The following is a 57,671-nucleotide window of genomic DNA, read 5'->3' on the forward strand; positions in this document are numbered from 1 at the left end:
ACATAGGAGTTGGTCTTGTGAATGGCGGCGTGCCTTGCCGCTTCCTGTTTCAAATCGCTTTGGATTGCTTTAGACCGCTTCGAAGGCGTCGAGCCGTTCGAGCAACTGCGCACGCAGATCCGTAAGCACAGGATCGCGCCGGTCGCGCGGCCGCGGTCTTGTGACGCGATATTCGCGGTCGATGCGCCCAGGCGCCGCCGCCATCAGCAGCACGCGGTCGCTTAGATACAGGGCTTCGTCCAGATCGTGCGTGACCAGCAGGGCGGCTGTGCCGTGCGCTCGCACTACGGACAACAGCAAGGCCTGCAGGCGCATGCGCGTCATCGCGTCGACCGCGCTAAACGGTTCGTCGAGCAACAGCAGATCGGGCTGCGAAAACAATCCGCGAGCGATTGCGACGCGCTGCGCCATGCCACCCGAGAGCGCCTTCGGCAACGTGCCCCCTTGACCTGCCAGTCCCACTTCGACGAGCAACTGTCCCACCCGCGGCTCGCGTCCGCCGCCAGAACCTGCCTCGAAGCCGACGTTATCGGCCACCGTCAGCCACGGCAGTAAACGCGGCTCCTGGAAGATCACGCCAATCTGCGACGAAGGTCCGCTCAATGGCACACCGTTCAAACGCACTTCGCCGTGATACTGACGGTCCAGTCCGGCGACGATACGCAGCAACGTACTTTTGCCGCAGCCGCTGGGACCGACCAGGCTCACAATCTCGCCATGTCCGATGCGCAACGACAGATGATCGAGCACCGTCCGGGCGGTGTAGTGCTTGGCTTCGACATGCACGTCCAGCAGGGGCGATTGACTGGATTTACTCATCGTTTCCCTCGCGCGTGTGCCTGATCGCTGTACGCGTCGAAAGCATCGCGCCAGCCAAGCACGCTGTTTTCCAGCCAGCGCATGGCGCCGTCGCTCAGCTTCCCGAGTATGGCGAGCAGGATGATTGCGCCGAATACCAGATCGGGGCGACCGGTTTCACGGCCATCGCTCAACATGTAGCCGAGGCCGCGGGTGGCCGCGATCAGTTCGGCGGCGACCATGAACATCCATGCGAGGCTCAAGCCTGTGCGCAAGCCCGTAAAAATTTGCGGCAGCGCGGCGGGCAGGAGAATCCGTCTGAACAGTGAGGCGGGTGTGAGCCGGTAGATCGCGCCGAGTTCGACGAGCTTGCGATCGACGCCGCGAATGCCCGCCACCACGCTCAGATGCACGGGGAAAAACGCGCCAATTGCAATCAAGGTGATCTTGGGAGCCTCGTCGATGCCCATCCACAGCAGCAACACGGGCACCCATGCCAGCGATGGAATCGAGCGCAGTGCCTGAAAGCATGGCTCGAGCAGGGCTTCGAGGCGGCGGCTGAGGCCCATCGCGGCACCGAGGACTAAAGCTAGCGTGGCGCCGATAGCGAAGCCCGCCAGCACGCGCAGCGTACTGGCCGCAATATGACGCGTGAGGCGCGTAGCACCCATTTGCCACAACGTCTGCGCAATCGTGCTCGGCGCGGGTAGGAGATGATCCGGCACGACGTTCGTGCGCACCAGTATTTCGATCAGCACGAGCAACGCAACGGGTAGTGCGAGACCTGCGATATGCCAGTGGCGCAGGCTGCCATGGAACGGCGGCACGCGTGACTTTGCGTTGTCGTTGCCGGCGTCCGCGCTATTCCCATCGGCCAACGGTAGCGCAGGCTCCGTGAGCCTCTGCGCCGCAGCGACGTCGAACGGTACCGATTCGTTGGAAGCAGACGCCATCGTCAAACTCACTGGGCCCGTGCCGCTGTCACCACCGGCTGCGCGACCTGCGAATCGACCAGTGCATCGATCACCTGCGGCAAATCGGTACCGGGCTTTACCAGGTCCTCCTGAACGAGAATCGGCGCTGCAGCCTTGAGCGCTTCAATCTGCTGTGCGCCCGGAACAGGGTAGCTGAAATCGTTGCGCTGCAACTGCAGCTTTGCGACCGGCAGCGAGACCTTCGATTCGTCTGCAACGATTTGCGCGGCGTCGTCCGGATGCGCGATGATCCACACGCGTGCCTTTTCGTAGACCTTCAGCACGCGCGCAACCGTCTCGGGATATTGCTGAAGAAACGCTTCGCGCGCGTCCAGAAAGCCGTACGTGTTGAAGTCGACGTTGCGATACAGCAGGCGGTCACCGTCGTCGATCTGTGCGGCGGCCATATGCGGATCGAGACCCGCCCATGCATCCACCTGGCCGTTCGCGAGCGCGGTGCGCCCATCCGGATGCTGCAGGTTCACGAGCTCGACGTCGTCGCGCGTCAGCCCCACCGTATGGAGCGCACGCAGCGTGAACAGGAACGGATCGGTGCCCTTGGTGGCGGCGATCTTTTTACCCTTCAGGTCGGCGAGCGTCTTGATCGGCGAGTCCTTGCGCACCACCAGGGCGGTCCATTCGGGTCGCGAGAAGATATAAACGGCCCGGATCGGATTGCCGTTCGCCTTGCCAAGCACGGCCGCAAGGCCTGCTGTCGAGCCAATGTCGATTGCACCGCTGTTCAGGTATTCAAGCGCGCGGTTGCTGCCGAGACTCAACACCCATTTGATCTGCGCATGGTCGGGTTTGAACTCGTCTTCAAGCCAGCCATATCGTTTGATGACGAGACTTTCCGGCGAGTAGTACGCATAGTCGACGCGGATCTCCGGCGGGGTCGCGGCATAGGCCGTCGCCATCGTCACGAGGCCTGAGGCCAGCACAGCCAGCAGCATGGCCAGCCGGGCCGACGAACGATTGAAGAACCGCTTCATTTAGGTCTCCCAGTTTCCAGAGATCGGTGTGAACAGACCGATCAATGTAATGAAAGACGCTGCTTTTACGAACTAACGAAAGATCACAAGGAAACCAGCGGCAGCGATATCGCATGCGTGGCGGAGTGGGGGCGGCGTTTGCCGGCGTTAAAGCGTCGGAACTGGCGTTGCGTTGGTTGGGTGAGATCCGAGGCGAGCACCTCTGTTCGTCGGGCGCGCGTGCCTTTCCGTCTTTGCCACCACGCACCGCCCGGCCTGCTGCGCGTCATCAATTCGGCTTGACGAACCTCAACGTCATGCGATCCGATTCCCCAATCGCGGCAAAGCGCGCCTTATCGACACTGCCGCCCTCGTAGGTCGGCGGCAGCGACCAGACGCCGTGCGGATAGTCCTTGGTGTCGCGCGGATTGCTGTTGATCTCGCTGCTGCCGGCCAGCTTGAACCCGGCGGCCTGCGCATGTTCAATCACGTAGGCTTCGGTGACATAGCCGCTGTCGATCATCTGTTGCAGCGACGTGCCCGGCGCCGCGCGATGCTCTTCGACGCCGAGGATGCCACCCGGCTTCAGCGCGCGGTAGAACGCTTGCAGGTTGGCGTCGATCTGGCCGTCCTTGATCCAGTTGTGGATATTGCGGAACGTGAGAACGCGGTCGACGTTGCCGTTCGCCTCGAAGCCATTGAACTGTCCCGCCTGCAGCGTGCCGACGACGACCTTGCCGTAGAGGGCCGGTGTCGCCGCCAGCTTGCGGGCAAATGCGGCGTCACCTGCCTTCTCTTCTGCCGCGGCGGCCGGCGACGGGCTTTCGTATTCGGCCTCGTAGAGCGTGCCGTGATCGTGCAGGTAGGGCGCGAGAATGTCCGTGTACCAGCCGCAACCCGGCGCAATTTCGAGGACCGTTTGCGTCGGCGCGATCTCGAAGAACTGCAGCGTGCCTTGCGGATGGCGATAGACGTCGCGCGCCTTCGCGGCGTCGCTGCGCTGCGGGCCGGCGACGGCCGAGGCTAGCGAGCTATCGTTCGATGGGACGCACGCGCAGGCCGCAACGAGTAGCGTGGCGGTCAGTCCGGCGAGGGTGTTGCGCAGCGTGCGAAGCATCGGATGGGAGTGGTGAGTCATGGCGCCTGTGATGGGTTCGGGTGGGCCGCAATGCAAACGGCAACAGGCGTAAAGATAAGCGTTTGTGGCGCGCTTTGCACGCGGGCGCGGTTTCAGCAGGTTCCGTGGATTCGGCGTATCGTAACTCGCCAGTTAGCCGATCAACCGGAGAGTCCTGCATGTCTAGCCAGCCACGCCCGCCACGCCAGTTGCGCCTCGGCGCCTTCATGCGCCCTGTGACGATCCATACCGGCGCATGGCGCTATCCGGGCGCCTACCCCGACGCCAACTTCAACTTCTCGCACATGAAGCGCTTCGCACAGACACTCGAGCGTGGACGTTTCGACGCGTTTTTCATGGCCGATCATCTGGCCGTGCTCAACATGCCGGTGGAGGCGCTCAAACGCAGTCACACGGTCACCTCGTTCGAACCGATGACCTTGTTGCCGGCGCTCGCCGCCGTGACCGAGCGTCTCGGCCTGATCGCCACGGGGTCTACGACGTTCGACGCGCCTTATCACGTCGCGCGCCGCTTTGCCTCGCTCGATCACATCAGCGGCGGCCGCGCGGGCTGGAATCTCGTCACCACCTCGAACCCGGACGCCGCGCTCAACTTTGGTCTCGAAGAACATGTTGAGCATGACGAACGATATCGCCGCGCGCGCGAGTTCTTCGATGTCGTCACCGGACTATGGGACAGCTGGGCCGACGATGCGCTGATTCGCGACGTCGAGTCCGGCATCTTCTTCGATCCGGACAAGCTGCATGTGCTCGATCACAAGGGCGAATACTATTCGGTGCGCGGGCCGCTCAACATTGCACGTCCGGTGCAGGGCTGGCCTGTGATCGTCCAGGCCGGTTCGTCCGAAGCGGGGCGGCAGATCGCCGCCGAAACTGCAGAGGCGGTTTTCACTGCGCAGACCACGCTTGCGGACGGTCAACGCTTTTACGCAGATGTCAAAGGCCGCATGGAGAAACTCGGGCGCTCGCGTGACCATATGAAGATTCTGCCGGCCGCTTTCGTGGTGGTAGGCGACACGCTCGATGAAGCGCTGGAAAAGCGCGCACGTCTGGACACATTCGTGCATTACGACAGTGGGATCGCGTCGCTTTCCATCGCACTCGGACACGATGTGTCGGGCTTCGATCCAGATGGTCCGCTGCCGGAAATTCCCGAGAGCAATGCGAGCCGCACGAGCCGATTGCGCGTCGTTGAATGGGCCGAGCGCGACAAGCTCACCATCCGTCAACTGGCGCAGCGCATCGGCGGTTATTCAGGACTGGAAATGGTCGGCACGCCCGCGATGATCGCCGATCAGATGGAGGCGTGGCTGGTCGGCGAAGGCTCGGATGGTTTCAACGTGATGTTCCCGTACCTGCCTGGCGGCCTCGACGATTTCGTCGACAAGGTGATTCCCGAGTTGCAGCGCAGAGGCATCTTCCGGCGTGAATACGAAGGCGCAACGTTACGCGAAAATCTTGGACTGCCGCGGCCGGAGAACCGGTTTTTCCGCACGTGACGACGGGTTGCCGATGGCACCCCTGAAACGGAGGTGAAACGTAAATTGCATACGGCTTTTCAGGCGAAGTGAAGGGGCGAAACACGAAGGCTGAAACCAGCCGTGTGCGGCCCACGTATAAAGGATGCGTACATGGCAGTCCTGCCATGCAAGAGCATCGCGACTCGTCTATGCTGGTACAAGGTCCGGTCGAATTACTGCAGCTAATTTGGCAGATGAGTTTGCAGATATGTTTGCGCGCAATCTTGCGGGCAATGCGGCGTACGCGACCCACTTCACTTTGTCGGAGGCAACATGGAACTAACATCGAAGAAGTTTTGGCAGGCCGTATTGTGTGCGGCAGCGTTGGGCGTCGCGGCTCAAGCAGGCGCGCAGGGGCTTTCTCCGCAGGACGATGTGAATGCCCCTCAGAACGGCAAGCAGTTGATGCCGAACGCGGCGCTGGGCAGCGAATATCCGTCGCACGGCAATCAGCAGGCCGGTGAAATGAACCTCAACCCGGTGGATCCGCGCGCGCAACTGGCCAATGGACTGCCGAACAATGCGGAGGCGGGCGGGTACGGCGCGCCGCTCGCCGGTGTGCGCACCGCTGTGGCCCCGTCGAACTGAGCGTATGTGCGCATGATCCACAGGTGCGGATCATGCGTCCGGCTTTCAGGCGCGCAGCGCGGCCCGTACGCTACAATGCCGACAGCCTGAAAACCGGAATATCAATGAAGATCCGCACTCTATCTATCGCATGCGTAACGACCGCCGCCGTGGTGCTCGCGGGGTGCACGGCCGTCTATAAGAACACCGACGCGTGTGAACAGGCGATGCGCAGCAAGCTGGCTGACGTGTCGCCTGAGCAGATGCCCGAGGCGTCGATCGACAAGCTGTCCGTCGATCACACGGGTACCGGCATCCACGGTTCGCGGGTGGTGGTCGAGGCGTCGCTGTCGCATATGCAGACGGCTTCGGAAGTCGCGGCGGCGTCGGCGCCCAAGGGGGCCTCGGGGGCTGCGGCGGCTTCGGCTGTTTCAGTGGCCTCCGCTAGTCCGCGGGCGTCGCACGGACAGATGGCTTCGGCGGCGGCCGCTGCTGCGGTGGACTCGTCGGACGCGGCGTCGGACGGGGTGAGCACGACGGCCAAGCCAGCCACGGTCGTCGCAGCTGCGTCGGGCGCCTCTGCGGCGGCGGCAAATGCCAAACCGGTCAAGCCCAAGAAGGTGGTCAAGTCTGCCGCTGTCGAATGCAGGTTCGACGGCCTGAATCTGGCGTCGTTCCGTTGGCTGGCGCCCCCGGAACTCGTGAAGACCAACGACACCGCCGCGAGCGATACCCAGGAATAACCGCGTTGCCGTGAGCTGAGCCGCCAAGCCCCGTCTGACCTTGTGGCGGGGCGTGCAGGCCGGCGGCCCGTGACCCGGGCGCGCGTTCTCCAACCCTCAAGCGTGAGCGACGGTGTTAGCACCGGCAGCACCAGCCACCGCCGCTCGCGCATTACGCCTGCGCTCCTCGCGCACGAGACGCAGCACGCGCTCGCCGAATACCTCCGGACATCCCTCGAAGAACCGCTCCACCGCCTTGGTCTCGATCAACTGGCGGCGCAAGGCCTCGCGTTCGTCGTGCCGGGTCACCATTCGCACCGCCGCTTCGACATAAGCCTCGACTGTCTGCGCCGTGGTCCAGGTTGGCATGCCAGCGCGTGCGAACAGCGCGCCGTCGATACGCTCGAACACCTCCGGACCGGTCTTGCACACCCCCGGCAGGCCAAGCGTGAACGCGTCGACGATCCCGTTGGTGTTGCCGAACGGGAAGGGGCTCAGGAACAGATCCGAATCGTCGACGCGCGCCAGGTAGTCGGCGTATTGGTGAAAGCCATGCGTCACGGCGCCCGGCACGGCCGCGCCGATGACGCGGCGCATGTGCTGGAGCGGCAAGCCGTAGCTATTGCCGGTCATGAAGTGGAATTGCACCGGAAGCCCCGCGCGCTCCTGAATCTGCCTGCAGGCATCGAGAAAGGCCGGATTGAGCTTCATCGGACTCGCGGTGATGACGATCTGGACAGTCTCGCGCCGCTGCGGCACGCGTGGAGCGATCTCGGGCAGCGCGAGCGATGCCCGGTACGGCTGGCCGTCCTTGGGCAGTCTTAGCAGGCGTTCGCTGAAACAGGCCGCATCGCCGACGTAATCTTCTTCGACGCTGATGTAATCGATCTTGTCCGAGTGGGTGGTGGCCGGATGGCCCAGGGCTGCTATCTGCAGCGGCGCGATCCGCAGGTTCGACATGAACACCGTCAGGACGAACATGCCGACGCTCGGCATATAGAGCACGTCCGGTTGCTCGGCCACGGCGAAATCGCGGATCGTTTTCAGGCATTCGCCGATGTAGTCCGGCTGCTCGAGTTCGATAAAGCGGTCGAAGACGGCGCGGCCCGCGTCGTCGATCGCGTAGCCGAAACCGAAGCCGACCACTTCGAAATGTTCGCGCGCGGCTTCGATGGTCCGCGAATGCGTGCGGTAGATTGAATGCGCGCCGCCGAACCACTCGACCACCACCAGCATCAACGGTTTCTTGCCGCGCTGCGCGCCGCCGGTGGGGTGCGGCTGTACAGGCGGAGGCAGATCGGTCAGGCCAAGCTGGTCGAGCTTGCGGCGTACCAGCACGTTGATGTCGCGCTTCACCGCGTGACGCCGCGGCGTGTCGGCGTAGCTGCAGAACATATACGCGTTGTGCAATACGGCCGAGGGCAGGTCGTCGAGATCGTCGATCTGCCGCAGCCTGCCGGGCAGCCATTCCAGCAGCGCCTCGCGCTTGCCGTGTGCATTGGCCGAGCCGTGAAAGAGCGGCGCCATCAGGACCAGTGCGAGGCAGGCGGCCATGGTTTTGTCGTGCACCCACAGGGCGGCAAAGTCGAGCTCAAGGTCCGACTCGCTCGAATAGAGCACGCATAGCTTTTCGATGAAACGGTCGCCGGGCATGAATTGCCGGTCGGCGGGCCCGCGCGGATTCAGGTGGCGTACCACGTGATCCGCGTTGCCGAACGCCGTGGATGAAAACAGCACGCTGATCCACTCGTGCAGCGTCAGCATCAGCTGCAAGCATACCGCGTGAGGGCGATACTCCGGGCTGGCGAACAGCGTGGATGCTGCACTCGTCAGACGCGTACAAAAGCGCTCATGCTGCTCGGCAGTTGATAATCCCTCCATGCCCGAAGCACGAAAGCTCTCATCCAGCTGGCCACGCTTCATTTGCAGGAGCGCCAGCGCCGCGACGAACTTGACCGAAGCCTGGTCGTGCGCCTGGCTATATACGAGTTGCTCGAATTCGTCGAGCAAAAATGAGTCTTCCATTGCTTCAATCTTCTATACAGACAACGGGATCTTCGTCGCGCGAGCAGCCATGAAGATCTGCAAGCGAAAGCGTGAACGCCATGGTTTCGATTCTTTAAAGATAGGCATGACTAACAATGTAGACATGTTGTCCGCCAAGAATCGGATTATCGCAGTTGGCCTGTATCAAATAAGCCCGGCCTGGGACTTTGGGAATTTTCTCTGCACGCAGGCCGGGACCCCATCGTCATGTCTCAGAAGGCGTAGTAAGGACCGCTGCCCGCCGAGGTAAGGCGCGACTCGATGGCCGTGTAGATGCGCCGTCCGTAGAAGAATGGCAGGCCCCAGCCGAAGCTGTTGCTGGTGATGCCGGCAAGGTTGTCGAAGGCGTTGTTGGTGCTGTTGAACAGCGTCCTCGAATTGCCCACCGAATAGGCCACCGTCGAACTGGTGCCGTCCGTGCCCCTGATGCTCGCGCTGGCCGATACCGTCGCAGCCGGGCAATACCACAGGCCGCATTCAGGCAACCCCGCGTTGGCGATAAAGAGCGCGTTCGAGCCGCTGTCCAGGTAGCTTTGCGAGTACGTTTGCGCGCCGCTGACCGTGGTCACGTAGCCGCTCTGTGAATTCGCCCGCAGCACGGTGGCGCCGCCGAGCACGTTATTGGCCTGGGTGCCGATCCCGAAAATAAGCGATCCCGCCACCGACGGCGCGCCGCCCGCCGCCACCGCCGGCAGGTCGATCACGACGCCGTTGTTGTCGAGGGGGAACGCGCTCACGGGGTTGGTGACCTGCTGGGCGAGCGGCTGGGCACTCGCCTGACAGGCGCCGCTCGCGGTGCAGCTGTAGTACCAGCGCGGCGCCGCGGAACTGTTGCAGGTGCCGCCGCAATCCGCCGCAAACAGGCCAACGCCGAGAATGCCGTTGCCGCGCAGCGTGGCGACTGTCTGCATGGCGAGGCCTGTACCGGCGCAGTCCGACGGTACGGTGGGCACGACGGGATCGGCGATCAGCTGGATCGGCAGCGACGCGGCGAGCTGGCCGGCCATCCTGACATCCGCGCTGCGCACCGCTCCCCACGTGTAGCCGCCGCCGAACACCGCGCATTCGCCGGCGCTGCCGCTGCCCGATGGCAGGGCCGCCAGTTGCAGGCTGGCCGGCAGCGCCGAGGCGAGGATGCGCAAGCCCTGCGAGCCGGTGTCGACCTGAATGTTGTCGATGGTGGCGCAGTTGCTGGTGCCGGGCGCGCAGATCGTGACGCTGGTGGTGAGCATATTGCGGGTGAGTCCGGGCGCCGCGGTGACTGCGATCGGCTGCACATTCGGCGTGGTGGACTGCCCGACCGCCGCCGGAGCGCTGGCTGGGGTGGTCGGCGTTTTCGTGGAGCCAGACGCCGCCGCCGGCGCGGCGGCACCGCTGGCGGCGCTCAAGTCGCTCCCGCCTCCGCCGCCGCAGGCGGCGAGTACGCTGCAAAGCACGCTGGAAAGGAAAAGAAAGAAGACGAGGTGGGTCCTCATGGCGGGCTCCTTCATGGCAGATCGTCAGGGGTGACGCCGGCAGGCAGCGCGCCCGGCAGCCACGTGCGGCCCACGTAGCTGCGCATCTGACCGCCCGATTCGACGATCACGTCGGGCTGGACCACGCGCGAGTCGTGCAGGTCATGGCTCGCCGCGAGCGCAGCGGCCGCCCCGGCCCGATAGGAGGCGTAGTAGGGGCCGAGCAGCGCCGGCAGGTCGGGCACGGTCGGGCCCTGCCAGGTGTAGGCGAAGATCTGACCGGTGTTCGATGCGTAGGCGTTGATCGTCGTGCCGCCCGCGTCCACGCTCGTGAGGCGCTCCACGGCGCCGTTGAGGATTGGCACCGGCGGGGTTCCCGCGATGCCGGCCAGAGTGCCGCCGAGCGCCGCGTGAGCGGTTGTCACGGGAAGTAATACGGAGATCGCCGCCGATAGCACGACGCCTCTGTAGAAAGGCATTAGGATGTTCCTCGACACTTGCATGGCGGCCCTCTCATTGTTTTTTAATATGACGAATTCAAGATATCACTGAGGTTTCCTGATCAATGTGGGTGGGGCCTGGCGGACTGGCTACAAATCTCAAAAGGAAGCGGGCGCGGAAGTCGGGAATGGTCCGTTAAAACAAGGAGATATTGCTTCTGACAGGACTCTCTGACGTTGCTGTCGGGAGTGTTGTGAATTGTTAAATCGCACTGACGGAGTGGGAGCTAAATCTGCCTCTCGTGTCAGATTTTGGCGCGCGCTCGGCGCGTTTTTCGAGGTGTTATCAACCGCTTCGGCGAGGGGTGGATGCAAGCCCTCAAAACCGTGTTTTCGGTGTCGTCCAGCAGGGGCCAAACCGGCTTTTTGCACAGGTCGGTCCGGGATCGGTAAAATAACGGGTTGATCCACGGAAACTTGCCGTGGCGTAGCGGAAGGATTCCCTGAACATGACTGATCTTCGTCTTACCAAGCGGTATGCAGTATTGCTGGTGGCAGGCGGGCTGGTTGCCGGCGTCGCCGGTTGCGGTACCTCGTCGCCGACCCAGATTGACTACAAGAGCGACTCCAAATCGAAGCAGGTGTCGCTGGCAGTGCCGCCGAACTTGATCGATGAGACGTCCGATCAGCGCTCGCTTCCGCCGCAGGGCGGTCAAACCTCGCTGTCCGCCCTCAACCAGGTGCAGGCGCAGGCGCCGGTTACCAGCCTGGGCGTGCTGCCGCCGGTCAAAGGCATGCATATCCAGCGTGACGGCACCGAAAGCTGGCTCGTCATCGACAACAAGACGCCCGACCAGGCCTGGGCGCAAATCCGCCGTTTCTGGCAGGAACAGGGCTTCCTGCTGGTGGTCGACCAGCGCGACAAGGGCGTGATGGAAACCGACTGGAACGAGACCCACGCGCAGATCAACGACGGCCTGATCCGCGACACGCTGTCGAAGGCGATGGGCAACTCGTACGTGGCTTCCGAGCGTAACAAGTACCGCACCCGCCTCGAAACGGCGCCGAACGGCGGCACCTACGTGTTCATCAGCCAGAAGGGCATGCAGGAAGCTCTGAGCGGCGCGAACAACGAGTCGACCACGTGGCAGCCCAAGCCGAACGATCCCGGCCTCGAAACCGAATACCTGAAGCGCCTGATGGCGTCGCTGGCGCTGGCCGATGCGCGCGGCGCTTCGGGCGATACGCAAAGCACGGCTCTCTCGCCGGCCGGCACGCAGACGGCGCCGGGCGCAGCAACCGCCGGGTCGAGTTCCGCTATTGCGAAGACGGCTGCGCAAAACGTCGCGCTGGCAGCCCAGCAACCCTTCCCGGACCAGAACCAGACGTCGAACACTTCGGCTCAGTTCACCTCCACCGAACTCACGCTGGGCGAGCCGTACGATCGCGCATGGGCGCGCGTGGGTCTTGCGCTCGACCGCAGCAACTTCACGGTCGATACCCGCGACCGTACCCGCGGGCTGTATTCGATCCGCTATGTCGATCCGAAGGACATGCGCTCGGAAGAGCAGGGCTTCTGGAGCCAGGTCATGCACGGCCATACCGAGAAGGTCGCCAAGACGTATCTGGTGAACGTACGGGCCGTTACGCCGGATCAGACCCGTGTAGCCGTGGTTGACGACAAGGGCAATATCGACTCGTCGCAACCGGCCAAAGAGATCATGGCCCTCGTGGTCGATCAGTTGCACTGAGCCCTCGCTGCTTCGTCAAAAGCCCGCCTGGTATGGCTTCCAGGCGGGCTTTTTTATGCCCGTGGCCGGCGCCTTATGGCTGGCCCAGCAACGGATGTGCGCCTCGCATGGAGTTTGCTTGTCTGCCTGAACCAAGACCAAGGAGACCTGCCATGTTCGACGTGATTCCCTACTGGATGTGGGCAGCCAGCCTGCTCATTCTCGCGCTGGTGTGCGGCGCGGCCCTCTCGGCGCATGAGTCGAGGCATGCGCCGACGCGAGTCCGGGGCGTGGCGGCACGCGCCAAATGGCGCGTGCGCTGAACGGCGCACCGCCCGGGCGGGCTCGTGTGCCGAGCGCGCGTAACGTGACGTTACGGCGTAACGCGCCGCAAAAGCCCGCCTCTTTTGCCGACGACGCGAAAAATAAATATAAAAATCAATGACCTGCGTTTTCGTGTCAAAGGTATTTCAGATTGGCACACAAGCTGCTTTATCTACCTCATGAGGCCTGACTGGCCGCACGCAAGCCGCTCACGCGGTGCTGGCGCGCGACGTCGGTTTGCCTCACTACAGCACGATTCAGCGCCGGGCTAACGACCCGGTGCTTTGCCCGATGACGGCCTGCGCGCGGCGCGCGCGGCCCTGGTGGCCCCGTCGCCTATCCTCGTAGGGCGACGGTTTCGCCCGCGCTTCCATGAAGCGCGGGCTATTTTTTTTGCGCTGGCGTTTTTAGGTGTCCGCGCTGCTGGGACGGCGCGGCTTCACCCACGGAATCCGTTTGACCACACCCGTGGCGAGCGCGGTGCCGATCAGAATCACCACACATCCTTCGAGCATCCCCGGCGAGACGCTTTCGCCGAGAAACAGTGCGCCCCACAGGATGCCGAAGATCGGGATCACAAAGGTGACGGTGATGGTTTTTGCAGGACCGATGGCGGCGAGCAGATGAAAGTACAGCATGTACGCGACACCCGTGCAGGCGACGCCCAGTGCGATAACCGCTCCCCACGCGTTCAGCGAGATCGGCGCGGCGGGCCAGTAGATCATCGCCAGCGGCAGCAAAACCACGGTGGCGCCGGTCATCGTGCCGGTGGCGACGGTGAGCGCGTCGACGCCGCTCAGGTGCCGTTTGGCATAGTTGGCGGCAATGCCGTACAGCAGCGTCGCGCCGAGTGCGGCGGCCGCAGCGAGCGCGGTTGTCAATGGCGTCGCGCTGCCGCCGTGGGGCGAGACAATCTGATCCCACACCAGCATCAACACGCCGAGGAAACCGACTACGAGACCGAGGCTGCGCAACGCGCTCAGGCGGTCCTTTAACCAGAGGAAGGCCACGAGCGCGCCCCATAGCGGCGTGCTGGCGTTGATCACCGAGGTGACGCCCGCCGACAGCGTCAACTCCGCATACGCGAACAGGCAGAAAGGCGCCGCCGAATTGAGAATGCCGACTATCACCAGCGGCACGGCCCGGCTGCGCAGCGTGGCGAGCGACTCGCGCAGTGGACGTCGCACGATTAGCACGATCGCGAGAGACAGTGCGCCGATGCCGACCCGCAGGGCCATCAGCGGGGCGACCCCGAAGTCGGTCACGCCGACCCGGATGAAAAGGAACGACGCTCCCCATAGAGCGGCGAGGATGATGAGCTGGAGCAGATTTCTGGAGTTCATTTGAGGCGCGTCTCGCGCGGTTGAGTCGAGACGCGAAGTGATGGTACCCGCGTGAACGCGCGGATATTTCACGCTGGAATGAAACAGCAAGATCTTCTTGCCGACCGGCTTCTTCGACGGGGATAGGGTAGGCGGCGCGCTCGTTTGCGTAAAACGAGCAATTCTCACGGCTATGTGAGGAAAATTGACGGAAAGCCGAGGCAAAAAAAACGGGCACGCCCTCCAAGCGTGCCCGCCGTCATGCCTCCGGCTGTGCGCTCGCTCAGTGCGGGATCATCCACTGCAGATAGTTCTGCTGCAGCCACACGATGATGCCAAGCACGATCGTGAGAATCAGCGAGTGCTTGAACGTCTTGGCGAACACCACACCTTCCTTGCCTTTGAGTTCGGTGGTGGCAACGCCGGTGGAGATGTTTTGCGGCGAGATCATCTTGCCCATCACACCGCCCGACGAGTTCGTCGCTGCCATCAGGATCGGGTTCAGGTTGAGCTGGTTGGCAGCCACCACCTGGAGATTACCGAACAGCGCATTGCCTGACGTGTCGCTGCCCGAGAGGAAGACGGCAACCCAACCGAGGAACGCCGACACCAGCGGGAAGAATGCCCCCACCGACGCGACACCGAGACCGAGCGTGTAGGTGAGCCCCGAGTAGTTCATCAGATAGGCGAGCCCGACGATGGTCGCTACCGTCAGAATGGCGATGCGCGTCTGCACCCAGGTGTCGACGATGGCGCGGCCGAACTCGGCCAGCGAGAGCTTCACCAGCAACGCCGTGATGATCGCGGCAACCAGGATGGCCGTGCCGGTGGCGAGCGGCTGGAAGTCCCAGATGGCCCCATACGCCGTGTGATACAGCGTGATGTAGACCGCCTTGTCGAGACCGGGCCACGGCACCTTGACGTCGCCGATCGTGAAGACCTTGGCGATCGTCCAGACGATCACGACCACTGACACAATGATCCACGGATACCAGCCCTGCGCGCCGCTGATCTTGCTGTCGCGCACTTCGTTGATGCGATCGACGTTGACGGCGAACTTCGGATCCGGGGCAGGCTTCCAGAACTTCAGGAACGACACCGTCACGATCAGCGAAACCAGCGAGGAGAGCACGTCGGTCAGGCTGTAGTTGACGTAGTTCGAGGAGATGAACTGGGTGACGGCGAAGCTGCCGCCGGCCACCAGCAGCACCGGCCAGATGCGCAGCATGTTACGAAAGCCCGCATACACGGCGATCACATAGAACGGCAGCAGGAACGCGAAGAACGGCAACTGGCGGCCGATCATCTGGGCGAGGCTGTTGGCCGGCAGGTGCGTGACCGCGGCGAGCACGGTGACCGGCACGCCGAGCGCGCCGAAGGCGACCGGCGCGGTATCGAAGATCAGCGTGAAGGTCAGGGCTTCGAGTGTCGGGAAGCCGAGCAGGATCAGCAGTGAGCTGGTGATCGCGACCGGTGTGCCGAAGCCGGAGATGCCTTCGAGCAGCGCGCCGAACGAGAAGCCGATCACGACGAGCACGATACGGCGGTCGTTCGGCAGATTGTCGATCATCCACATGCGGAACGCGGCGAAGCGTCCCGAGCGTTGCGCGATGTTGTAGAGCAGGATCGCCGCGACGACGATCCACATGATCGGCCAGAGCGCGAAGACCGCGCCGGCGACGACCGTGTTGATGGCAAGCCCGACCGGAAATTGCCAGCCGAAGATCGCCACCAGCAGCCCGACGATCAGTCCGGCGAGCGACGCCTGCCATGCCGGGCGCCGGGCCCAGCCAAGCAGCACGAGGACCACGAGGATAGGTAGTGCAGCGACGATGAACGACGGGAATAGCGAATTGCCAATCGGGGTCAACAGTTGGTGAAACATCACGTCTCCTTCGTTGTTGTTCGAGTCGACGCGACCCGCTGCATGTTATGTGACGCGTCGAATGTGGCAGAACGGATGACGGTATGGCTGCGTGTGGGACAGCACCGTGTTCTCTATTTAAACAGATAATGCATGCGGCAGCATCAGGATAGAGCGCGCGCTGGCGCAGTCAAGACGGGGAAACCAGCGGCGTATGGACGGCAGTGGGCATAGATGGCGCGCAGGTGGCTGGCACCTGGCGCGGGCCTGACCTGGCGGTCAGATTGGGTCTGTCACAGGCCGGGAAAAGAGGTGATGCTGGGTGTGTATTCCGACGTGGCTCATTGGTTCATCGGCTCAGTGCCAATGGCCTCCGCCACCGCCATGCCAACCGCCGCCGTGCCAGCCACCGCCGTGCCAGCCGCCACCCCAGCAACAGCCGCCGCCCCAGAAGCCGGCAAAACCGACCGATACCGATGGTCCCCAATACGGGTAACCATAACCGTAGCCATATCCGTAGTACGGATAGGCCGGGGCCGCATACGGATAAGCCGCATAGGGATACGCGGAATAGGCCGGCCCGACATCCGGAGCCGGCGTATAGATCTGCTGGCTAGCCGCGGTCGCCGCCGGTGACGGCACTACATAGCTACCCGAAGCCGTCACCGACGGCGGTGGCGGCGCGGGGATCGGGTTGTGCTGGTTCAGCGCGCCAACGGGCTCGCCGTTCGCATTCACCGCCACGGACGTCTGCGAGGAACCCGTGGTTGGGTAGTAGCCGTTCGCGCCGTAGGGATAGTAGCCGTAGGGGTAGTAACAGCCCGCGAGGGCGAGCGCGGCAGCCGCGGCGCCAAGACGGGTGATAGCCGAAAGTGGACTCATGGCATGCTCCTGATGCAGCTCGATGCCGCGATGGTTAATGTTCGAGAGGTTGCAAACCGGCATCTTCCACTCAGAATACCCCTGAGCGATTCGGGTCAGGTTGCAAACAGGTTACCGCTTATTTCAGTGCCGTGCCGGATGTGTCCTGGGTAAGGGCTTGTCGGGATTGGCGCGCATTCGGGTCGCTTCGAACCGTGCCCGCAAAAGAAAAGGGCCCGCCAGCGGCGAGCCCTTGAGTTGCACGAGAAGCGAGGTGGCGCATCCTGCCGGCGCCACCCACCGGCCTCACTGCCGCTGATAAATCTCGGCGCCCTTTTTCATGAACTCGATCGACTTCACTTCCATGCCTTTCTTCAAGGCTTCGTCGTCGGTCACACCTTGCTGCGCGGCGAACTCGCGCACGTCCTGCGTGATCTTCATCGAGCAGAAGTGCGGGCCACACATCGAGCAGAAGTGCGCGACCTTGGCCGAGTCCTTCGGCAGCGTTTCGTCGTGGAATTCACGCGCCTTGTCCGGATCGAGACCGAGGTTGAACTGGTCTTCCCAACGGAATTCGAAGCGCGCTTTCGACAGCGCGTTGTCACGCACCTGCGCGCCCGGGTGACCCTTCGCCAGATCCGCCGCATGGGCCGCGAGCTTGTACGTGATGATGCCGGTCTTGACGTCGTCCTTGTTCGGCAGACCCAGGTGTTCCTTCGGCGTTACGTAGCAGAGCATCGCCGTGCCGAACCAGCCGATCATCGCAGCACCGATGCCTGACGTGATGTGGTCGTAGCCCGGGGCGATGTCGGTGGTCAACGGTCCCAGCGTGTAGAACGGCGCTTCGTCACACCATTCCAGTTGCAGGTCCATGTTCTCCTTGATCAGTTGCATCGGCACGTGGCCCGGGCCTTCGATCATCGTCTGCACGTCGTGCTTCCACGCGATCTGCGTGAGCTCGCCGAGCGTCTTCAGTTCGCCAAGTTGCGCTTCGTCGTTGGCGTCGTAGATCGAGCCGGGACGCAGGCCGTCGCCGAGCGAGAAGGCCACGTCATAGGCCTTCATGATTTCGCAGATGTCTTCGAAGTGCTCGTACAGGAAGCTTTCCTTGTGATGCGCGAGACACCACTTCGCCATGATCGAGCCGCCGCGCGAGACGATACCCGTCATGCGCTTCGCCGTGAGCGGCACGTATTGAAGACGCACGCCGGCGTGGATCGTGAAGTAATCGACGCCTTGCTCCGCCTGTTCGATCAGCGTGTCGCGGAAGATTTCCCACGTCAGGTCTTCGGCCTTGCCGTTGACCTTTTCCAGCGCCTGGTAGATCGGCACCGTGCCGATCGGCACCGGCGAATTGCGGATGATCCACTCGCGCGTTTCGTGGATGTGCTTGCCGGTGGAGAGATCCATCACCGTGTCGCCGCCCCAGCGGATCGCCCACGTCATCTTGTCGACTTCTTCGCCGATCGACGAGGTCACCGCCGAGTTGCCGATGTTCGCGTTGACCTTCACGAGGAAGTTACGGCCGATGATCATCGGCTCGCTTTCGGGGTGATTGATGTTGTTCGGGATGATCGCGCGGCCGCGGGCCACTTCGTCGCGCACGAATTCCGGCGTGATTTCGGTGAGACCGTTCGGACCGAAGGCACTCGCGCCGAATGCCTGGCCCGGATGCTGACGGCCCATCATCGCCGCGAGCTTTTCGCCGTTCGGACCGCTCGTCTTGAGCGACTCAAGATACGCCGCGCGCTGCTGGTTTTCGCGGATCGCGATGTACTCCATTTCCGGCGTGATGATGCCTTTGCGCGCGTAGTGCATCTGCGAAACGTTGGCGCCGGCTTTGGCGCGGCGCGGCGTGCGATGCAGGCCCTGGAAGCGCAGATCGGCGGTGGCCGTATCGGCGGCGCGTTCGCGGCTGAAGTCGCTCGACAGACCGCTTAGCGCTTCGGTGTCGCCGCGTTCTTCGATCCAGCGTTGACGCAAAGCCGGCAGACCCGCGCGGATATCGATCGTGGCATCCGGATCGGAGTAGGGGCCCGACGTGTCGTAGACGAAGACCGGGGGATTCTTCTCGCCGCCGAAGCTGTCCGGTGTATCCGACTGGCTGATTTCGCGCATCGGCACGCGGATATCGTCGCGTGAGCCAGTGACGTAGATCTTGCGGGAATTCGGCAGCGGGGCGACAGCGGCCGCATCGACGTGAGCGTCGGCGGAAAGGAACTTCGGATTGGCGTTCATGCATTTCTCCATGCAAAGCTCTATGTGGGGCCGCTAAGCAGGAGACGAGATGGAAGTTGTCGGAATTCGCCAGAGGATGAGGCGGTGCTGCGCTACGAATTCCGTACGCTTCCCTGCGCTGGCATTATCCAGATCAGGTTCAAAGGGTATTTCTCACCCACGCAACACGGACCTCCAACCTCCGTGCGACGCAGGACCCCCGCGTTAGCAGCGCACACGATACACCGCCGGCGCAGTGCTTGGCAACCGGTCTCGAAATCGGTGTGGCCCGAATGGTGGCCGGCTTACAGCCTGTCGTGCTTATCTCTATTGGGCTGCGCGGGGTGATGCGCCGCAGCATGAAAGGTGGCGTTGCCCGATCTTTATCGTCAGCCACGCCATGTCCTCCAGTCCCGCAATAAAATTTCAGAGGCGCTGTCATAACGGGCGACGCTCGCCGACTAACGTGCAGATTTCCAGATGGAGCCTGCCATGAATCCCCTTATGCGTTCCCACGCGTATCCGCTTATGCCTGTACGCGTGCGTTCACTCACGCGCCGCTTTGCCGACTCGCCGGTGGTGCGTGCCATCGCGCTGTTTGCCGCGCTAGCCACGAGCGGTGCCGCTCAGGCCGCCGATGCGATGTGCAAGGCGCACAGCCCGGCCCACCGTGTCGCGCTGGTCGAGTTGTACAGCAGCGAGGGTTGCAATAGCTGCCCGCCGGCGGATCACTGGCTGGGTCAGTGGAAGGACAGCGGTGCCGCTCGAGGCGTCGTGCCGCTTGCCTTGCATGTCGACTACTGGAACAGCCTTGGCTGGAACGACCGCTTCTCCCAGCATCGTTTCACTGAACGGCAGCAGACGCTGACCGATCTCGCCGGCGGCCACACGATTTACACGCCTGAAATCTTCGTGTCGGGGCGTGAGTTGCGTAGCTGGTCCCGGCCCGAGAGCTTCGATGAGCGTGTTCACGAGGTGACCGCCGAGCCGGCGCAGGCAGACGTTGCGCTTGAACTCGCGCCGCCTGCTCAGGGCACGAACGGTTTCGGCGTCGACGCGCGCTTCACGTCCAAAGCCACGGTCCACGATCCATTGAACGCGTACGTCGCCGTCTATGAAAACGCGCTGACGTCGCAAGTGCGCGCCGGCGAAAACAGTGGCGCGACGCTGCATCACGAACGCGTCGTGCGGCAATGGATCGGTCCGGTGCCGCTTGCGGGCGGCAGCGCGCAGATTCGCCGTGAGATCGCGCTCGATGCCACCGATGCCGCCGACCGCCAGGCGCAGCCGGACAGGTTCGGCGTCGTGGCCTTCGTCGAAAACGCATCCACCGGCGAGGTGTTGCAGGTGACGGAACTGGCCGCCTGTCAGTGAGGCCGCCGGCGATCGATTGAGGTCGACGCCTTCGCCATGAGTAACCCTCGATCTGAACCTCGCACCTGATTTTCGGAGACTTGAAACCTCGCATGCTCTAGCCGTCGCGGCGTCTGTTCGGCAGGCAGTCGCTCGCACGAACGCCCAGCCGCTTTCCGGATACAGAATTTACGATTCTTTCATGGACGCCCAACCGCGTTCCTGCATAATGCTGCGGTGCGTGCCGCGGTTGTCCGCCGTTGCCGTCCCCAAGTACTTCTGCCCGTTCTACCACCATGTCTTTGAGCCTTGCCTGCCAGGCCGCATCCACGATGCGGCGCCCGCCATCTGGACCCAGCGTCCCCAGCGGGGGCACAACGCCTCGAACGACATGGGTGGATTGAACGCATGTCGCTGCAACCTCCTGGCCGTTTTCCCCTCCGTTTTGCCGTTCGCCTGCCTCAGTCTCATGCTGGCCGGATTGCGCTCGCGCTGAGCGTCGTCTACCTCGTGTGGGGCTCCACGTATCTGGCCGTGCACGTGGCGCTCGGATCATTCCCACCGCTCCTTCTGTCCGGCCTGCGCAACCTGTTTGCGGGTATCGGCCTGTTCGTCTTCGCCGCGCGTCGTGACCCGGTCTGGCCAAACACCGCTGAGATTCGCAACGCCGGGCTGGTCGGTACGATGCTGGTGGGTCTCTCGAGCGGGATGCTGGCTTTCGGCATGCGCACGGTCGGCACCGGCACTGCCGCGGTCATGGTCGCTACCGTGCCGCTGTTCGCTACCGTCATCGCCGCTGTGGCGGGACGCAAGATCGGGCGGGGCGAATGGTTTGCCGTGGGCCTCGGACTCGTGGGGATTGCGATCCTGAGTCAGGGCGGTGGCGCGTCGGGCTCGGCCGGCGGGAGTCTCGCAATTCTGTGTGGCGCGCTCTTCTGGGCAGGCGGCGCGCATCTGGCTGGACGGCTGAAACTGCCGTCGGACCTGTTTATGTCTACCGCGTTGCAGATCGGCCTGGGTGGCGCGATGTCGACGATCGTCGCGTGGGTCTCCGGCGAGCGCATGGCCGAACTGCACATCCTGCCGCTGCTGGCGTTCTTCTACCTGATGCTGGTCGGCACCATGGCCGCGTATGTCGCGTACGGCTATCTGATCCGGCATACCAGTCCGATCATCGCCAGCAGTTGCATGTACGTGAACCCGGTGGTGGCGGTCGCGCTTGGCGCGCTGCTGCTCGGCGAACCGGTGACCGGCGCAACGGTGATTGCGACGGTGGTGATCCTGGCGAGTGTCGGTCTGTCGTTCTGGTTCGATTACCGGCGCCGCGGTCTGGCGTGAGAGGCAGAGGCCCGCAACGCGCCCCCGCGTTGCCTGACTATAAACGCGCCGCCAGCTCCGCCCCTTCGCGGATTGCCCGCTTGGCATCGAGTTCGCTCGCCAGCGCCGCGCCGCCGATCACGTGATACCGCGGGCCGTCCGCAGGCGGCGTGGCCGGCTGCAGATCGCGCAAGGATTCCTGCCCCGCGCAGATCACGATCGTCTCGACCTCGAGCCACTGCTCGGTGCCTTCGCGAGCGATCTTCAACCCGCGTTCGCTGATCTCCAGATACGACACGCCGTCGAGCATCCGCACACCGTTGCGCATTAGCGTGGCCCGGTGCACCCAGCCCGAGGTCTTGCCGAGCCCCGCACCGAGCTTGCCGGCTTTGCGCTGCAACAGCCAGATGTCGCGTACCGGTTGCGCAGGCAGCGGCGCTTTCAGACCGCCGCGCTCGCGCACGGCCAGATCGACGCCCCATTCTTCGAGCCACGCGTCGCGCGGCTGCGGCAGCGGCTCGCCGGGATGATGCAGCAGGAACTCGCTGACGTCGAAGCCAATCCCACCGGCGCCGATTACCGCGACGCTGCGGCCTACCGGCGCGCCGCGCAGCACCTCGACGTAGGTCAAGACGTTTGGCCCGTCGATGCCGGGAATCGCCGGACGGCGCGGAGCGATGCCTGTGGCGAGGATCACGTCGTGGTAGCCGCCCGCGCCGAGCAGCGCGGCATCGACGCGAGTGGCGAGCCGCACGTCGACGCTATACCGCTGCAACTGGCTCTGAAAATAGCGGATCGTCTCGCTGAACTCTTCCTTGCCCGGCACACGCATCGCGAGATTGAACTGTCCGCCGATGGTTGTGCTCGCATCGAACAGCGTCACACGGTGGCCACGCGAGGCGGCCACCGTCGCCGCCGATAGCCCGGCCGGCCCGGCACCCACCACGGCAATCGTCCGCGGCGTCTCCTGACTGGCGAGCGGCCGGTACACCAGTTCAGTTTCGCGTCCCGCGCGCGGATTGACGAGACAGGTGGCGCGCCGGTTCTGGAACGTGTGATCGAGACAGGCCTGGTTGCACGCGATGCAGGTGTTGATCTCGTGCGTGCGCCCCTCGGCGGTCTTTATGACGAAGTCCGGGTCGGCGAGCAGCGGCCGCGCGAGCGACACCAGATCGCCTGCGCCCTGGGCGAGCAGATCTTCGGCGACGTCCGGTGTATTGATACGGTTCGAGACGATCACCGGCACCTTGACTGCTGCCTTCAGGCGCGCGCTGAGCGGCGCAAAGGCCGCTCGCGGCACCGAGGTGACGATGGTCGGCACGCGCGCCTCGTGCCAGCCGATCCCGGTATTGAACATCGTGACGCCGGCCGCTTCCAGAGCCTGCGCGACCTGCACGGTCTCCTCCCACGTATTGCCGCCTTCGACGAGATCGATCAGCGACAACCGGTACACCACGATAAAGCGCTCGCCGCACGCGGTCCTGACGGCTTCGACGATCTCGCGCGCAAGCCGCATGCGGTTCTCGAGACTGCCGCCGTAACGGTCGGTACGCTGGTTGGTGCGCGGGCAGAGGAACTGGTTGAGCAGATATCCCTCGCTGCCCATGATCTCGACGCCGTCGTAACCGGCGCGCTGGGCGAGCCGCGCGCAGCGCGCATAGTCGCGCACGGTCTTCGCCACGCCGGCCAGCGTCAGTGCGCGCGGCTTGAACTTCGAAATCGGCGACTTCAGTGCCGAAGCGGACACCACGAACGGTTGATACCCATAGCGTCCCGCATGCAGGATCTGGAGCGCGATCTTGCCGCCTTCGGCATGCACGGCCTCGGTAACGAGGCGGTGATTGCGCAGGTCGAACACTGAGTTTAGCGTGCCGCCGAACGGCAGCAGCCAGCCTTGCCGGTTCGGCGAGATGCCACCCGTGATGATCAGACCGGCGCCGCCTTTAGCGCGCTCGCGGAAATACGCGGCGAGTTTCGGGTAGTTCCAGAAGCGGTCTTCCATGCCCGTATGCATCGAACCCATGACGACCCGATTGCGCAGAGTCGTGAAGCCGAGGTTGAGTTCGGCGAGCAAGAATCGGTAAGGCATGCAACGGACCTTGTAAAAGTGGGGTGCGCCCGAACAATACACCGCCGATCGGCCGAACCTTCCGAGGAAAAATTCTAATCCTGCGAACTCGTTGGCCACCAGGCCTGTACCGACGGTATCTGATCCAGTCTGGTGCATGCGGCACATCGATTGCTGAATGCGAGCGTCCATATCACGCGCGTCACACTGAACCGATGCGCAACAGGGATAAGAGAGAGCGCCGCTGAGACAGCTCATCGGGGCCGTTCGCCTGAAAAACGAACGCGCCATCCGGCGGGTACGGCGTTCGTACAACTAATGGGTCGAGACCCGACATCGATATAGGTGCACATATGAAGCTAATCCGAACCATGGCGGCCATGATTGGCGTTGCGGCCGTCCTGACAGCTTGCGGTGGCAGCGGCAGCGACGCCGCGAAAACGCTGGGGATCACCGATCCGGAAATCCACTTCGAAAATGCCGTGCCCGGCAGTTCGCCCTATGACTTCCTCGTCAACGGCTCGGCGCCAGGTGGACAAACCAATGTCGCCTACCTGGGTGTGACGAACTTCACCAACATCGGCACGGGCGCGACCACGGTCGCGTATGCCGCCACGGGCACGAAGACGGCGCTTGCCAGCGGCAGTTTCCCGGACGTGGCCAACGGTCATGAATACACCGTGATCGCCTTGCCGGGCCTCACGAGCCCCGGTATCGGCCTGATCGACGACCCGTTCGACAAGGGCCTGCTGTCGAACGACGCACGCGTGCGGGCGTTCAATGCCTCGGCGAACGCGACCAATCTCGACCTCTATATCGTGCCGGCCGGGACCAACATCAACACTGTCAGTCCGACGATGGCGGGTGTCTCGTTCAGCAATGCCGTACCGGCCAGCGGTCAGGACTCGCTGTATCTGTCGGGTGGCACCTATATCGCGATCGCCACGGTAGCAGGCAGCAAGACGGCGATCTTCCAGTCGGCGTCGTTTAGTCTTGCTAACAACGCGGACTGGCTGGTCACCACGGTGCCGATCGCCGGCACGTTGAGCCAGTTGCTGCCAGGCCAGATTCACTTGCTGGTTGCACAGGGCGGTAACACCGGCACGCCGGCGATTGAATTGGCCAACACGCTGACGGGCCAATAAGCGGTCAAGCGGCCCTCAACAGGCGCTCAAAAGCGAGTCCATTAGCGATTAACAGGCAACTATAAGACCGACGTAGTTCGGCATGGCAGGGAGGAGCAGGGCGGCGATCCACCAATGGTGGGTCGCCGCGTTGCTATGTGTCGGCCAACATCGTGTGCGGTGCGATTGGCATGCGATGCGATGGCGTGTCCTTGCCACCCCGCAGCACATAAAAAAGCCCGACGCGCAAACGCATCGGGCTCAACTTGCAGATCACATCGAAAGCGATCTTGCTGACGCCGCCACGGCGCCAGCAAGCCGCGTTACTTGGCTTCTTCCGCGCTGTTCGTGATGGCGTGGCCGCCGCTGGAGATATCCTGGCCGGCGCCAGCCACGGTGTTGCAGCCGGCGAGGGCCGCAGTGCCGGTAATCAGAAGCAAAGCGATGGCGATGAGTCGAGTCATGAGTTTTCCCCTTCTGAAGAATGCATCGATTGACGCGCCTGATGAGCGGCGCGCGCTCCCTGTCGACCAACCGGGCATCGCGCCAGCCGATCTGGTCTGATTGCATCTTAAAAAATGGGGCGTCGCGGCGATGTCGGTCACGCCGCGATTTTGTTGTAGGCGCGATCCGTTGTTTGCGTCGGCGCTGTCCTACAGGCGCCTGTGCATCCGCGCAGTACCACCTGCGCGGCTACATCGAAGCAGACGGAGCGTCGAGCGCCGACGCGGTCGTGCTGACGCAAGGCATCACCACGTGAATATCGGTGCCGTTCGGCACGCCGCGGCGGATATCGAAGCGGCCGCCGTGCGCCGCCACGCGCTGGCGCATGCCGAGCAGGCCATGCGTGTGAGTGCGCTTCAGGTCGGCGGGCGTGATGCCCACACCGTTATCGGCGATGGACAGCGCGACCTGGCCGTCCGCGATCTCGAGCCCAATCGATACTCGCGAGGCGCGCGCGTACTTCGCCGCATTCGTGAGGGACTCCTGCGCGACGCGGAACAGCGCGATTTCGGTCTGCTCGTCGAGCTGGATGTCGTCCTTGGGCAGATTCAGTTCCAGCACCCAGTTGTTGCGCTGCGCCGACTCGTCGGCAAGCGTGCGCAACGCGGTCACCAGGCCGAAATTGGTCAGCACGGTCGGGCGCATGTCTTCGATGATGCGGCGTTTGAGCGCGATGCCCTGATCGAGGTTGGCGAGCGCGCGCGTGAGTTTTTCGGAGATCGCTGGTTCGCTGTCCTTCAGTTTGCGGTTGGCCCAGGCCACGTCCATCTTGCTCGCAGTGAGAATGGCGCCCAGCTCGTCGTGCAGTTCGCGCGCAAGCTGGGTTTTTTTCGTTTTCGCTGACGGCCTGCAAGTGCCACCCCAGCGCTTCGAGCTGGCGGGTGCGCTCGGTGACCAGCTGGTCGAGCTCTTCCTGCTGCGTGATCAGTTGCCGCTGCACGCGCGCCTGGCGATCGATCTGGATGCCGAGATTGCGAAACAGCAGGATGAACAGCACGATATTCAATGCCGATAACCCGGCCGCCACCAGCGTCGACACGCGCTGATCGGCCCGGCTCGCATCGAGCGCATGCTGCGCGCGGCTCGCTTCGTTATCGCGCAGCAGCGACAGGGTGTTGTCGACGAGGCCCGCATCGGCCGGCGCCGCGCCGCTGGCGGTACCGCAGGCCGAGAGCGCGAGCGGTTGCGGCTCGGCTTGCTGCAACGCAGCGGCGCCCGCGCCGATGCGCGCGTCGATTAACGATGCGATCTGTGTGAAGCTCGCCAGCTCCGCGCTGCCCGCCTCGCGGCGATGATAGTAGACGCTCAGTTGCTGCGCGATCTGACGCACCCGGCCCGCGGTCGAGCAATAGGCCTGTACGTTGGCCGTCTGCTTCGTCAGAAGAAAGCTGCTTTGATAGGCGCTGAGTTGCGCCAGCTGGCTTTGGAGCGTGCTCAGTTGCACGGTGACGTCGCGTGCTTCGAGGGCGCTCTCGTACTCGGCCGCGATGCGTTCGCGGGCCGTCTCGAGAATCACGAGGCCGCCCACCGTGATGACGATCGCCACCGTCATCGCAATCGCCCAGCTCCGGTTGCGCATCCACGCGTTGAGCCGCGTCGCCGCGAGCGGCGTTTGCGCCGGATTTCGCATTGGGGTTTGCACCGAGCTATCCAGCGGGTTTTGCACGTTCTTCACGCCTCGGTTCCTTGATGACCTTCTTAGTGTAGCGGGCGCCGCGCATGCGGGGCGGCTTCACGCACATGCACGGCTCATGCCGCGTCATCGTAAAGTACCTGTAATGCAATGTCGGCGGATTCTCACACGAAAAACGGCGTGAGCCGGAATGCGGTACGCCAGAGCGGTCATTACGATGGTTCTACTAGTCCAATCCTTGTTGTGGGAGAAATCCATCATGCTGAAATGGGCCTTGATCTTCGCTGTGATCGCCATCATTGCCGGGCTGTTCGGCTTTACCGGCATTGCAGCAGGCGCCGCCGCAATTGCGAAGTTCCTGTTCGTAGTGTTCCTGATTCTCTGCGTGGTGTTCCTCGTACTTGGTTTTGTGGTCACCAAAAAAATAGTTGATTAGCGGCGGGGGCATCTAGCCGGGCACACGGATGTCGCACTGCCCGGCGCCTCATCGACCAACAACACTTAACTCAGGAAGGGAGAACCGCCATGCTTCACTACGCAGTCGTATTTTTTATCATCGCGATCATTGCCGCGGTCTTCGGGTTTACCGGCATCGCGGCAGGCGCCGCCGAAATCGCCAAGATCCTGTTCTACATTTTCCTGGTCGTATTCGTCGTGACACTGCTGCTTGGCGTGTTCCGAACGTAGATATTGCCCAGCTCCCGCCACTGGCACATCAGGCGCGGTTCGTGCGTGTTGTGCAGTTCCCCCCAATACCGGTTAAAGGAGAAGCTCAATGTCGAAGTCATCCAGCGCACCCACCCAGAGCCACGGTCCGTTCGTGATGGACCTGCAGAAAATTCGCGAGGACGCTCGCAAGCACATGTCCGATGGTGCCGTCACGCAAAGTTACGGCGCCGACCGCGAGGTGGTGCTCAAGCTGTTGAACGATTCGCTCGCGACGGAAATCGTCTGCGTGCTGCGCTATAAGCGCCATCATTTCATGGCCAAGGGCATCAACTCGGAGGCGGTCGCCGCCGAATTTGCCCAGCACGCCGCCGAGGAGCAGGGACACGCCGACCGTTTCGCGGAACGTATCGTGCAGCTTGGCGGCGAGCCGGACTTCGCTCCGGACAGCCTGAAGAGCCGCTCGCATTCGGAGTATCAGGAGGGCAAGAACCTGACCGAGATGATTCGCGAGAACCTGATCGCCGAGCGCATCGCGATCGATACGTATCGCGAGATCGTTCGTTACCTTGGCGATAGCGACGTGACCACCCGGCGCATCTTCGAGGAAGTGCTGGCGGTCGAAGAGGAGCACGCCGACGACATGGCGGACCTGCTCGAAGGCCGCGAGTGAGAGTATTAAGCGCGTGCAAATGAGCGTCGCAGCGCGCTCGACCGGGTACGGCAGGGACGTTTCGCCTCACGTCGAGGCGAGACGTCATTACAATGTCCGCTTGGGATCGATCTTCGCTGCACAGACGGGAAGCCAATGATTCGAGTGTTGATAGCCGACGATCACGCCATCGTCCGGGGCGGTTTCAGACAGTTCGTCGCCGACGAGCCGGATATGTGCGTGGCCGCGGAAGCCGCGACCGGTGACGAAACGATCACCCTCGTGCGCGAGCAGGCCTTCGACGTGGTGCTGCTCGATATCGCCATGCCGGACAAAAACGGTATCGACACCTTGCGGGTCATCAAGCAGGTGCGCCCGAAGCAGGGCGTGCTGATCCTCTCCGGCTATCCGGAGAGCCAGTACGCTATCAATCTGCTGCGGGCCGGCGCGAATGGGTATCTGAACAAGGACTGCGAGCCCGACGAAATCGTGCGGGCAATTCGCGCGGTGGCACGCGGGCACCGCTATCTGTCGGAGGCGGTGGCCGATACACTGGCGGACAATCTCGACAAGCCGGCCGCCGGCCGTCCACACGAAGGGCTGTCCGAGCGCGAATTCCAGATCTTCTGCAAGCTTGCCGCCGGGCAGATTCCGACTGACATCGCAGAAGAACTGCATTTATCGGTGAAGACCGTGAGCACCTACCGGGCGCGGGTACTGGAGAAAATGCGCCTGACCAACAATGCGGATCTGACCTACTACGCGATCAAGAACGGCTTGATCGAGTAGTCAATGAGTAGCGTCACGCAAGGAGCCATGCGCGGACATCGCGCGGAGCAAGGCAATGAGCAGCGATTCGATCTCTCCTGACAGCGCCGGCCAGCCGCCCTTGCGGGTGCTGCTGATCGAGGATTCGGCATTGATCCGCCGCAGCATCGTCGAGGCTATCGACGCGTCGGGGATGTTGCATGTCGCGGCCTTCGCCGATACCTCGGACGAGGCCATCGCGTTGTTGACCGGCGAGTCCTTCGACGCGGTCATCATCGACCTGCAACTGAAGCACGGTTCGGGCGTGCCGGTGCTGGCGTATCTGCAGCGCGAGGGTTTGATCGATCGCACCTTTGCGGCGGTCCTGACCAATCATGCGTTGCCGGCCTACCGCGAGCGCTGCCTGCAATACGGCGTGCGTCACTTCTTCGACAAGTCGTTCGAGTTCGACCGGGTGATCGATGCGCTGCACGACTATGCGCAGACCCGCAGGGATGGCTGACGGTAGTGTGCGTCAAGCTCGTTCGAGCCCGTATCAGGCGTCCGCAACCGGGCGCTGCGGCTGGCGCAGATGATTCCACGCCGCGAGCCCGGCGAACACCACTCCGGCGATGCTCACGCCCACCCATCCGAATACCGGCCAGACCGCGGCACCGACCGCCGAGCCCGCCGCGCCGCCGATGAAGTACGCCACCATGTAGACCGTATTCACGCGGCTGCGGGCGTCGGGTGAGAGCGCGTAAATGCGCGACTGGTTGGAGATCTGCGCAGCCTGCACGCCCACATCGAGAATGATCACGCCGACCACCAGCCCGGCGATGCTCGCGCTGGACAAGCCGAACACGACGAACGATACGGCGACGAGTCCGATCGACAGCGTGATGATCGTGCGCGGCCCGCGTCGGTCGGCGAACTTGCCCGCCAGCGGCGCGGCCATGGCCCCCGCTGCGCCGACAATCCCGAACAGGCCAGCAGCCTGCGGCCCGAGATGGAACGGCGCGCCTGCCAGCAGCAGCGCCAGCACCGACCAGAAAATGCTGAACGCCGCGAACATGAATGCGCCGGTAAGCGAAGCCTCGCGCAGACCTGGGTGTTCGACGATCAGATGCCACATCGACACCATCAGTTTGCCGTAGGGCAGCGCTGAAGTCGGTTGACTCTTCGGCAGACGCAGCAGGATCACCACGGCCAGCACCAGCAGCGCCACCACGGAAACGCCGAAGACTGCGCGCCAGCCGAAATATTCGGCCACGAGGCCGGCAGCGGTCCGCGCCAGCAGGATCCCCAGCAGCAGCCCGCTCATCACCGTGCCGACTGCCTGACCACGCCCGGAGGGCGGCGCGAGTTCGGCGGCGAACGGCACGGCCTGCTGCGCGATGGTGGAGAGCACGCCGATCGCGAGGCTGGCGCCGATCAATACCGCGAGAGTCGGCGCCGTGGTGGCGACCACCAGCGCGACACACAGGCCGGCGATCTGCAGCAGGATCAGCAGACGCCGGTCGAAGCGGTCGCCGAGCGGCGCAAGCAGCAGCATGCCGGCCGCGTAGCCGAGCTGGGTGGCGGCCGGCACCACGCCGACCCACGACGCGCTACGCGGAAACGACTCGCGCAAGCTGTCGAGCAGCGGCTGGTTGTAATAGATATTCGCGACGGAGACGCCCGCGATGACGGCAAGCAGAAGCAGCAGGCCACGCAGCGAGCGTTCAGTGGCGGCGGGTGAGGCGGAATCGGTCGTGGACATGAGCGGGGGCCTTCGACGGAGCGTCAGGATAGACGCTCCTCAAGCCCGCCGATCATACCGGAGCGAGGCGGATCGTGCTGATCCCATGAAAATGAGATGCCCGTTCGCTTTCGATCCGTACAATCCCCCGGCCCCGCGACGGGGCAATCGGCAATCTTCGACGCAACAGACCATGAAAACGCAGCGATTTGCAGGACTTGAACCGAAGGGCTTCGGCGGCTGGCTGCTGCTGGCGATGCTCGGACTCGTGGCCATGACGGCCGCCACGATCGTGGAGTTGCACGATCCGCTCAAGATGATGCTCGAGTGGGAATTGCTCGCGGTGTTCGTGCGGCCGGAAACGCACGGCTGGTATCGCGCCGTGATCGCAATGGTCGGCATGGACGTGGCGACCGGCGTGTTCATCGTGGCCGGTATGGGCTGGCTGCTTTTGCTTGCGTGGCGGCGCTCGGTACGCTTTCCCGTGCACCTGCAGGCATGGCTTCTCGCCATCGTCGTGATGCGCACCATCGCGTACCTGGTGGGCGACCACATGACCCACGCGATTGCGATCGACGTCGCGATTCCGTTCGACGGCTTCGAAATCGCCGTTGTAGCAGCGGCGCTCGGGATTCCGTACGTCAGGCGAAGCCGGCGGGTACGCAACACCTTTATCGCGCGCTGACCTCTGGGGTTGAGGCGCATCCGCGAAGCTAATATTTTCCAGACGGGCCTCTCGTACAATAGCGTCCACCGTTCTACGTGGACCGTTGATGAAGCCCGTGCCGTTGAAGTTGCCACATGCCATCCCGAAGCATCCTGACGCCGCGGTAGCATGCCGTCGTGCGTGGTTCCCCTGGTTGTTTCAGGTGTGGCGAGCCGTACCGCGCAGCACGCCGGCGATACTGGCCGCGTTGGCGGCAATGGCTCTGGTCACGCTGCCCGTTCACGCCGCTCCATCGATCGCCCAGTTCGGCGAGCCGCGCTACCCGGCTAATTTCAGCCACTTCGACTACGCCAACCCCGATGCGCCCGCTGACGGCACGCTGAAGTTCGGCAACTACAACGAGCTGCAGAGCTACGATTCGCTCAATCCGTTCCTGTTGCGCGGGGCGCCCGCTCCGGACATTCGCGAGCTGATGTTCGATACGCTGATGCAGCGCAGCTGGGACGAAGTGGCATCGGAATATCCGCTGATTGCGGACGACGTCGAAGTACAACCGGACTTTACTTCGGCGACTTTCCATATCAATCCCGCGGCGCGCTTTTCCAATGGCGACCGCATCACCGCAGCCGACGTCAAGTATTCATTCGACATACTAACGAGTCCACAAGCTTCGCCGCTGTTCAATTCCCAGTTTGCGGTGATCAAAAGCGCGACCGTGCTCGACCCGTCGACGATCCGCTTCGATTTCACACGTCCTGAACGGGACGCGCCGTTGATCGCAGGTGACCTGCCGGTGTTTTCGCCGAAGTGGGGCATGCGGCCCGATGGCACACACGTGACTTTCGAACAGACCGCCAACGTGCCGCCGATCGCGAGCGGCCCCTATCTGATCGAGCGCCGTATCAACGACAAGACGATCATTTACCGGCGCAATCCCGCTTATTGGGCCGCGAATCTGCCGTCGCGGCGCGGCATGTTCCGTTTCGAACGCGTGACGTTCCAGCTCTTTCTGGACAACTTCGGTCCGCTCGAAGCCTTCAAGGCCGGCAGCATCGACGTCAACGTCGAAGGCAGCGCTACCATCTGGGCGCGCCGCTATGTGGGAGAGAAGTTTCGCACTGGCGAACTGAAGCAAGGCACGTTTCCCAACGGGCCTGCGTATATGCAAGGCATCCTGATCAATGTGCGGCGGCCGATGTTTCAGGACGTGAGAGTGCGTCGGGCGCTGACACTCGCGTTTGATTACGAGTGGATGAACCGGATGATGTTCTACGACCAGTACCGGCGCTCGACCAGCTACTTTGACCCGGATTCGTTCGGCGCCACGGGCATGCCCGGTCCGAAGGAGCTGGCGCTGCTCGAGCCGTATCGCGCCAGTTTGCCTCCGGCCGTGTTCGGGCCGATGCTGAAGCAGCCGTCGACGCTGCCGCCCAGCTCGCTGCGGGCCAATCTGCGTGAGGCGCGCGACCTGCTGGGCGAGGCCGGCTGGCACTACCGCGACGGCGCGTTGCGCGACGCCAATGGCACCGCCATGACGATCGAGGTACTCGACGACGAACCCGGCATGGACCGTCTACTGCTGCCCTACATGCAGGCGTTGAATACGCTGGGCATCCAGACTCAATGGCGCGAGGTGGATAGCGCCCTGTACCAGCAGCGGCTCGACAGCTTCGACTTTGATATGACCACTGGCGGCTATCTGCCAGTCAGCGTTCCTGGCGTCGAATTGCTGCGTCGCTTCAGCAGTGCGGCGGCCGCGGAGGAAGGATCGGAAAACACCGTGGGCGTGCGCTCCAAGGTCGTCGACGCGCTGATTCAGAGCGCGTTGTCCGCGCAGACGCTCGACGATCTGCAGGCGGCCACCCGCGCGCTCGACCGCGTTTTGATCAATTCATATTACGTGGTGCCGGAATTCTATGCGCCGAACGCGCGCATCGCCTACAAGAGGACGTTCGGCTGGCCGGCGCCCTTGCCGAAGTCCTATCGCGACGTGGATTGGGTGATCGACTACTGGTATGTCAAACCGCATGGCGCCTAGTCGATCAACGCGCCTTCGGGCTCGTAGAACGGATACGGCCCCTCTGAGCGATCCACATACGCGTGGTGCGTCACCAGTCCCGTGGCCGCGTCGTAGTGGTGCAGGGCAAAGGCGGCTGGCTCCAGCATGAACGCGGACGGCGCATCCTCACGCAGATCCAGCGCCACCTGGTGCGCAGGCGCCGGCACCGCTGAGGCGATCGTGCCGCCGAAGCGCACGAACATCGGGCGATGCACATGCCCGCAGATTACCCGCTCGACATTCGGATAGCGCGCAATCAGCGTCGCCAGCTTCTGCGCCGCCTGCGGCTCGAGCCGGATCTCATCCATATGACCAATGCCGCAATCGAACGGCGGATGATGCAAGGCGACGATCAGCGGTTTGCCTTGCGCGGCCTCCAGTTGACCGGCGAGCCATTCGAGACGCGCCTCGCACAGATCGCCGCCGCTTTCGCCGGGCACGATGGAATCGAGCGCCAGCAGGCGCAGCGGGCCGATATCAACCGCGTACTGCACGAAGTCGCCGCCCGCGCTTAACTCGGGACGGTCGCTGAAGGCGTCGCGCAGGGCTGCACGGTCGTCGTGATTGCCGACCAGCAGGTAGTACGGAATCTCGAGTGGCGCGAGCAGTTTCTTCAGATGTTCGTATTGCTCCGGGTCACCCTGGTCGACGAGGTCGCCAGTCATGACGACGACATCGGGACGCGGCTCGAGTGCATTGAGCGCCGCAACGCAACGGGCGAGTGCGGCGCCGGTATCGACGCGGCGGTAAGCGAGCGCGCCGGGCCGTTTGATATGCAGGTCGCTGATCTGGGCTAGCAACATGGGAATGTCCTCGTAGGTTCGCTTTGTTCAAGATAGCGCAATCAGCGCTTCCGGGGCGATCGAAATGCCGACCGGCGTGCCGCGCGCGAGTTCGACACGGCCAGCCACGTCGACGATCAGGGCATCGGGCGCCGCGCCGCCAATCGTCAGACGGGTGCGCTCGCCGAGAAAGGCCGCGCTTTCGACGGTGCCGCGCAGATGCGCGCTGGCCGGATCGGCCAGGTAGGCGTCTTCGGGCCGGAAAAACAGCTCGTTCTCTCCGGCTGCCGCCGAGCCAGGTGTGCTGCGCAATGGCAGCGGCACCGCCCCGCCTGTGGTGCTCAGCACGCCTTCACGCCGCTCGCCGGCGAGGCGGTTGATCGTGCCGACGAACTGCGCCACCGCGCGATTCGCCGGACGGTAGTAGATGTCGCGCGGCGTGCCGATCTGCTCGATGCGGCCGGCGCTCATCACGACGATCCGGTCGCCCAGTTCCATCGCTTCGGCCTGATCGTGGGTCACATACACGGTGGTGATGCCGAGTTCGCGCAGCAGCGTATTCATCTCGCCGCGCAAGGCGTCGCGCAGGCGGGCGTCGAGCGCAGTGAGCGGCTCGTCGAGCAGCAGCACGCGCGGCTGCATCGCCAGCGCCCGGGCGAGCGCGACGCGCTGACGCTGGCCGCCGGAGAGCTGATCGATCGGTTTGTCGGCGTGGGCGGTGAGCCGCATCATCGCGAGCAGTTCATCCACGCGTTGACGCGCGATGTCTGCTGCCACGCGTTTGATCTTCAGCCCATAGCCGATGTTGCCGCGCACGGTGAGGTTCGGAAACAGCGCGTAGCTCTGGAACACCATGCCGACCTGGCGCTTCTCGATCGGCAGCGCGGTGACGTCTTCGTCGCCAAAGGCAATCTGGCCACCGGCGTCAGGCGTCTCCAGACCGGCGATCATGCGCAACGTCGTGGTCTTGCCGCAACCGGACGGCCCGAGCAGCACGAGGGTTTCGCCGGCGCCGATCTGCAGGTCGAGCGGTTCGAGCACACGCGTGCCGCGAAACGTCTTGGCACATTGCGTCAGCGTGATGGGAACGGGAGCGAGTTTCATGGCGTGTCGATGGTGCGGGTTGAACGTGGCGAAGCTGCCTTAAGGCGTTTCGGCTTGCTGCTGCGCTGGCCAGTGGCGTCGACGCCGAGCCATTGCATGGCGACCAGCAGCGGCATCGTCATGATGAAGAACAGGATCGTGTAGGCGCTGCCGATCTCGATGCGCAGCGACGCGTAGGTATCGGCGAGGCCCACTGGCAGTGTCTTCGTGTCAGGGGTGTGCAGCATCCACGTGAGGTTGAATTCGCCGATCGAGAGCGTCACCACCGCCAGCGCACCGGCGACGATGCCCGGCCGTACGTTCGGCAATACGATGGTCAGAAAGCGCTGCGTAAAACTCGCGCCGAGGCTCGCGGCGCCTTCCTCGAGTGTCCGCAGATCGGCGCTCGCAGCGACGGCGGCAACCGCGCGCACCATGAACGGCAGCGTGAACACGACGTGACCGACGACGATGAACCAGACGCTCATGCGGAACACCGTGATGCCGCCGTACACCACCAGCAGTGCGAGTGCGGACGCGAGACCGGGCAGAGCGATGGGCAGCACCAGAAACTCTTCGATGATGCGCGAGAGCCGCGTCTTGCTGCGTGCCAGCACGTAGCCCGCCGGCACGCCGGTGAGCAGCGTGATGACGAGCGTCGCCGCCGCGACTTCGAGCGACAGAAACACCGATGCGTGATACTGCGTCCACACTTCGATCAGCCAGCGCAGTGTTAGGCCGCTCGACACACCCTTGAAGTAATTGACGGTGAGGCCGGCCATGATCGACATCACGACCGGCACGATCAGAAACGCGCACAGCAGCAGCGTTACGAGCCACTGGCCGGCTGAGAGCAGCGTGCGCGACGACAGGCGCGGCTGCGTGCGGCGCCGGGTCGACGGCGCAGACGGTGGCGCGGATGGTGGTCTGGCGGTGTCGGTTACGGAGTTCATCGGTGTATCTTCATACAGATTGATAGCAGAGCTAAGGGGTACTTGTTCAATGCGGCTTGCGGGTACACATCGTCACGTAGGCACCTGCGCTATGCACTCGCTGCGACAGCCGAGCCGGTAGCGCTACGTGCCAACGCCAGCACGAGCCACGTCACGAGGCCAAGCACAATCGACAGCCCTGCGGCCGTTACCATGTTCGCGTTCAGCGTGAACTCGGTGTAGATGGTCATCGGCAGGACGTCGATATCGGTGGCGAGCGTAAAGGCCGTGCCGAACGCGCCCATCGCGGTGGCGAAGCACACCGCGCCTGCCGCGATCAGTCCCGGCGAGAGGGCGGGCAGCACGATGTCGCGCATGATCTGCCACGGCGACGCGCCAAGCGAACGTGCCGCTTCTTCGAGCGAGGCATCGAGCTTGGTCGCCGACGCCATCACCGTCACGATCACGCGCGGAATCGAGAAGTACAGGTAGCCGAGAAAGAGGCCGCTCATCGAATACGCGAAAACCCAGCGGTCGCCAGTCAGCTTCAGCGACAGCGCGCCGATCAACCCCTGACGTCCCGCCAGCATGATCACCATGAAGCCGACCACTACACCAGGGAACGCCAGCGGAAAGTTCAGTAGTGCGAGCAGTGTGCGTTTGCCTGGGAATTCGCGCCGCGCCAGCAACAGGCCCGAGATCACGGACAGCACCAACGTCGCCGCTGTGACCGCCGCCGAGAGCAGCACGGTCGCGCCGAGGCTCGTCATGTAGCGCGCGTTGGTCAGCATCGCGCGGTACGTATCGAAGGCGTGGCCGTTGCCGCTCAGCTGCGCGAGCGCGCCCATCGGCAGCAGCCAGAACGCAATGAAAACTGCGAGCGCCGGCGCGATCAACGCAATGCGCCAGCGCAGCGGAAACGTGACGTCGTTCAATGCATCACCTGAAGATACTGTTCGCCGAAGCTTTGCTGCTTCTCCGCCATCTTGCCGAAATCGACCGCTTTGGCGCGGGCGTATTCGCTTGACGGCAGGAATTTGGCGGCAGCTTCCGGGCTCATCGCATTGGCGCGTACCGGACGCAGGTAGGCATTGGCCCACAGCTTCTGGCCTTCGTCGGAGAGCACGAAATCCAGCACCTTCTTGCCGTTGGCTTCATGCGGCGCGCCTTTCACGAGGCTCATCACATACGGCACCGAGATCGTGCCTTCCTTCGGAATCACGAATTCGACATTGGCCTGATCCTTGTATTTCGCACGGTAGGCGTCGAAGTCGTAATCGAGCAGGATCGGAATTTCGCCGGAGAGCACACGCGCATAGGCGGTCTGCTTCGGCACGATCGGCGCGTTGGCCTTGAGCTTGCGGAACCAGTCCAGACCCGGCTGGAAGTTGTCGAAGCTGCCGCCGAGCGCCTGGTTCACGGCCACCGCGCCGGCATAGCCCACGAACGCACTCGACGGATCGAGGTAGCCGATCATGCCTTTGTACTCGGGCTTGAGCAGGTCGGCCCACGAACGCGGCACCGGCTTGCCTTCGAGCGCATCCTTGTTGACGAAAAAGCCTAGCGTGCCCGAGTGGATCGCGAACCAGTAGCCTTGCGGATCCTTCATGTTGGCGGGGATGTCGTCCCAGTGAGCCGGCTTGTATGGCTGGATCACGCCTTTGTCTTTTGCCTGGAAGGCTGACGATACGCCGAGGTAGACGACGTCCGCCACCGGGCTCTTTTCTTCGGCCATCAACTGGGCGATGGACTGGCCGGAGTTCTTGTTGTCGAACGGCACGCGAATGCCCGTCCTGGCCTGGATCGCCTTGATCTGGCTCGCCCAGTCGGCCCATTCGGGCGGGCAGTTGTAGCAGATCGCGGTTTCGTCGGCATAGGCCGCGGCGGGTGCGGCGAGGATAGTCGCGGCCGAGGCGAACAGGGCAGAGGCGGTTAGCACGGCGGTGGCGGTGGTGCGCGTCAGCTTGCCGGTCAACTGACGCAGGACGGCACCAAAACAGGAGGAACGGCGAGTCACAGCGGGTCTCCTTGGAAGGAAGGTAGCGAGAAGTGTGTTAAATCGTGCTTCAGCAGCGGGGCCTGCGAGGCGCCTGCGCTGCGTGTTGTTTCTATGCGCAGTGCTGGTAAATCAATGATGCGGGTGCGTTACGCCAGCGGTTGTATCGAGCGCGCGCGCGAGGTTTCGCTGGTGTTCGAGATCGCGGCGATCGTGGCGCCTTCGCGCAACGTGTGGGGCAGCGTGAGCGATATGGACGTGTCGCTGTAGGTGCCGTCGATGCGTGCCATCAGCCGTCGCCAGGCGGAGCAGCCGATTTCACGGTTCGGCGCGCAGATGGTGGCGAGCGGCGGCTGCAGCAACTCGCCCATGGAAAGCCCGTCGAAACCGAGGATCGACATGTCGTGCGGGATCTGCAGGCGCGCGCGGCGCAGACCGCGGATGACGACCATCGCCAGCAGGTCGTTGCTGCAGAAGAGGGCGGTCGGACGGTTCGGACCGCTGGTCAGATGGGCCAGCACGGAAGGAGCGAGCTCTTCTGCGTTGAAATCGATTTCAAGCGCCGGGGCCGGCGTCAGCCCGGCCTGCTGCATGGCTTGCGCGTAGCCCAGGTGGCGCAGGCGCGCACGATCCGAGGCGGCGAGCGTGCCTGCCAGCATGAGGATGCGGCGATGGCCGTGGGCGATCAGCATGCGCACGCCGTCGTAGGCGGCGAGCCGGTTGTCGACCGACACCGAAGGACGGCGTACCGTATCGTTGTGCATCAGCACGTAGAGGAGGCCGGCGCGATCGAGGTCGTCGAGCAGCGGGTGGGTATCGGCGTCCGCGACGGTCAGCGCCAAGCCTTCGACGCGGTGTTCGCGCAGCGTCTCGATGGCGTGGCGCTCGCGCTCGGCGTCGTACTGGGTGGTCATCAGCATCAGCCGGTAACCCTGAGCGCTGGCCAGGTCGTCAATGCCCTGCAGGCACTCCGCGAACACCGGATTAGCGATCGTGGGGAGGATGACGCCGATCAGGCGGGTGCGCTCGCCGCGCAGCTGGCGGCCTAGCGGGCTGGGGCGAAAATTGAGCGCGTCGATCGACTGGCGCACCTTGTCGAGCGTGACGGGATTCACGGTGTGCGGCGCGTTGATGGCGCGCGAAACCGTGGCAATCGAGAAGCCTGCGTGTGCCGCGACATCCTTGATGGTAGGGGTCATCGCTATGGTTTTGGCTCGGGTTGTAAACGTTTTCGTCGAGCGGATTATCGGCAAGCATTGTGACTCGCCGATGACTCGGGAGGCATGGGAAGGCGCGGGTTTGGTGCGGCGGCGACCCAATGGTAGAATCGCGTCCGCCCTGCCGGGGTGATGAAATTGGTAAACATAGCGGACTTAAATTATTGAGTGCCCGACCGGAAACGGCCGGTGCAGAACCCCTCAAATTCGGTGAACCCCCTGGTTTTGCGCTGCGCGCGCAACCGAGGCAACGCCGAGCCAAGCCCGCCGTCGCATGAGTGCGAGGGTGCGGAAGGTGTAGAGACTAGACGGGGGGCGCCTTAGGCGGCGAGGGCTGGCGGTTTTGCCGCACAGTTCAGCCGCGATGGTGAAGGCATAGTCCAGCGCACGAACGAGGATGCCGCCCGGTATCGTCGGCGTCGAAAGACGTGGTGTGACGAAAATCCGCCGCTTAACAGCTTGCCGGTTCGAGTCCGGTCCCCGGCACCAAAGAAGTTTTTGACTGGCGCGCTCTGCGTCAGTGGCTTCCGTACAGCCGCCGAACACCGCTAATTCCATTCTGTGCCCGGCAACCGTGGTTAGCCGAATACCTGCAGGTGCTCGGCAAGTATCGCGCTACCTGTTCCGATCAGCGCTACGCCTCCCGCCATCTCCGCTCGCCTGCCATGCCACATGGCCAAGAAAACGGCCGATCAAGGACGTCAATGGCGAAAGGCTTGCGTAATGTCTGGCGCTACTTCTACCCACCTCACCTCGTGCGGCAGCGAAGCGAAGATATCCGAGCAATACAGTACTGCGAAATATGGTGGGAATAGCGCCGGTGGCCGCTCCGTTTACCACGAGGCCCAGAAAGGAATCTGGGCCAAGGTGGACAACGCTGGGTCGTCCGGTCAAGGAAGGCTAACACCTCACCTCATCATTGCGAGGCGGTTCGGCACTTGCGTGTCCGTTGGGAATTTACCGTGGTCGAGCGCAGGAGAGGGTGAGTGAACGTCGAAAACGAAAGCAGGTCTGGCGCGGTATCCGCTCAGGAGGACACGGCGAAGCCTAACGTCGCCATGATGACCAGAAATATTGGCCACCTGCTACGACTCGCGCGACTCAGGTTAGCGAATCTGATGGACAAGCAGCTGCTTAAACAATTGGGCATTACGAATGTTCAGGCGACTCTTTTGTTTCTCATTTCGACGGGCGAATCGGCGTCGTTGAAAACGCTTGCGCAGAGCAGCGGCACCGAGATGGCGAGAACATCACGGCTTCTCACCTTGCTGGAGGAGCGGGGCCTGGTGGTGCGCATTCGCTCCGGCTCGGATCGCCGGGTTACCGAGTTGCAGTTGACGGATGCCGGGTCTTCTCTGGCCAGTCGACTGCCGATGATCCTCCGGGATGTCGCCGACCTGGCGTTATCGACATTCGATGAGACCAACAGAGAGCTACTGGTGGATATGCTCTCCGATCTGATTGGGAACTGCGAGATGATCGAGCATCAATCAGCGGGGCGGCCGAGCGAGAATGACCGGATGAATCCGCAAGAATACTGGAAGGACTCGCTAGACCTCGTCGAGCTCCCATGTTCGCGAGAGTATTGCCGGTAGCTGCGTTTTCGTGCTGCGGCTTTCGTGCAGAGTTGCGGTGGATCCTGCCTGGACGGTCATCAATAATAAAAAAACAGGCCGCTCCGGTGACAAGGGAGGGGAATCCGAAAACCGGAACGGCCTTGAAAGGCTACTCAAACATTCGATGCGCGTTAAAACTTGTAGGTCGCACCGATCTGCAGGAAACGGCCCATATACGTATAGAGCGACTGGTCGTAGCCGGTCTGGTCGATCTGGCTCAGCCACTCCGGATCGAACGGAGGTGCACGGTTGAAGATGTTGTTCATGCCGCCGTAGACCGTCCAGTGCTTGAAGCCCGTGTACGCCACGTTAAGGTTGAACACGCTATACGACGCGGTCGAGAAGTTCAGACCCAGCGCGTTGGAGTACGGACCGGTGTACTGCCATGCGAGATCTGCATTCCACTGGTGGAAATTCCACGAGAGATCCGTGTTGCCCTTCCAGCGCGGGAACGAACCGCCGAACGGCTGCGCAAGCGTCAGGTCGTTACCCGCGCCGTCGACCGTCGAAGCGAGGCCGCCGATGCCGCTCATCTTGAAGTGCCACACATAACCCCAATCGCCCGATAGCTTGAACGTACCAATCGAGGTGGGCAGCGATTGCGCGAACGTCATTTCAAAGCCGTCCGTATCGAACGAACCGAGGTTCTCGTATTCGTTGGTCTCGAACGCAATCGAACCGTCCGCGTTCAGGACCGTGCCGCTTGGATCGAGCTGCGTGCCGATCGCCTTGTCGACGTGAATCTTGTACCAGTCGAAGCCGATGTCGGTCGTGCGTGTGGGCGACAGTTCGAAGCCGATGTTGTAGTTCTTCGTACGTTCCGGCTGCAGGTTCGGATTGCCCTTGGTGATGACGTTTTCGTCCTGCCCATTCGGCCCGATCGGCTGGATGCCGATGTTCGACGAATTCGTGTTTTCGAGGAACTCCGGTGCGCGGAAGCCGCGGTTGTACGAGGCGTACGTAGTGAACTGCTGGATCGGCTGGAAGCGCAGGGCGAAACGCGGCGAGAACGCGCCGCCGAAGTCGCTGTAGTGGTCATAGCGGCCCGACTGGCTGAACGTCAGCATCTTGTTGATCAGCGGAACGTCGACCTGGTAGTACACCGCGGCCACGTTGCGCTCACCGTCCACCGTCTGGAGGTTCGGTCCCAGCGTGGTGCCGTTCAGGTAGTTGGCGCCTTCCTCGATCAGTTCGCTTTCGTGCAGGAACTGCGCACCCAGACCCAGGCCGACGTCACCGGTCGGCAGATGGAACAGGTTCGGTGTCGCGAGAGTTGCGTCGAGCGCGTCGAGCTTGGAAATGCCCAGGTTGTTCGCCGTCGTCAGGATGCTGTTCACGGCGCCCGGCGTCGCCGACGGATTCACGAAATTAAGCGTGCCGTTGTTCAGCGCCGAGGTCAACGCGATCGGATTGACATAGTTTCCGAGCGTGTTGCTCACTGTGCTCATCGAATGCGTGTACCCGGCATTCCAGTCCCAGTCTTCCTGGCCGGTCGTGAAGCTTCCTTTCACGCCGGTTGCCGCACGCCAGTAGTTTGCATCCGTGGTCGAACCGAACGTACCCGGCAGGGTGCCAAACAGTTCCTGAGCCACGCCGGTCGTGTTGAACGGATTGTTGGCCGGTACCACTGCCGTGAACGGAGTCACGGTCTTGGTGACCGGGTTGAACTGCAGGCTGTTGCCAAGGACAACGGGGCCGTCGTTCGTCGTCGTCGTATTGTTGCTTTCCCACAGATCGGCGTACGCGGTCGTTGTATCGTTGATCTTGAAGTCGCCGTGAACCTTGGCGCTGAAACGCTCCGTCATCGGCTCGATCGACGTGTCTTCAGCCGTATTCCTCAGGCACACATTGCCGCTATTGATCGCGCCGGTTTGCGACGCAATGATGCTGGAGGAAGCGGGCGCAATCTTGCCGCCGGCGCAGCCGAACGGCGTCGCAACACCGGTAGTGGGATTCAGGAAGTACGACGGTTGCTGGACCGAGCCGCCAAACATCTGGTTGCTGAAGTCCTGATTCTCTGTCGTGTCGCGATCGGCCAGCGTGTAACCGTTCGACTTGTAGTAGCTCGCGGTCGCCGTGATGTTATAGCCGTCGGAGGTCAGATTGCCGAAGCCGCCAAGAATGCCGAACTTGGTCGTGCCTCCGCCGCCTTGTGTCGCGCCACCATAGCTTCCGTCGAGCTGCAGGCCCTGGAAATCATGTTTGGTGATGATGTTGACCACGCCGCCGATCGCGTCGGAACCGTACTGCGACACGGCGCCCGTCTTCACCACTTCGATGCGGTCGATTGCATCTATGGGAAGCGTGTTCAGGTCGAAGAACTGATCGGTGCCGTTGACAGCGAATGCAAACGGCGCAACACGTTGACCGTCGACGAGCACCAGCGTGTATTTTTCGCTCAGGCCGCGCAGTGCGATACCGGCGCCGCCGGCAGCAAAGCTGTCAGACGTGGACTCTCCCCAACTGTTGGCCGAGTTCGCGGAAATGGAGCGTACGTAGTCGGAGACACTCTTTTCCCCCGAGTTCTGAATGTCTTTCGTGGTGATCACCTGAACCTGCTGGAAGCCCACTTTGTCCGCCTGGCGGATCAGCGAGCCCGTGACCTGAAACGTCTGTAATTGCTTGACGTTCTTGCTGGTCGCCGTTGCTGCCGTGCCCGATGCCGCTGCGGGAGCGGCAGCCGCCGCCGTACCTGAAGCCGCCGCGGTGGCTGCCGGCTGGCTTTGCGCAAACGCTGGAGCGGCGATTGCGGTCGTCAGTGCGAGCTCAGCCCAGACGATTCTTCGAATGGCTAACGCCATTGCCCGTTGTTTCATCTCACCCCTCATAGTTGTCAGTGATGGCCTACATTGTTTGGCGAGGAGAAGTCTTATGGATTCCTCCTCGCGATCCACGGCGTGGATACGCCGAATCCCTGCCTGCGCTGCGCGTGTGCCAACGAGCCATCTACACATGCGGCGCTTCGGACACAATAAGTTCGAATTTGAAAGTCATATCTGAATCGGACTACTAATCGTAGTCATTGTCGTATCGACGATTGGCCTCGGATTTCGAGGACATCGCAACGGCTATCCAACGGCGCGTGCCGGCGGCCTTACATCTGTCGCGTCTCGCTGGAAGGCTTCACGTAAATGAGTTGCGTGACCTTACCAAGTCACAATAATTTTTTGTCGACGTTTGTTTGTCGCGTGCAAGCAATTCGCACGGGCGTTGGTTGATGTGATTCGACCGGGAGCGCATCGCGGAGTCGACGGTTTCGGCGCCAAGCCAGCTTCGCTGGGCCGTTCCTATGGAGTGGGAGCAAGTTACGAAGGGCCGCAACGAAACTCGATCCAGATTATTCCATGGATTAAAAGAAATACATGAAGGGTCGCTAAACAACATTTCTCGAGCATTCCACTCTTTCGGAAATGCATTTTCTGGAAGTGCGTTCTAGACGGACGTGGCATATCTTCGGCGACGTCGAGGGCGACGTCGAGGGCGACGTCGCGGGGAACCAGATAGGGTTCGGGGGGATTTGAATGTGCAGCAACCGGACGTGCTACGGGAGATGCCTTAACGGGCGGCCTGGACGAGTCCGCCGCCCGAGATCGTCGAAGCGTTCGCCCCGACCGTTAAACCAGCACGTGGCCACCATCGACAACGATGACCTGTCCCGTGCTAAAACCCTGTTGCATCAGATAAAGATACGTTTGGGCAACGTCGCTTGCTTCTCCGACCCTTCGTACCGGCATCTTTTCGGCGATATAGTCATACAGACCTTCGCGATCGGCTTCGCTCATGTTGTCCCACAACGCCGTACGCAAGACACCGGGCGCCACGGCGTTGACACGCAGCGGTGCCAGCTCGACGGCCAGGGTACGGGTCAGCGATTCGATCGCACCCAGGATGCTCGACGGGATGGTCCAGGCAGGCAGCGGACGCGACGACGCCACTCCGCTTGTCAACGTAATGGAGCCGCCCGCTCGAATGAGGGGAGCCCCATACTTGACCGCTTTGAGTGCGCCCCAGTAACGCACTTCGAAAGCTCGCTGCGCGGCTTCAATGCTGAGCTCAGCAAGGTTTTGCAGGAGCAGTGTCTCGCCGGCAGTGTAGACGAGATGGTCGAATGCGCCGACGCGCGCAAAAGAAGCCCTTACTTGAGCCTCATCGGAAAAGTCGAGCGGCTCGCCACGTGTGCCTTGAGGTAGTCGCTCCAGTGCAGCCGCAACGCGTTCCGGCCTGCTCGATGCGATGATGACCTCGGCTCCGGACTTCGCCGCAGCTTCGGCCACGGCAAAGCCAATTCCTGATGTACCGCCGGCTATGACGATGCGGCTGCCTTGAAGAGTGATGCTGGAAAGCTGATTGTTTCCCATGCTTTAAGTTTCGTAAGAAGGAGATCCCGCACGGTGACGTCGAAAGCAGGGCAGCACGTGCTGCCCGACCTGGATCGATGCGCCACCGCGGCCGCGAAAGAGTGTACGTGGTTTGCGAAAATCTCGTTGGAGACGCTGCACTCCGGCATACGTCGTGTACTGGCCGATCTTTAACGATGCGAACGTGAACGGCTAACCCACCAGCACGTCGGCATTGAGCGTTTGGGCCTTGTTGGTCATGGCAACGCGCGTGCCATCGTGGCCGCCCCTCATTGGTGTCGGGGTATTCGAACAGTGCTGGATGACAAGGACGTGAATTGGCTGAGATCGGGAGGGTTGGTTGAGGGAGTGGAGCGCGGCCACACACGTCAACAACTGCCCTGAAAAACTTCCCGAAATTTCCAAACCGACATAGCATTCTCAAAGGAGCATCGGCGATGCTGACGCCGGGAAATAGAACCTTCTGGAGGAACCATGAAAGTACGCACGCACCACGTTGTAGTTGCGGCAGCGCTCATCGGCGTGACGATCCCAATGTCCACAGTTCACGCCCAACTCGGCAACCTGCTAAATCAAGGGAACAACGGTTCGTCGCCGAGTCTGGGTGGTTTGACCGGCGGCTCGTCGTCTGGAGGCCTCGGCGATCTTGGTAGCGCGCTGTCGGGCGGTTCGGTGACATCCGGCAACAGCAGCAATGTCGCAGGCGTGCTGCAGTTCTGCATCAAGAATAACTATCTGGGCGGCAGCAGCGCGTCGTCGGTGAAAGATTCGCTGATGAGCAAGCTGCCAGGCGGCGCGTCGAGTTCCAATGGCGGCTACACCGACGGCGCCAACGGCATTCTGGATACAGGTAGCGGCCAGAAGCTGAGCCTGGGTGGCGACGGCGTCAAGCAGCAACTCACCAAGCAGATCTGCGACAAGATTCTCGACCAGGGAAAATCGATGCTATAAGCATGGCGAGCCTGGTTCGCTCGCCCTGATCAAAAAATCTCGCGCTAGTGATCGCCGGCACCAGGTGAAGTACTGCTAAGCAGTCTCTTTGTCGTTGCGCGCCGCGTTTGATTTGCGCTTCCTTTGAAGCGAAGGAGACCGTTCGGTCAAGCGAGCCGCCGCATCTTTATCCGCAGAGCCGGCGGCCGCGAACCGCCGTCGATACTCGGCTGGCGTCGTTTGTTTTGCAGCCCTGAACTGCCGATTGAAATTGGCGACGTTCGCGAAGCCCGAACGGGCGGCGATGACAGCAACGGGCAGGGAAGTGTCAACCAGCATCCGGCACGCGTGCCCGATACGAACCCGGGCGATATACCGTCCGACGCTCTCACCGATATGTTGAACGAAGTAACGCGTAAGCGTGCGTTCCGACAGGTTAGCGGCCTCACAGAGTTCCGAGAGTCGCAGCGGTTCGGCAAACCGCGCGTCGATTACCGAAAGAACCCGGTTAATCCGTTCGGGCTCGTGGCCAGATGGGCCGGCGTTGGCCTCATTGAAAGCACTCGGCGAGGCGAGCGGCTGTCCCGGCGCGTCGGCGAGTGTGCACAAGATATCGAGGGCGGCGCCAAGGCGCTCGCGCGCCTCGCTCGACAGCAATTGTGCGAGGCGCTCACGCATCGCTTTTCCAGCAGGTGGATCGAAGGCGAGCCCACACGCGGCTCTGCGCAACAGCTTGCGTAGCGGTTCATATTCGCGGCAACAATCGGCCATGCGCCGCGCCCAATCGCCGTCGAACCAGATGACGATAGCGACTTGGGGCGAAGAAGCGTCGATCGAACGGTTCGACGACCAGGTGTGCGGAAGATCCGGCGGCACGAGGACGAGATCCTCAGCCTCATAATCGCTAACGGAGTCGCCGATGTAGCGCTTGCCGTGACTGTTCATCGTCAGCGTGAGTTCGTACTCCGGATGATGATGCCATTCGAATGGAATACGTGGCAGACGCCGATGGTAAACCCGCAGTGAACAGTTCTCGCCGAACTCGACGTGCTCATAGGCTGGTTTCATGGCCGAAAGCGCAAATGAATTGCCTGAATAGTATCACCATGGCGCGCATCCCCGTCATATGCTCTCGACATACCAGATCCGTATGGAGACAGTCATGGCGTTGAAAATCGAAGATTTGCCAGGTGCAATTCGACAAGCAAAAAGAGAATTGCGCGCGGCGTTGCCGAACTATGGCGAGGTGTTCGCCGAGGTCGAAGAAGCGATCGGCGCCGAGGCGAAACGAATCGCCGGGCGGCGCGATCGGGGAGAGGACGTTATCCCCGAGATTCAGTTTTCCGACATTACCGAACAACGCGTCACCGCCGACCAGATCGCGATCGTCAAGGCACGCGGCGCGTGCGTGATTCGCAACGTGTTTCCCCGTGCGCTGGTGCAAAGCTGGGACCAGGAGGTTGCCCAGTATGTCGAGCGCAATCATCTCGACAAGCGCCTGGAAAACCGCGCGGAGGACAAATACTTCGGACAGCTCGCTTCCAGCAAGCCGCAGATCTATGGCGTGTACTGGTCGAAGCCGCAGGTACTCGCCCGGCAGTCGGATTCGTTGACTGCGGCGCGCGTGTTCCTGAACCGGCTGTGGCGCAACGAGAGCGAAGGCCGCGTGCACTTCGATCCGGAGCGCGTGCCCGTCTACGCCGACCGTCTGCGTCGCAGGCCACCAGGCTCCGCGTCGCTTGGCTTGTCGGCGCATTGCGATGGCGGCTCGGTCGAACGTTGGATCGAAAGCAATTTTCGCAAGGTCTACCGCCACGTGTTTGACGGGAGCTGGCGCGACTACGATCCGTTCGACGCGGCGTTCCGGCCCGATGTGCAAGAGATCGCTTCGCCCGCCGTTTGTTCGATGTTTCGCACGTTCCAGGGCTGGACTGCGTTGACGCCGCAAGGTCCGGGCGATGGCACCTTGCAACTCGTACCCATCGCCAACGCAATGGCGTACATCCTGTTGCGGGCGCTTCAGGACGATATCGCGGAGGACGACCTGTGCGGTGCCATGCCCGGGAGGGCGCTGTCGATCAAGCCGGAATTTCACGCGCCATTGTTCGAGGCGCTGTCGTCGATTCCTAAAATGGAAGCGGGCGATACCGTGTTCTGGCATAGCGACGTCATCCATGCGGTCGAAGACGAGCATAAAGGCGCGGGCTATAGCAATGTAATGTACATTCCCTCGGCACCCGCATGCGCCAAAAACGATGCATACCTTAAGCGCCAGTTGCCGAGCTTCATGAAGGGAGAAAGTCCGCCGGATTTCCCCGCTGACCATTTCGAGGTTGATTTCAACGGACGCGCCACGGCTGACGACCTGACACCGCGAGGCAAGGCGCAACTTGGCTTTGATCTGTAGTTGGGCAAAGGCGTTTTATACGTGCGAAAGCGGGCACGCAAGCTTACCGGTACTGCAACGGCGAGACCCGCAAGTGTTTCGTGACCGCCAGACCATACCGCGATACGATATGGCGGTCCCTGCCTGGAGAGCCGTCCAATGACAAACATCGCAGCGCTTCGCGACTTCTATGCGCGATACGTAACAGCCAAGGCTGGGTGCAAAGACGCAAGAATCTGCGAGGCATTTGCTGCGATTGAAAGAGAGAGGCATCTGGGCCCTGGGCCGTGGAATGTATTGACGCTGTCGGGTTACGTCTCGACCGAAACGTCGGACCCGGCCGTTCTCTACCAGGACATTGTGATCGGGCTCAAGACCGAGCGGGGCCTCAACAACGGGGAACCGAGTCTCCACGCACGTTGTCTGGACGCAGCGGCCATCTCGCCGGGCGAGACCATCACCCATATCGGCTCGGGAACTGGCTACTACACAGCGTTGCTCGCGTACCTCACCGGTCACGCCGGGAGCGTGGCCGCGTATGAGATCGACCCGGAACTCAGTGCGAAAGCAGCTTCGAACCTTGCACACCTGGCGCAGGTTCGGGTCGTCAAGGAAAGCGGAACGCAAGCGGTGTTGCCGCTATCGGATCTGATTTACGTCAGCGCCGGTGCGACGCATCCATTGAACAGCTGGCTCGAATCGCTCAACGTGGGTGGCCGTCTCATCTTCCCACTAACACCTAACCGCGGTCTCGGCGGCATGCTGCTCGTGACGCGCGCGGCCGCCAACTCATACGCGGCAAAGTTCATCTGCGGTGCGATGTTCATCGAGTGTATTGGGGCGCGCGATGACGCGACCGGAGAGTCTCTGGTTGCCGCCTTCGAATCGGGTGATATGGCGGCAGTCAGGTCGCTAAGATTGAAGACGCCCGCTGATTCGTCGGCGTGGTTTGTGGGAACCGACTGGTGGCTATCAACGTCAGAGCCACAAGGTTTCGCGGCTTGATATCCCACATCGGACCCGGTTCATAACGCGACGACCACCGGAAGGCGAAGTCGCGGGCTAAACGAGCAGGGATCCCATCCGCAACGCTATGCACTCGCAAAGGCGATATCGGACGGGCTCCCAACCGCAACATACGTCCCGGTAAACCGCAGCTTGCCACTCGCCTTATCGACCGAAAAGATCGTGATATGGTCACTGCGCTGATTCAGCGAATACATGAAACGCCCCGACGGATCGAATTTGATCACACGCGGATAGTCCCCACCGGTAGGCACTTCCCCGACGCGCTGCAGATGTCCGTTTCCGGCGACGCTGAACTGCACGATCGTGTCGTGCAGTCGATTCGCCACATAGATGAACCGGCCATCATGTGAAAACACAAGTTCCGACGCGAAGCTCGTGCCCTGATACGCGTCCGGCAGCGTCGAGACCGACTGCAACTGCGTCAACGTTCCATGCGCACTGTCGTAGGCATAGCAGACCAGCGTCGACGCTTCCTCTGTGACCTCATACAGATAGCGGCCATTGGGATGAAACGCGAGGTGCCGTGGCCCGGCGCCTGCCGACGCGGCGACGAACGGCGGATCGTTCGGTGACAGCGCGCCGGTCGCTTCGTCGAACTTCCAGATATACGTTCGATCGACACCAAGATCGGTTGAGATCGCGAATCGACCATCCGGCGAAGGCACAATCGTATGCGCGTGCGGGCCGTCGTGATCGCTGATGGCAAAGCTGCCAGGCACACCTTCCGCCGCGTGCTGCGCACCGGCTGGCGCCTTCGGCTGCTGAACAGAGCTCGCCTCGCCCAGCGTGCCGTCGTTCGAAACCGGAAAGACCGCGACGCTGCCGCTGTTGTAGTTCGCGACCATCAAAAAGCGGCCGCCTGGATGCAAGCTCAGATAGACCGGACCGGCGCCGTGCGAGTCGACCGTGTTGATCAGTTTCAACGTGCCCGTGCCGCTTTCGATCGCATAGGCGCTGACCGAGCCGTCGGTCGTGCCGTTGAAGTTCTTCACCTCGCTACCAGCGAACAGGAAGCGTTGTTGCGGGTCGACGAGGAGACTGCTTGGATTCTCGACGCCACGCAGGGGCTCGAGTGCATCGAGCTTGCCGCTACTCCGGTCCACCTGGAAGCGATGGATACCGAGGCCATTGGGCGTGTAAGTACCGACGTACGCAAACAACGGCTTGCCGCTATCGGCGGTGGCTGTGGCACTTTTGCTCGCGGCCTGTGCCGGACGAGTCGCCGCGATCGAGCCGATCGCGGAAGCGGCCGCCAGCGCACTTACGCTTCTGAGCCAAACGCGTCGCGCCTGCGAACGAGGTACCTCGAGATTCCCGACATTGCTCATTGTTTGTCTCCAAAGTAATAACCGACATTCGCTCGACGCTTCATCGGTATTTGATACTGGTAGTCTGCCCACGGCTGTCTGATATATCGGACATGAGTCCGACTCGGCAGATGAGTTGAAGTGTTTCACGGAAAATAAATCGTGGCAATGGGGCGAGTGCCGTCCGCTGGAGCGCGTGAACCGAAACCTTTAGGATGACGAAACTCGTGTACCCAGAATCGCTGCGCATCGAAATCTTCAATATGCATTTTGAATAGATCCGGATGACGAGGTCTTTGCGCGAAGTACGAAAAAACGATCAGTTGTCACGAAATGCAAATGTTCGTCTGTAACGTTTCAGGGTGTGAGAAATTATCGTGCGGTAGCAGGGCCTCGGGTCAACCGGCGGTGGGGGAAAAGCCTGAGAAAACAAGAAAGGAACGGATATGAGCTTCGCTCCAGACAGTCTTATTTCAAACGGTTCAGGTGGCAGTCCGTCAGGTTCGATGAGCGCGCTAGGAGGCCTTGCCGGATCAATGACTTCCGGCGTCGCCAATCAGCTAGGGCCGCTTGCTGGCCTCGCGGGTCATGTCGACACCGTGCAGCGGGCGGCGCAGCTTGCGCAGACGGGTTTCTCGCTGATGAACAAGCCGCCCTCGGCGGTGGCTGACACGATCAACAATACCGGCACCGCGGGTGCCGCGCCGCTGACCCAGCAGAACCGATACGTCACGCTCGACACACCCCTCGGAACCGATGTTCTGCTGGTGACTGCGGCGATCGTGGACGAACACGTGAACCAGCTGCCGGAAATTCACCTCGATCTGCTGTCCCATACTCAGGATCTGAAGCCCGAGGACCTGATCGGCCAGCAGGTGCATCTCAAGTTCGATCAACAGGCGCGGCAATCGACCGTTGAGCGGATCGTCGCATCCGATAGTGCAGACGAGTTCCGCTACTTCGACGGCTATGTCGCCTCGTTCGATCGAGCGGGCAACCCGGGCCGGGTCACGCAGTACCACATGACGGTGGTGCCGTGGTTCTGGTTTCTGACGCGCTCGACCGACTGCCGCATCTTCCAGAACGAGACCGCGCAGGAGATCCTCTCCGGGATTTTCCAGGAACATGGTTTCTCCGACTTCGTTTTCGATATCCAGACGAGCCAGAATCCGCTCGAGTACGTGGTGATGTACCAGGAGTCGTATTTCAATTTCTGCGCGCGGCTGATGGAGCAGGAAGGACTGATCTGGACTCATCGTTATCAGAAGGACAAGCATCTGCTTGCGATTGGCGACACGAATCTCGTGTTCCAGCCAATTGATGGACTGACGACGGTGCAGTACGCCGATAGCACGTCGAGCGAGTTCAACGGCATCGACCAGTTGCACGAAGGGCGGCGCTTTGGAGTGGGCAAGGTGACGTTCCGCGATTTCAATCATCAGACTCCCTCGTCCCCGCTGATGCTGGTTGAGGCCGAGCCGCAAACGCTCAAACACGCACGGCTCGATTCCACCGAGCGCTTCGAACACCAGTCGCTGTACGACCATAGCGACGACGGTAATCGCTATGCCCGCTACGCCATGCAGGCGGAAGAGGCGAACGCCTATCGCTATACCGGCGGTGGCTATGCATGGCGTATGACGGCCGCGGGCAACGTGACGGTGACGAATCACCCGGTGCAGACAAATAATCAGGAGTACGTGATCCTTCGTGTGCGTCACCAGGCGGTCAACGACTACACGCAACACGCTGCCAAAACGCCGTACCGAAACAGCTTCTCTCTGCTGCCGCAGAAGATAGCCTATCGCCCGCAACGGATCACGCCCAAGCCGCTGATTCAGGGCACTCAGTCGGCGATCGTCGTGGGCCCGAAGGGCGAGCAGATTTATACCAACGGCAGTTGCGTGAAACTGCACTTCCTGTGGGACCGGCGCGGCAAGCTCGATGGTACGGATTCGATGTGGATCCGCATCTCGCAGCCGTGGGCGGGCGATGGCTGGGGCGCGGCGGCGATTCCCCGGATCGGCCAGGAAGTCCTCGTTGCCTTCAATCAGGGTGATGCGGATAACCCCGTGATCGTGGGGCGGGTATACAACGGCGATCAGGGCAACCCCTACCACGGCGCCGCTGGCCAGACGATGGGGATCAAAAGCCAGACGCACAAGGGCGCGGGTTCGAACGAACTGTCGATGAGTGACGTGAACGGTTCGCAACTGCTGTACATGCACGCCCAGAAAGACATGAACACCGTCATCGAAGACAGCGAGACGCACCAGGTGGTCGCTGGATCTCGCACTGTGACCGTTGCGGCGGGAGACGAGACGAAGCAGATCGGTAAAGGCAATCTGACCGAAACGATCGCGCAAAAGCGCAGCACGACCGCGGCCGATGTTCAGGTCTTCACACCCGCAGGCGACGCAGGCGGAGGAACCCAGGTATATGGCGCGGACAAGAGCATTACGCTTGCGGTCGGCGACAGCACGCTCGTTCTCACGCCTGACGGCATTCTCCTGAAGCACGGCAGCTCCACCATTATGCTTAGTGATGCCGGTGTGTCGGTCAACGGTCAGCGTATCGATCTCAACAAATAAATATTGATAGGGTTCCTCATCATGTACTACGCGATCCACGAAGGAACGTTCGTACTGCCCGATGCAGCGCTGGACCGCACGGTCAATATGCTGATGTTGAACCAGGGGCCCGGCGGCTTCAACCTCGTGATCTCGCGCGGCCGCCTGCGCGAGGGCGAGGATCTCGACGCGTTCATCGCGCGGGAGTGGGGGCTTGCGACACGCGAGGCACCGAAGCTCACCGAGCGTTCGCGCGAAGCTGTGACCGTGGGCGGCCGCCCTGGTATCCAGATCGAGGCGACCCAGGAGCAGGACGGCAAGCTCAGGCATCAGTTGCAGAGCGTATTTCCGGCCGATGACAACGGCAGCGTGCTGGTGATGACGCTCACCTGCGCGTCCCCGTTGAGCGAAGAGCAGCGCGCGACGGCCGACCGGATGCTCGACAGTTTCGAGCCGCGCGTGGCGCGGCCAACGCTGGGCGAGCCGCCGGAGGACGCGAAGTGAGTGACGAACAGTACGCCGCCGCGCGCTATCACGATCCGATCCAGCATACGTCGCTGCTGGGCGATCTGCTTGGCATGGGTGGCTCGCTGCTGGGCGGTGCGGCCATCGGGTGGGCGCTTTCGACGTTGGCGGAAGGTGCCGTGGTGGCGGGACTGGCCGCACTGGAAATCGGCTCGGGTGGCCTCGCAACGCCGCTCGTGATTGGGATCGGGATTGGCGTGGCCGCCGTCATGGAAGGAAGCGGTCTGAACGAGAAGATCGACAACGCGGCACATGCGCTGGGTAACGCGATCGCTCCGCCGGAGATCAAAGGCAAGATCACGAGCGGCTCGCTCAATGTCTACGTCAATAATCTGCCGGCTGCCCGCGCGGCAAAGCCGGGCGACATGGACACGATTGAATGCCAGAATCACTCCGGGCCGCAGATGATTGCCCAGGGCTCGGGCAACGTCTATATCAACGATCATCCCGCGTCGCGCGTGGGGGATAAAACCACGTGTGACGCCAGCATTGCGGAAGGTTCGGACAACGTATTCATTGGCGGCGGTACGCAAACGGTGCGCGATATCACCGCGGCGCGCAAATGGGTGGCATGGCTGGGGGCGGCAATCGGGATCGCGCTTGCCCTGTGCGGGCGCGGCAAGATGAATTGGGACGACTTCCTCAAGAGCAAGCTGCCTTGTCTCGCACTCAATATGGGCGCGGCGCTGGTCGGCACCGCGCTGGGTCATTTGATGCGGACCTCTGCTGGTCACCCTGTCAACGTGATCACCGGCGGCAAGATCCTGGACGGCACGCACGACACGGATTTTGTTTTGCCCGGGGCGCTACCGATCGTCTGGCGTCGTTTCTACAGCAGCCACGATGACCGGGCCGACGGTCTGTTCGGACTGGGTTGGAGCGTGCCAGTCAGTGTCGAACTGAAGCTCGGCCGCGACGAAACGGGCCGCATCGAATCGATTACCTACTGGGACGAACAGGGGCGCGACATGGTATTTCCGGCGGTGCCTCCCGGAGAGAGCCATTTCAGCGTGCCAGAAGGCATCTACCTGATCTGCACGGCCGGCGGCCATTACGTCGTCGAGACGGTGGACGGGCTATACCGCGATTTTGGACGAGCTGACACCACCAGCGGCGATTCGCTGAAGCTCTGGCGACTCGAGGATCGCAATGGCAACTGGATCGAGGTTCAGCGGGAAGCGGTGGAGCATGTCAGCCGGCCGGCTCGCGTACTCGACAGTGCCGGTCGAACCCTGAGGTTGACGTATGCGCAGGCGCACCCTCAGCGTCTCGCATCGATAGATCTAAGCCACGGTGTCGAGGGTGAGCCCCCCGAAACGTTGGTGCGTTACACCTATTCCGACGCGGGCGAACTGGAGACGGTGACGGATCGCAGTGGACAGATCGTGCGCCGCTTCGCTTACGACAATGGTCTGATGGTCCGGCAGACCCTGCCGGGCGGACTGCAATCCTTCTATGCATGGCAAGGGACGGGACGAGACGCCAGGGTCGTGCGCCACTGGACCGATGATGGTGAGGAATACGTATTTGATGCGGAGCCCGAACACCGTGAAGTCACGATCACCGATCAGCTCGGACGCGTGACTCGCTGGACCTGGAACGCGGACCGGCAGCCGACCCATTATAAGGACGCGGAAGGCCACAAATGGCAGTTCGAATGGAATGCTCAGCGGCAACTGGTCAGCACGACTGACCCTGCCGGTCACACGACGCGCTTCGAATACGATGAGCGCGGGCGCCAGACGGCCCGAGTCGATGCGCTTGGACGCGTCGAGCGAACCGAATGGAATGGCTTTTACGATCTGCCAGTCTCGGAGATCGATCCGGCGAACGCGCGATGGATCTACCGCTACGACGAGCGCGGCAACCTGACGATGACGCGCGACCCGGCCGGGTTCGCGACGGAATATCACCGCGACGAGAGGGGACTCGTGCACACGATCCGTGATGCACGTGGCGGCTACAAGCATCTCGAGTGGAGCGCTCGTGCACAGCTGACCGCTTATACAGACTGCTCCGGCAAGACGACGCGCTTCGTGTACGACGCGCGGGGGATGCTTGCGCGTGTGATCGATGCCGCCGGCCACGAAACGGTCTACGAGGCCGACCCGATGGGGCGCGTCACGTCGATCGTGACGGCCGATGGTGCCCGTCAAACGTTCCGGTACGACTCGGGTGGACGGTTGATTGAAGTCACCGATCCGAACCAGCGCAGCACCCGCTACGACATCAACGCACGCGGTCTGCTGTTGTCGCGCACGGATGCGGCGGGACGGGTGGTGGGGTTTGGCTACGACGAAGCGTTCCGGCTAGCGTCGCTGACCAACGAGAACCGCGAAAGCTACCGGTTCCGTTATGACCGCCGCGACCAGCTCGTCGAGGAGGTGGGGTTGGACGGCACCAGACGCTCGTACGCTTACGATGTATGCGGATTCGGTGTCGCTGCGCGGGAGGACGTCCTCGAGACGACGTACGAGCGCGACGCGCTTGGGCGGCTCGTGCGCAAGGTGGCCCTGCGCGAGGCCTGCGCTTACTTGTACGACAAGGCGGGCCGGATTGCGTCGGCGGAGCTCTACAGTGTCACGGCAAGGGGGTTGTCGCTGAAGAATCGGGTGAACCTGAAATACGGACCGCGCGGCGAGTTGCTCGAGGAGTACACGCCGACCGGATGGCTCGTACATAGCTATGACGAGTTGGGCAACCGGGTCAACACGACGATATCGGGCGAACGTACGATTGACTGGCTGCACTACGGCTCGGGACATGTCCACCAGGTGCGCGTCGATGACACGACGATCACCGATATCGAACGCGACGATCTGCATCGCGAGGTGCTGCGCACCCAGGGCAGACTGACCAGCGAATTCGGCTATGACAGTGTTGGGCGCCGTGCCCAGCACGCGGCGCTGCGTGGCGCGTCGACCGAAGCGTTACTCGGCAAGCAGTGGCAATACGATGCAGTGGGCGACGTGATGCAGAAGCGGGATATGCGGCACGGCGTCACAAGCTATCGCTACGATCCAACCGGGCGTATCGAGCAGGCGGTCGGGCCGGGGCTGCCGTCGGAAGTGTTCCGTTGGGATGCGGCGGCGAACCTTGTGTCGGGGGATCACCCCGGCGGCTACGTCGAGCACAACCGGCTGCGGATGTTCGAGGACAAGCGCTTCGAATACGACCGCTTCGGGCGTCTGTCGCGCAAGCTGAGTGGGCGTGGTCCGACGAAGGACCAGACATTCGAGTACGACGACTGGCATCAGTTGAAGACGGTGGTGACGAAGGACCGGATCGGTATCGCGACGACGCACTTCGAATACGATGCACTTGGGCGGCGTGTTCGAAAGCTGAACGGCGGGTACGCGAGCACGGATTTTCTGTGGGACGGGATGCGGCTCATTCAGGAGACATATCACGACCGGCAGGGTGAAGAGGCGCTGACGTATCTGTATGAAGATGGCAGCTAT

46 protein-coding genes, 1 pseudogene and 1 riboswitch (1 of these 48 only partly in view) are annotated in these 57,671 nt (G+C 62.5%); of the genes and pseudogenes, 22 read left to right on the plus strand and 25 right to left on the minus strand.

Annotation, left to right across the window (positions count from 1 at the left end; translation table 11 throughout):
* Positions 1 to 69: 69 nt before the first annotated feature.
* From BUS06_RS09590 to BUS06_RS09605, 4 genes are all read right to left on the minus strand, one after another.
* On the minus strand, positions 70 to 819 hold the full coding sequence (locus BUS06_RS09590; protein WP_074264058.1) for an ABC transporter ATP-binding protein: 750 nt from the start codon (positions 817 to 819) through the stop codon (positions 70 to 72).
* Complete coding sequence (locus BUS06_RS09595) at positions 816 to 1,751, minus strand: ABC transporter permease (protein WP_083611379.1); 936 nt, start codon at positions 1,749 to 1,751, stop codon at positions 816 to 818. The genes BUS06_RS09590 and BUS06_RS09595 overlap by 4 nt, the downstream gene beginning before the upstream one ends.
* An 8-nt stretch (positions 1,752 to 1,759) precedes the next feature.
* Positions 1,760 to 2,764: an aliphatic sulfonate ABC transporter substrate-binding protein gene (locus BUS06_RS09600; RefSeq protein WP_074264059.1), complete on the minus strand. Its 1,005-nt coding sequence runs from the start codon at positions 2,762 to 2,764 to the stop codon at positions 1,760 to 1,762.
* 268 nt (positions 2,765 to 3,032) lie between these two features.
* Positions 3,033 to 3,881 (minus strand): class I SAM-dependent methyltransferase, encoded by an 849-nt coding sequence (locus tag BUS06_RS09605; RefSeq protein WP_074264060.1) that lies wholly within the window; start codon positions 3,879 to 3,881, stop codon positions 3,033 to 3,035.
* A gap of 158 nt (positions 3,882 to 4,039) precedes the next feature.
* Here BUS06_RS09605 and BUS06_RS09610 point away from each other — a divergent pair, with 158 nt between their 5' ends.
* The 3 genes from BUS06_RS09610 (at position 4,040) to BUS06_RS09620 (ending at position 6,711) form a co-directional block, all read left to right on the plus strand.
* Complete coding sequence (locus BUS06_RS09610) at positions 4,040 to 5,380, plus strand: LLM class flavin-dependent oxidoreductase (protein ID WP_074264061.1); 1,341 nt, start codon at positions 4,040 to 4,042, stop codon at positions 5,378 to 5,380.
* A 294-nt stretch (positions 5,381 to 5,674) separates the two neighbouring features.
* The gene (locus BUS06_RS09615) at positions 5,675 to 5,989 is read left to right on the plus strand and encodes a hypothetical protein (protein ID WP_074264062.1); all 315 of its coding nucleotides are present in this window, start codon (positions 5,675 to 5,677) and stop codon (positions 5,987 to 5,989) included.
* 104 nt (positions 5,990 to 6,093) lie between these two features.
* Positions 6,094 to 6,711, plus strand: a complete 618-nt coding sequence (locus tag BUS06_RS09620; RefSeq protein ID WP_074264063.1) for a hypothetical protein — start codon at positions 6,094 to 6,096, stop codon at positions 6,709 to 6,711.
* Positions 6,712 to 6,807: 96 nt separating this feature from the next.
* Here the strand turns inward: BUS06_RS09620 and BUS06_RS09625 are convergent, their stop codons facing one another.
* The 3 genes from BUS06_RS09625 to BUS06_RS09635 all read right to left on the minus strand — a co-directional run bounded on the left by BUS06_RS09625 (position 6,808) and on the right by BUS06_RS09635 (position 10,669).
* A complete protein-coding gene (locus tag BUS06_RS09625; RefSeq protein WP_074264064.1) occupies positions 6,808 to 8,715 on the minus strand; it encodes a glycosyl transferase family 1 in 1,908 nt (635 codons plus the stop codon).
* A gap of 233 nt (positions 8,716 to 8,948) precedes the next feature.
* Positions 8,949 to 10,211, minus strand: coding sequence for a DUF3443 domain-containing protein (locus BUS06_RS09630; RefSeq protein ID WP_074264065.1), 1,263 nt, complete (start codon positions 10,209 to 10,211; stop codon positions 8,949 to 8,951).
* An 11-nt stretch (positions 10,212 to 10,222) separates the two neighbouring features.
* Positions 10,223 to 10,669: a DUF2844 domain-containing protein gene (locus tag BUS06_RS09635; protein ID WP_074264066.1), complete on the minus strand. Its 447-nt coding sequence runs from the start codon at positions 10,667 to 10,669 to the stop codon at positions 10,223 to 10,225.
* 470 nt (positions 10,670 to 11,139) lie between these two features.
* On the opposite strand from BUS06_RS09635, the gene bamC reads away from it, so the two are divergent.
* Both bamC and BUS06_RS37815 read left to right on the plus strand, forming a co-directional pair.
* Positions 11,140 to 12,381, plus strand: coding sequence for an outer membrane protein assembly factor BamC (gene bamC, locus BUS06_RS09640; RefSeq protein WP_074264067.1), 1,242 nt, complete (start codon positions 11,140 to 11,142; stop codon positions 12,379 to 12,381).
* Between the two features lie 152 nt (positions 12,382 to 12,533).
* Complete coding sequence (locus tag BUS06_RS37815) at positions 12,534 to 12,683, plus strand: hypothetical protein (RefSeq protein ID WP_167379382.1); 150 nt, start codon at positions 12,534 to 12,536, stop codon at positions 12,681 to 12,683.
* Between the two features lie 408 nt (positions 12,684 to 13,091).
* On the opposite strand, the gene BUS06_RS09645 is transcribed toward BUS06_RS37815, so the two are convergent.
* From BUS06_RS09645 to thiC, 4 genes are all read right to left on the minus strand, one after another.
* Complete coding sequence (locus BUS06_RS09645) at positions 13,092 to 14,027, minus strand: DMT family transporter (RefSeq protein ID WP_074265998.1); 936 nt, start codon at positions 14,025 to 14,027, stop codon at positions 13,092 to 13,094.
* Positions 14,028 to 14,289: 262 nt separating this feature from the next.
* The gene (locus tag BUS06_RS09650; protein WP_074264068.1) at positions 14,290 to 15,891 is read right to left on the minus strand and encodes an L-lactate permease; all 1,602 of its coding nucleotides are present in this window, start codon (positions 15,889 to 15,891) and stop codon (positions 14,290 to 14,292) included.
* A gap of 336 nt (positions 15,892 to 16,227) precedes the next feature.
* Positions 16,228 to 16,752 (minus strand): hypothetical protein, encoded by a 525-nt coding sequence (locus tag BUS06_RS09655; protein ID WP_074265999.1) that lies wholly within the window; start codon positions 16,750 to 16,752, stop codon positions 16,228 to 16,230.
* Positions 16,753 to 17,037: 285 nt separating this feature from the next.
* The gene (thiC, locus tag BUS06_RS09660; protein WP_074264069.1) at positions 17,038 to 18,969 is read right to left on the minus strand and encodes a phosphomethylpyrimidine synthase ThiC; all 1,932 of its coding nucleotides are present in this window, start codon (positions 18,967 to 18,969) and stop codon (positions 17,038 to 17,040) included.
* A gap of 92 nt (positions 18,970 to 19,061) precedes the next feature.
* A riboswitch (TPP riboswitch) is annotated at positions 19,062 to 19,180 on the minus strand.
* Between the two features lie 296 nt (positions 19,181 to 19,476).
* Here thiC and BUS06_RS09665 point away from each other — a divergent pair.
* Positions 19,477 to 20,322: a DUF1223 domain-containing protein gene (locus BUS06_RS09665; RefSeq protein WP_074266000.1), complete on the plus strand. Its 846-nt coding sequence runs from the start codon at positions 19,477 to 19,479 to the stop codon at positions 20,320 to 20,322.
* A gap of 387 nt (positions 20,323 to 20,709) precedes the next feature.
* A complete protein-coding gene (locus BUS06_RS09670) occupies positions 20,710 to 21,639 on the plus strand; it encodes an EamA family transporter (protein ID WP_074264070.1) in 930 nt (309 codons plus the stop codon).
* Between the two features lie 37 nt (positions 21,640 to 21,676).
* On the opposite strand, the gene BUS06_RS09675 is transcribed toward BUS06_RS09670, so the two are convergent.
* A complete protein-coding gene (locus BUS06_RS09675) occupies positions 21,677 to 23,707 on the minus strand; it encodes an NADPH-dependent 2,4-dienoyl-CoA reductase (RefSeq protein ID WP_074266001.1) in 2,031 nt (676 codons plus the stop codon).
* Positions 23,708 to 24,039: 332 nt separating this feature from the next.
* On the opposite strand from BUS06_RS09675, the gene BUS06_RS09680 reads away from it, so the two are divergent.
* Entirely contained in the window at positions 24,040 to 24,831 is a 792-nt protein-coding gene (locus BUS06_RS09680) for a DUF4397 domain-containing protein (RefSeq protein WP_074264071.1), read from the plus strand.
* 302 nt (positions 24,832 to 25,133) lie between these two features.
* Here BUS06_RS09680 and BUS06_RS09685 read toward each other — a convergent pair whose 3' ends face one another.
* Both BUS06_RS09685 and BUS06_RS09690 read right to left on the minus strand, forming a co-directional pair.
* Positions 25,134 to 25,274 carry an entericidin A/B family lipoprotein gene (locus tag BUS06_RS09685; protein ID WP_074264072.1) on the minus strand — a complete coding sequence of 47 codons (141 nt, stop codon included), beginning with the start codon at positions 25,272 to 25,274 and terminating at the stop codon, positions 25,134 to 25,136.
* A 229-nt stretch (positions 25,275 to 25,503) separates the two neighbouring features.
* A pseudogene (locus BUS06_RS09690) lies at positions 25,504 to 26,944 on the minus strand (sensor histidine kinase).
* 262 nt (positions 26,945 to 27,206) lie between these two features.
* Between BUS06_RS09690 and BUS06_RS09695 the strand changes: the two are divergent.
* From BUS06_RS09695 to BUS06_RS09715, 5 genes are all read left to right on the plus strand, one after another.
* Positions 27,207 to 27,383: a DUF1328 domain-containing protein gene (locus BUS06_RS09695; RefSeq protein WP_074266002.1), complete on the plus strand. Its 177-nt coding sequence runs from the start codon at positions 27,207 to 27,209 to the stop codon at positions 27,381 to 27,383.
* 89 nt (positions 27,384 to 27,472) lie between these two features.
* Positions 27,473 to 27,634: a DUF1328 domain-containing protein gene (locus tag BUS06_RS09700; RefSeq protein ID WP_074264073.1), complete on the plus strand. Its 162-nt coding sequence runs from the start codon at positions 27,473 to 27,475 to the stop codon at positions 27,632 to 27,634.
* Positions 27,635 to 27,722: 88 nt separating this feature from the next.
* Positions 27,723 to 28,286 carry a ferritin-like domain-containing protein gene (locus BUS06_RS09705; RefSeq protein ID WP_074264074.1) on the plus strand — a complete coding sequence of 188 codons (564 nt, stop codon included), beginning with the start codon at positions 27,723 to 27,725 and terminating at the stop codon, positions 28,284 to 28,286.
* A gap of 135 nt (positions 28,287 to 28,421) precedes the next feature.
* Positions 28,422 to 29,054: a response regulator gene (locus tag BUS06_RS09710; protein WP_074264075.1), complete on the plus strand. Its 633-nt coding sequence runs from the start codon at positions 28,422 to 28,424 to the stop codon at positions 29,052 to 29,054.
* A gap of 55 nt (positions 29,055 to 29,109) precedes the next feature.
* A complete protein-coding gene (locus BUS06_RS09715; RefSeq protein ID WP_074264076.1) occupies positions 29,110 to 29,535 on the plus strand; it encodes a response regulator in 426 nt (141 codons plus the stop codon).
* Between the two features lie 33 nt (positions 29,536 to 29,568).
* Here BUS06_RS09715 and BUS06_RS09720 read toward each other — a convergent pair whose 3' ends face one another.
* A complete protein-coding gene (locus tag BUS06_RS09720; RefSeq protein ID WP_074264077.1) occupies positions 29,569 to 30,774 on the minus strand; it encodes an MFS transporter in 1,206 nt (401 codons plus the stop codon).
* Positions 30,775 to 30,946: 172 nt separating this feature from the next.
* On the opposite strand from BUS06_RS09720, the gene BUS06_RS09725 reads away from it, so the two are divergent.
* Both BUS06_RS09725 and BUS06_RS09730 read left to right on the plus strand, forming a co-directional pair.
* On the plus strand, positions 30,947 to 31,438 hold the full coding sequence (locus tag BUS06_RS09725) for a DUF2569 domain-containing protein (RefSeq protein WP_074264078.1): 492 nt from the start codon (positions 30,947 to 30,949) through the stop codon (positions 31,436 to 31,438).
* A gap of 238 nt (positions 31,439 to 31,676) precedes the next feature.
* Complete coding sequence (locus tag BUS06_RS09730) at positions 31,677 to 33,458, plus strand: extracellular solute-binding protein (protein WP_254368890.1); 1,782 nt, start codon at positions 31,677 to 31,679, stop codon at positions 33,456 to 33,458.
* Here the strand turns inward: BUS06_RS09730 and BUS06_RS09735 are convergent.
* From BUS06_RS09735 to BUS06_RS09760, 6 genes are all read right to left on the minus strand, one after another.
* The gene (locus tag BUS06_RS09735) at positions 33,455 to 34,282 is read right to left on the minus strand and encodes a phosphodiesterase (protein ID WP_074264079.1); all 828 of its coding nucleotides are present in this window, start codon (positions 34,280 to 34,282) and stop codon (positions 33,455 to 33,457) included. The genes BUS06_RS09730 and BUS06_RS09735 overlap by 4 nt on opposite strands.
* Before the next feature lie 27 nt (positions 34,283 to 34,309).
* Positions 34,310 to 35,365 (minus strand): ABC transporter ATP-binding protein, encoded by a 1,056-nt coding sequence (locus BUS06_RS09740; RefSeq protein WP_074264080.1) that lies wholly within the window; start codon positions 35,363 to 35,365, stop codon positions 34,310 to 34,312.
* A complete protein-coding gene (locus BUS06_RS09745; RefSeq protein WP_074264081.1) occupies positions 35,362 to 36,297 on the minus strand; it encodes an ABC transporter permease in 936 nt (311 codons plus the stop codon). Before BUS06_RS09745 ends, BUS06_RS09740 begins: the two co-directional genes overlap by 4 nt.
* 89 nt (positions 36,298 to 36,386) lie before the next feature.
* Positions 36,387 to 37,211 carry an ABC transporter permease gene (locus tag BUS06_RS09750; protein WP_074264082.1) on the minus strand — a complete coding sequence of 275 codons (825 nt, stop codon included), beginning with the start codon at positions 37,209 to 37,211 and terminating at the stop codon, positions 36,387 to 36,389.
* Positions 37,208 to 38,293 carry an ABC transporter substrate-binding protein gene (locus tag BUS06_RS09755; protein ID WP_074264083.1) on the minus strand — a complete coding sequence of 362 codons (1,086 nt, stop codon included), beginning with the start codon at positions 38,291 to 38,293 and terminating at the stop codon, positions 37,208 to 37,210. The genes BUS06_RS09750 and BUS06_RS09755 overlap by 4 nt, the downstream gene beginning before the upstream one ends.
* A 128-nt stretch (positions 38,294 to 38,421) precedes the next feature.
* Positions 38,422 to 39,471 (minus strand): LacI family DNA-binding transcriptional regulator, encoded by a 1,050-nt coding sequence (locus tag BUS06_RS09760; protein ID WP_074264084.1) that lies wholly within the window; start codon positions 39,469 to 39,471, stop codon positions 38,422 to 38,424.
* Positions 39,472 to 40,475: 1,004 nt separating this feature from the next.
* Between BUS06_RS09760 and BUS06_RS09770 the strand changes: the two genes are divergently transcribed.
* A complete protein-coding gene (locus BUS06_RS09770; protein WP_074264085.1) occupies positions 40,476 to 41,084 on the plus strand; it encodes a MarR family winged helix-turn-helix transcriptional regulator in 609 nt (202 codons plus the stop codon).
* Positions 41,085 to 41,236: 152 nt separating this feature from the next.
* Here BUS06_RS09770 and BUS06_RS09775 read toward each other — a convergent pair whose 3' ends face one another.
* Complete coding sequence (locus BUS06_RS09775; RefSeq protein ID WP_074264086.1) at positions 41,237 to 43,921, minus strand: TonB-dependent receptor; 2,685 nt, start codon at positions 43,919 to 43,921, stop codon at positions 41,237 to 41,239.
* A 798-nt stretch (positions 43,922 to 44,719) separates the two neighbouring features.
* Complete coding sequence (locus BUS06_RS09780) at positions 44,720 to 45,463, minus strand: SDR family oxidoreductase (protein WP_074264087.1); 744 nt, start codon at positions 45,461 to 45,463, stop codon at positions 44,720 to 44,722.
* Between the two features lie 474 nt (positions 45,464 to 45,937).
* Here BUS06_RS09780 and BUS06_RS09785 point away from each other — a divergent pair, with 474 nt between their 5' ends.
* Positions 45,938 to 46,414, plus strand: coding sequence for a YjjA family protein (locus tag BUS06_RS09785; RefSeq protein WP_074264088.1), 477 nt, complete (start codon positions 45,938 to 45,940; stop codon positions 46,412 to 46,414).
* A gap of 75 nt (positions 46,415 to 46,489) precedes the next feature.
* Here the strand turns inward: BUS06_RS09785 and BUS06_RS09790 are convergent, their stop codons facing one another.
* Positions 46,490 to 47,461 (minus strand): helix-turn-helix domain-containing protein, encoded by a 972-nt coding sequence (locus tag BUS06_RS09790; RefSeq protein ID WP_074264089.1) that lies wholly within the window; start codon positions 47,459 to 47,461, stop codon positions 46,490 to 46,492.
* Positions 47,462 to 47,555: 94 nt separating this feature from the next.
* On the opposite strand from BUS06_RS09790, the gene BUS06_RS09795 reads away from it, so the two are divergent.
* Complete coding sequence (locus BUS06_RS09795) at positions 47,556 to 48,800, plus strand: DUF1479 domain-containing protein (RefSeq protein ID WP_074264090.1); 1,245 nt, start codon at positions 47,556 to 47,558, stop codon at positions 48,798 to 48,800.
* A 138-nt stretch (positions 48,801 to 48,938) separates the two neighbouring features.
* Positions 48,939 to 49,784 (plus strand): protein-L-isoaspartate O-methyltransferase family protein, encoded by an 846-nt coding sequence (locus tag BUS06_RS09800; RefSeq protein WP_074264091.1) that lies wholly within the window; start codon positions 48,939 to 48,941, stop codon positions 49,782 to 49,784.
* Between the two features lie 86 nt (positions 49,785 to 49,870).
* On the opposite strand, the gene BUS06_RS09805 is transcribed toward BUS06_RS09800, so the two are convergent.
* A complete protein-coding gene (locus BUS06_RS09805) occupies positions 49,871 to 51,136 on the minus strand; it encodes a lactonase family protein (RefSeq protein WP_083611382.1) in 1,266 nt (421 codons plus the stop codon).
* Between the two features lie 425 nt (positions 51,137 to 51,561).
* On the opposite strand from BUS06_RS09805, the gene BUS06_RS09810 reads away from it, so the two are divergent.
* The 3 genes in view from BUS06_RS09810 to BUS06_RS09820 are tightly spaced (at most 21 nt apart) and all read left to right on the plus strand, a layout consistent with a single transcriptional unit that may run on beyond the window.
* Complete coding sequence (locus BUS06_RS09810) at positions 51,562 to 53,706, plus strand: type VI secretion system Vgr family protein (protein WP_074264092.1); 2,145 nt, start codon at positions 51,562 to 51,564, stop codon at positions 53,704 to 53,706.
* Between the two features lie 21 nt (positions 53,707 to 53,727).
* Positions 53,728 to 54,189: a DcrB-related protein gene (locus BUS06_RS09815; protein WP_074264093.1), complete on the plus strand. Its 462-nt coding sequence runs from the start codon at positions 53,728 to 53,730 to the stop codon at positions 54,187 to 54,189.
* Positions 54,186 to 57,671, plus strand: the 5' portion of a protein-coding gene (locus BUS06_RS09820) for an RHS repeat-associated core domain-containing protein (RefSeq protein ID WP_254368802.1). It continues 840 nt past the right edge of the window; the window shows 3,486 of its 4,326 coding nt (coding positions 1-3,486); its start codon is at positions 54,186 to 54,188; its stop codon lies off the right edge, out of view. Before BUS06_RS09815 ends, BUS06_RS09820 begins: the two co-directional genes overlap by 4 nt.

Origin of the sequence: Paraburkholderia phenazinium, from assembly GCF_900141745.1 — a bacterium.
In the GTDB taxonomy this organism is placed as follows: Bacteria; Pseudomonadota; Gammaproteobacteria; order Burkholderiales; family Burkholderiaceae; genus Paraburkholderia; species Paraburkholderia phenazinium_B.

Excerpts from the sequence above, each read along its gene's own strand:
- BUS06_RS09715 (WP_074264076.1), top strand. The coding sequence starts at position 29,110 with ATGAGCAGCGATTCGATCTCTCCTGACAGCGCCGGCCAGCCGCCCTTG.
- BUS06_RS09735 (WP_074264079.1), bottom strand. The coding sequence starts at position 34,282 with ATGTTGCTAGCCCAGATCAGCGACCTGCATATCAAACGGCCCGGCGCG.
- BUS06_RS09670 (WP_074264070.1), top strand. The coding sequence starts at position 20,710 with ATGTCGCTGCAACCTCCTGGCCGTTTTCCCCTCCGTTTTGCCGTTCGC.
- BUS06_RS09635 (WP_074264066.1), bottom strand. The coding sequence starts at position 10,669 with ATGCCTTTCTACAGAGGCGTCGTGCTATCGGCGGCGATCTCCGTATTA.
- BUS06_RS09720 (WP_074264077.1), bottom strand. The coding sequence starts at position 30,774 with ATGTCCACGACCGATTCCGCCTCACCCGCCGCCACTGAACGCTCGCTG.
- BUS06_RS09630 (WP_074264065.1), bottom strand. The coding sequence starts at position 10,211 with ATGAGGACCCACCTCGTCTTCTTTCTTTTCCTTTCCAGCGTGCTTTGC.
- BUS06_RS09680 (WP_074264071.1), top strand. The coding sequence starts at position 24,040 with ATGAAGCTAATCCGAACCATGGCGGCCATGATTGGCGTTGCGGCCGTC.
- BUS06_RS09645 (WP_074265998.1), bottom strand. The coding sequence starts at position 14,027 with ATGAACTCCAGAAATCTGCTCCAGCTCATCATCCTCGCCGCTCTATGG.
- BUS06_RS09590 (WP_074264058.1), bottom strand. The coding sequence starts at position 819 with ATGAGTAAATCCAGTCAATCGCCCCTGCTGGACGTGCATGTCGAAGCC.
- BUS06_RS09775 (WP_074264086.1), bottom strand. The coding sequence starts at position 43,921 with ATGAAACAACGGGCAATGGCGTTAGCCATTCGAAGAATCGTCTGGGCT.
- BUS06_RS09600 (WP_074264059.1), bottom strand. The coding sequence starts at position 2,764 with ATGAAGCGGTTCTTCAATCGTTCGTCGGCCCGGCTGGCCATGCTGCTG.
- BUS06_RS09685 (WP_074264072.1), bottom strand. The coding sequence starts at position 25,274 with ATGACTCGACTCATCGCCATCGCTTTGCTTCTGATTACCGGCACTGCG.
- BUS06_RS09810 (WP_074264092.1), top strand. The coding sequence starts at position 51,562 with ATGAGCTTCGCTCCAGACAGTCTTATTTCAAACGGTTCAGGTGGCAGT.
- BUS06_RS09695 (WP_074266002.1), top strand. The coding sequence starts at position 27,207 with ATGCTGAAATGGGCCTTGATCTTCGCTGTGATCGCCATCATTGCCGGG.
- BUS06_RS09745 (WP_074264081.1), bottom strand. The coding sequence starts at position 36,297 with ATGAACTCCGTAACCGACACCGCCAGACCACCATCCGCGCCACCGTCT.
- BUS06_RS09615 (WP_074264062.1), top strand. The coding sequence starts at position 5,675 with ATGGAACTAACATCGAAGAAGTTTTGGCAGGCCGTATTGTGTGCGGCA.
- BUS06_RS09725 (WP_074264078.1), top strand. The coding sequence starts at position 30,947 with ATGAAAACGCAGCGATTTGCAGGACTTGAACCGAAGGGCTTCGGCGGC.
- BUS06_RS09785 (WP_074264088.1), top strand. The coding sequence starts at position 45,938 with ATGAAAGTACGCACGCACCACGTTGTAGTTGCGGCAGCGCTCATCGGC.
- bamC (WP_074264067.1), top strand. The coding sequence starts at position 11,140 with ATGACTGATCTTCGTCTTACCAAGCGGTATGCAGTATTGCTGGTGGCA.
- BUS06_RS09780 (WP_074264087.1), bottom strand. The coding sequence starts at position 45,463 with ATGGGAAACAATCAGCTTTCCAGCATCACTCTTCAAGGCAGCCGCATC.
- BUS06_RS09740 (WP_074264080.1), bottom strand. The coding sequence starts at position 35,365 with ATGAAACTCGCTCCCGTTCCCATCACGCTGACGCAATGTGCCAAGACG.
- BUS06_RS09795 (WP_074264090.1), top strand. The coding sequence starts at position 47,556 with ATGGCGTTGAAAATCGAAGATTTGCCAGGTGCAATTCGACAAGCAAAA.
- BUS06_RS09595 (WP_083611379.1), bottom strand. The coding sequence starts at position 1,751 with ATGGCGTCTGCTTCCAACGAATCGGTACCGTTCGACGTCGCTGCGGCG.
- BUS06_RS09610 (WP_074264061.1), top strand. The coding sequence starts at position 4,040 with ATGTCTAGCCAGCCACGCCCGCCACGCCAGTTGCGCCTCGGCGCCTTC.
- BUS06_RS09800 (WP_074264091.1), top strand. The coding sequence starts at position 48,939 with ATGACAAACATCGCAGCGCTTCGCGACTTCTATGCGCGATACGTAACA.
- BUS06_RS09625 (WP_074264064.1), bottom strand. The coding sequence starts at position 8,715 with ATGGAAGACTCATTTTTGCTCGACGAATTCGAGCAACTCGTATATAGC.
- BUS06_RS09620 (WP_074264063.1), top strand. The coding sequence starts at position 6,094 with ATGAAGATCCGCACTCTATCTATCGCATGCGTAACGACCGCCGCCGTG.
- BUS06_RS09790 (WP_074264089.1), bottom strand. The coding sequence starts at position 47,461 with ATGAAACCAGCCTATGAGCACGTCGAGTTCGGCGAGAACTGTTCACTG.
- BUS06_RS09700 (WP_074264073.1), top strand. The coding sequence starts at position 27,473 with ATGCTTCACTACGCAGTCGTATTTTTTATCATCGCGATCATTGCCGCG.
- BUS06_RS09675 (WP_074266001.1), bottom strand. The coding sequence starts at position 23,707 with ATGCCTTACCGATTCTTGCTCGCCGAACTCAACCTCGGCTTCACGACT.
- BUS06_RS09805 (WP_083611382.1), bottom strand. The coding sequence starts at position 51,136 with ATGAGCAATGTCGGGAATCTCGAGGTACCTCGTTCGCAGGCGCGACGC.
- BUS06_RS09815 (WP_074264093.1), top strand. The coding sequence starts at position 53,728 with ATGTACTACGCGATCCACGAAGGAACGTTCGTACTGCCCGATGCAGCG.
- BUS06_RS09705 (WP_074264074.1), top strand. The coding sequence starts at position 27,723 with ATGTCGAAGTCATCCAGCGCACCCACCCAGAGCCACGGTCCGTTCGTG.
- BUS06_RS09760 (WP_074264084.1), bottom strand. The coding sequence starts at position 39,471 with ATGACCCCTACCATCAAGGATGTCGCGGCACACGCAGGCTTCTCGATT.
- BUS06_RS09650 (WP_074264068.1), bottom strand. The coding sequence starts at position 15,891 with ATGTTTCACCAACTGTTGACCCCGATTGGCAATTCGCTATTCCCGTCG.
- BUS06_RS09605 (WP_074264060.1), bottom strand. The coding sequence starts at position 3,881 with ATGACTCACCACTCCCATCCGATGCTTCGCACGCTGCGCAACACCCTC.
- BUS06_RS09665 (WP_074266000.1), top strand. The coding sequence starts at position 19,477 with ATGCCTGTACGCGTGCGTTCACTCACGCGCCGCTTTGCCGACTCGCCG.
- BUS06_RS09730 (WP_254368890.1), top strand. The coding sequence starts at position 31,677 with ATGGCTCTGGTCACGCTGCCCGTTCACGCCGCTCCATCGATCGCCCAG.
- BUS06_RS09655 (WP_074265999.1), bottom strand. The coding sequence starts at position 16,752 with ATGAGTCCACTTTCGGCTATCACCCGTCTTGGCGCCGCGGCTGCCGCG.
- thiC (WP_074264069.1), bottom strand. The coding sequence starts at position 18,969 with ATGAACGCCAATCCGAAGTTCCTTTCCGCCGACGCTCACGTCGATGCG.
- BUS06_RS37815 (WP_167379382.1), top strand. The coding sequence starts at position 12,534 with ATGTTCGACGTGATTCCCTACTGGATGTGGGCAGCCAGCCTGCTCATT.
- BUS06_RS09710 (WP_074264075.1), top strand. The coding sequence starts at position 28,422 with ATGATTCGAGTGTTGATAGCCGACGATCACGCCATCGTCCGGGGCGGT.